The sequence below is a fragment of the Allosediminivita pacifica genome (genome assembly GCF_003054175.1).
Taxonomy (GTDB): Bacteria; Pseudomonadota; Alphaproteobacteria; order Rhodobacterales; family Rhodobacteraceae; genus Allosediminivita; species Allosediminivita pacifica.
Window position 1 is genome coordinate 57,672 of sequence record NZ_QBKN01000016.1, and the last position, 56,482, is coordinate 114,153.

The 56,482-nt window shown below is 66.1% G+C and carries 51 protein-coding genes (2 of these 51 only partly in view); 15 read left to right on the top strand and 36 right to left on the bottom strand.

Annotation, left to right across the window (positions count from 1 at the left end; translation table 11 throughout):
- The 4 genes from tgt to C8N44_RS13365 all read right to left on the bottom strand — a co-directional run.
- Positions 1–457, bottom strand: partial view of a tRNA guanosine(34) transglycosylase Tgt gene (gene tgt / locus C8N44_RS13350; protein ID WP_107977282.1) — the 5' portion only. Its footprint begins 671 nt before the window's first position; 457 of the gene's 1,128 nt are visible here — the first part of the coding sequence; its start codon is at positions 455–457; the stop codon falls past the left edge of the window.
- A gap of 120 nt (positions 458–577) precedes the next feature.
- On the bottom strand, positions 578–1,975 hold the full coding sequence (gene murC / locus C8N44_RS13355; protein ID WP_107977314.1) for a UDP-N-acetylmuramate--L-alanine ligase: 1,398 nt from the start codon (positions 1,973–1,975) through the stop codon (positions 578–580).
- Positions 1,976–1,988: 13 nt separating this feature from the next.
- Positions 1,989–3,125, bottom strand: coding sequence for a UDP-N-acetylglucosamine--N-acetylmuramyl-(pentapeptide) pyrophosphoryl-undecaprenol N-acetylglucosamine transferase (locus C8N44_RS13360; protein ID WP_107977283.1), 1,137 nt, complete (start codon positions 3,123–3,125; stop codon positions 1,989–1,991).
- Positions 3,126–3,262: 137 nt separating this feature from the next.
- On the bottom strand, positions 3,263–4,429 hold the full coding sequence (locus C8N44_RS13365; RefSeq protein WP_107977284.1) for a peptidoglycan glycosyltransferase FtsW: 1,167 nt from the start codon (positions 4,427–4,429) through the stop codon (positions 3,263–3,265).
- A 202-nt stretch (positions 4,430–4,631) separates the two neighbouring features.
- Here C8N44_RS13365 and C8N44_RS13370 point away from each other — a divergent pair, with 202 nt between their 5' ends.
- Positions 4,632–5,819, top strand: a complete 1,188-nt coding sequence (locus tag C8N44_RS13370; RefSeq protein WP_245412993.1) for a BaiN/RdsA family NAD(P)/FAD-dependent oxidoreductase — start codon at positions 4,632–4,634, stop codon at positions 5,817–5,819.
- Here the strand turns inward: C8N44_RS13370 and murD are convergent.
- The 5 genes from murD to C8N44_RS13395 form a co-directional block, all read right to left on the bottom strand.
- Positions 5,816–7,219 carry a UDP-N-acetylmuramoyl-L-alanine--D-glutamate ligase gene (gene murD, locus C8N44_RS13375; RefSeq protein ID WP_107977285.1) on the bottom strand — a complete coding sequence of 468 codons (1,404 nt, stop codon included), beginning with the start codon at positions 7,217–7,219 and terminating at the stop codon, positions 5,816–5,818. The genes C8N44_RS13370 and murD overlap by 4 nt on opposite strands.
- Before the next feature lie 124 nt (positions 7,220–7,343).
- The gene (locus C8N44_RS13380) at positions 7,344–7,943 is read right to left on the bottom strand and encodes a biotin transporter BioY (protein WP_107977286.1); all 600 of its coding nucleotides are present in this window, start codon (positions 7,941–7,943) and stop codon (positions 7,344–7,346) included.
- A 380-nt stretch (positions 7,944–8,323) separates the two neighbouring features.
- On the bottom strand, positions 8,324–9,757 hold the full coding sequence (locus tag C8N44_RS13385; protein ID WP_107977287.1) for an NAD(P)(+) transhydrogenase (Re/Si-specific) subunit beta: 1,434 nt from the start codon (positions 9,755–9,757) through the stop codon (positions 8,324–8,326).
- Between the two features lie 15 nt (positions 9,758–9,772).
- Positions 9,773–11,347, bottom strand: a complete 1,575-nt coding sequence (locus tag C8N44_RS13390; protein WP_107977288.1) for a Re/Si-specific NAD(P)(+) transhydrogenase subunit alpha — start codon at positions 11,345–11,347, stop codon at positions 9,773–9,775.
- A 117-nt stretch (positions 11,348–11,464) separates the two neighbouring features.
- The gene (locus C8N44_RS13395) at positions 11,465–11,917 is read right to left on the bottom strand and encodes a methyltransferase family protein (protein ID WP_107977289.1); all 453 of its coding nucleotides are present in this window, start codon (positions 11,915–11,917) and stop codon (positions 11,465–11,467) included.
- A 136-nt stretch (positions 11,918–12,053) separates the two neighbouring features.
- On the opposite strand from C8N44_RS13395, the gene kynU reads away from it, so the two are divergent.
- From kynU to C8N44_RS13410, 3 genes are all read left to right on the top strand, one after another.
- Positions 12,054–13,244, top strand: coding sequence for a kynureninase (gene kynU / locus C8N44_RS13400; RefSeq protein ID WP_107977290.1), 1,191 nt, complete (start codon positions 12,054–12,056; stop codon positions 13,242–13,244).
- Between the two features lie 100 nt (positions 13,245–13,344).
- Positions 13,345–13,806 (top strand): (2Fe-2S)-binding protein, encoded by a 462-nt coding sequence (locus C8N44_RS13405; protein ID WP_107977291.1) that lies wholly within the window; start codon positions 13,345–13,347, stop codon positions 13,804–13,806.
- A gap of 3 nt (positions 13,807–13,809) precedes the next feature.
- A complete protein-coding gene (locus C8N44_RS13410) occupies positions 13,810–16,047 on the top strand; it encodes a xanthine dehydrogenase family protein molybdopterin-binding subunit (RefSeq protein WP_107977292.1) in 2,238 nt (745 codons plus the stop codon).
- Between the two features lie 3 nt (positions 16,048–16,050).
- Here the strand turns inward: C8N44_RS13410 and C8N44_RS13415 are convergent, their stop codons facing one another.
- From C8N44_RS13415 to C8N44_RS13440, 6 genes are all read right to left on the bottom strand, one after another.
- The gene (locus tag C8N44_RS13415; protein ID WP_107977293.1) at positions 16,051–16,827 is read right to left on the bottom strand and encodes a gamma-glutamyl-gamma-aminobutyrate hydrolase family protein; all 777 of its coding nucleotides are present in this window, start codon (positions 16,825–16,827) and stop codon (positions 16,051–16,053) included.
- A gap of 116 nt (positions 16,828–16,943) precedes the next feature.
- Entirely contained in the window at positions 16,944–17,369 is a 426-nt protein-coding gene (locus C8N44_RS13420) for a GlcG/HbpS family heme-binding protein (RefSeq protein WP_107977294.1), read from the bottom strand.
- A 337-nt stretch (positions 17,370–17,706) separates the two neighbouring features.
- The gene (locus C8N44_RS13425) at positions 17,707–19,854 is read right to left on the bottom strand and encodes a malate synthase G (protein WP_107977295.1); all 2,148 of its coding nucleotides are present in this window, start codon (positions 19,852–19,854) and stop codon (positions 17,707–17,709) included.
- Between the two features lie 117 nt (positions 19,855–19,971).
- The gene (locus C8N44_RS13430; protein WP_107977296.1) at positions 19,972–21,780 is read right to left on the bottom strand and encodes an ABCB family ABC transporter ATP-binding protein/permease; all 1,809 of its coding nucleotides are present in this window, start codon (positions 21,778–21,780) and stop codon (positions 19,972–19,974) included.
- Positions 21,781–21,914: 134 nt separating this feature from the next.
- Positions 21,915–23,180 carry an MFS transporter gene (locus C8N44_RS13435; RefSeq protein WP_244641084.1) on the bottom strand — a complete coding sequence of 422 codons (1,266 nt, stop codon included), beginning with the start codon at positions 23,178–23,180 and terminating at the stop codon, positions 21,915–21,917.
- A gap of 216 nt (positions 23,181–23,396) precedes the next feature.
- A complete protein-coding gene (locus tag C8N44_RS13440; protein WP_107977298.1) occupies positions 23,397–24,974 on the bottom strand; it encodes a LysM peptidoglycan-binding domain-containing protein in 1,578 nt (525 codons plus the stop codon).
- A 140-nt stretch (positions 24,975–25,114) separates the two neighbouring features.
- On the opposite strand from C8N44_RS13440, the gene C8N44_RS13445 reads away from it, so the two are divergent.
- Positions 25,115–25,663 carry an LOG family protein gene (locus C8N44_RS13445; RefSeq protein WP_107977299.1) on the top strand — a complete coding sequence of 183 codons (549 nt, stop codon included), beginning with the start codon at positions 25,115–25,117 and terminating at the stop codon, positions 25,661–25,663.
- Here the strand turns inward: C8N44_RS13445 and rarD are convergent.
- The 3 genes from rarD to C8N44_RS13460 form a co-directional block, all read right to left on the bottom strand.
- Positions 25,606–26,526 carry an EamA family transporter RarD gene (rarD, locus tag C8N44_RS13450; protein WP_170121087.1) on the bottom strand — a complete coding sequence of 307 codons (921 nt, stop codon included), beginning with the start codon at positions 26,524–26,526 and terminating at the stop codon, positions 25,606–25,608. The two genes, C8N44_RS13445 and rarD, sit on opposite strands and share 58 nt — an antisense overlap.
- 87 nt (positions 26,527–26,613) lie before the next feature.
- Positions 26,614–27,069, bottom strand: coding sequence for a host attachment family protein (locus tag C8N44_RS13455; protein ID WP_107977300.1), 456 nt, complete (start codon positions 27,067–27,069; stop codon positions 26,614–26,616).
- Entirely contained in the window at positions 27,069–27,299 is a 231-nt protein-coding gene (locus C8N44_RS13460; protein ID WP_107977317.1) for a hypothetical protein, read from the bottom strand. Before C8N44_RS13460 ends, C8N44_RS13455 begins: the two co-directional genes overlap by 1 nt.
- Before the next feature lie 204 nt (positions 27,300–27,503).
- On the opposite strand from C8N44_RS13460, the gene C8N44_RS13465 reads away from it, so the two are divergent.
- Complete coding sequence (locus C8N44_RS13465) at positions 27,504–29,285, top strand: SLC13 family permease (RefSeq protein ID WP_107977301.1); 1,782 nt, start codon at positions 27,504–27,506, stop codon at positions 29,283–29,285.
- 182 nt (positions 29,286–29,467) lie between these two features.
- Entirely contained in the window at positions 29,468–29,896 is a 429-nt protein-coding gene (locus C8N44_RS13470) for a universal stress protein (protein ID WP_244641083.1), read from the top strand.
- Between the two features lie 111 nt (positions 29,897–30,007).
- On the opposite strand, the gene C8N44_RS13475 is transcribed toward C8N44_RS13470, so the two are convergent.
- The 6 genes from C8N44_RS13475 to C8N44_RS13500 form a co-directional block, all read right to left on the bottom strand.
- Positions 30,008–30,616, bottom strand: a complete 609-nt coding sequence (locus C8N44_RS13475) for a superoxide dismutase (RefSeq protein WP_107977302.1) — start codon at positions 30,614–30,616, stop codon at positions 30,008–30,010.
- Between the two features lie 107 nt (positions 30,617–30,723).
- A complete protein-coding gene (locus C8N44_RS13480) occupies positions 30,724–31,296 on the bottom strand; it encodes a sarcosine oxidase subunit gamma (protein WP_107977303.1) in 573 nt (190 codons plus the stop codon).
- Positions 31,289–34,309, bottom strand: a complete 3,021-nt coding sequence (locus tag C8N44_RS13485; RefSeq protein ID WP_107977304.1) for a sarcosine oxidase subunit alpha family protein — start codon at positions 34,307–34,309, stop codon at positions 31,289–31,291. The genes C8N44_RS13480 and C8N44_RS13485 overlap by 8 nt, the downstream gene beginning before the upstream one ends.
- A gap of 115 nt (positions 34,310–34,424) precedes the next feature.
- Positions 34,425–34,754 (bottom strand): sarcosine oxidase subunit delta, encoded by a 330-nt coding sequence (locus C8N44_RS13490; RefSeq protein ID WP_107977305.1) that lies wholly within the window; start codon positions 34,752–34,754, stop codon positions 34,425–34,427.
- 69 nt (positions 34,755–34,823) lie between these two features.
- Positions 34,824–35,144 carry a hypothetical protein gene (locus tag C8N44_RS13495; RefSeq protein ID WP_107977306.1) on the bottom strand — a complete coding sequence of 107 codons (321 nt, stop codon included), beginning with the start codon at positions 35,142–35,144 and terminating at the stop codon, positions 34,824–34,826.
- 94 nt (positions 35,145–35,238) lie between these two features.
- Positions 35,239–36,483: a sarcosine oxidase subunit beta family protein gene (locus C8N44_RS13500; RefSeq protein WP_107977319.1), complete on the bottom strand. Its 1,245-nt coding sequence runs from the start codon at positions 36,481–36,483 to the stop codon at positions 35,239–35,241.
- Between the two features lie 176 nt (positions 36,484–36,659).
- Between C8N44_RS13500 and ccmI the strand changes: the two genes are divergently transcribed.
- The 3 genes from ccmI to C8N44_RS13515 are packed head-to-tail and all read left to right on the top strand — an operon-like array spanning position 36,660 to position 38,676.
- Positions 36,660–37,907: a c-type cytochrome biogenesis protein CcmI gene (gene ccmI, locus C8N44_RS13505; RefSeq protein ID WP_107977307.1), complete on the top strand. Its 1,248-nt coding sequence runs from the start codon at positions 36,660–36,662 to the stop codon at positions 37,905–37,907.
- Complete coding sequence (gene ruvX / locus C8N44_RS13510; RefSeq protein ID WP_373282714.1) at positions 37,904–38,383, top strand: Holliday junction resolvase RuvX; 480 nt, start codon at positions 37,904–37,906, stop codon at positions 38,381–38,383. Before ccmI ends, ruvX begins: the two co-directional genes overlap by 4 nt.
- A gap of 50 nt (positions 38,384–38,433) precedes the next feature.
- Positions 38,434–38,676, top strand: coding sequence for a DUF1289 domain-containing protein (locus C8N44_RS13515; RefSeq protein WP_188758740.1), 243 nt, complete (start codon positions 38,434–38,436; stop codon positions 38,674–38,676).
- Positions 38,677–38,697: 21 nt separating this feature from the next.
- Here C8N44_RS13515 and C8N44_RS13520 read toward each other — a convergent pair whose 3' ends face one another.
- The gene (locus tag C8N44_RS13520) at positions 38,698–39,468 is read right to left on the bottom strand and encodes a hypothetical protein (protein ID WP_107977321.1); all 771 of its coding nucleotides are present in this window, start codon (positions 39,466–39,468) and stop codon (positions 38,698–38,700) included.
- Between the two features lie 11 nt (positions 39,469–39,479).
- Positions 39,480–40,487 (bottom strand): tRNA dihydrouridine(20/20a) synthase DusA, encoded by a 1,008-nt coding sequence (gene dusA / locus C8N44_RS13525; RefSeq protein WP_107977309.1) that lies wholly within the window; start codon positions 40,485–40,487, stop codon positions 39,480–39,482.
- A 119-nt stretch (positions 40,488–40,606) separates the two neighbouring features.
- Between dusA and C8N44_RS13530 the strand changes: the two genes are divergently transcribed.
- Positions 40,607–41,677, top strand: coding sequence for a site-specific integrase (locus C8N44_RS13530; RefSeq protein WP_043869992.1), 1,071 nt, complete (start codon positions 40,607–40,609; stop codon positions 41,675–41,677).
- Between the two features lie 438 nt (positions 41,678–42,115).
- Here the strand turns inward: C8N44_RS13530 and C8N44_RS13535 are convergent, their stop codons facing one another.
- The 4 genes from C8N44_RS13535 to C8N44_RS13550 form a co-directional block, all read right to left on the bottom strand.
- A complete protein-coding gene (locus C8N44_RS13535; RefSeq protein ID WP_052453269.1) occupies positions 42,116–42,478 on the bottom strand; it encodes an SPW repeat domain-containing protein in 363 nt (120 codons plus the stop codon).
- 30 nt (positions 42,479–42,508) lie between these two features.
- Positions 42,509–42,748, bottom strand: coding sequence for a DNA-directed RNA polymerase subunit omega (gene rpoZ / locus C8N44_RS13540; RefSeq protein WP_052453270.1), 240 nt, complete (start codon positions 42,746–42,748; stop codon positions 42,509–42,511).
- A complete protein-coding gene (locus C8N44_RS13545; protein ID WP_082033237.1) occupies positions 42,745–43,476 on the bottom strand; it encodes an NADH dehydrogenase ubiquinone Fe-S protein 4 in 732 nt (243 codons plus the stop codon). The genes rpoZ and C8N44_RS13545 overlap by 4 nt, the downstream gene beginning before the upstream one ends.
- A gap of 80 nt (positions 43,477–43,556) precedes the next feature.
- Positions 43,557–44,054, bottom strand: coding sequence for an Hsp20 family protein (locus C8N44_RS13550; protein ID WP_043869993.1), 498 nt, complete (start codon positions 44,052–44,054; stop codon positions 43,557–43,559).
- Between the two features lie 212 nt (positions 44,055–44,266).
- Between C8N44_RS13550 and C8N44_RS13555 the strand changes: the two genes are divergently transcribed.
- Positions 44,267–44,491, top strand: coding sequence for a hypothetical protein (locus tag C8N44_RS13555; protein WP_043869994.1), 225 nt, complete (start codon positions 44,267–44,269; stop codon positions 44,489–44,491).
- A 42-nt stretch (positions 44,492–44,533) separates the two neighbouring features.
- Here the strand turns inward: C8N44_RS13555 and C8N44_RS13560 are convergent, their stop codons facing one another.
- From C8N44_RS13560 to ftsH, 6 genes are all read right to left on the bottom strand, one after another.
- A complete protein-coding gene (locus C8N44_RS13560; RefSeq protein WP_043869995.1) occupies positions 44,534–46,738 on the bottom strand; it encodes an amylo-alpha-1,6-glucosidase in 2,205 nt (734 codons plus the stop codon).
- Between the two features lie 17 nt (positions 46,739–46,755).
- Entirely contained in the window at positions 46,756–47,856 is a 1,101-nt protein-coding gene (locus C8N44_RS13565; protein WP_043869996.1) for a glycosyltransferase family 4 protein, read from the bottom strand.
- A gap of 324 nt (positions 47,857–48,180) precedes the next feature.
- Positions 48,181–49,326, bottom strand: coding sequence for a cation:proton antiporter (locus C8N44_RS13570; RefSeq protein ID WP_043869997.1), 1,146 nt, complete (start codon positions 49,324–49,326; stop codon positions 48,181–48,183).
- The gene (locus tag C8N44_RS13575; RefSeq protein WP_074743001.1) at positions 49,326–49,910 is read right to left on the bottom strand and encodes an NADH dehydrogenase ubiquinone Fe-S protein 4; all 585 of its coding nucleotides are present in this window, start codon (positions 49,908–49,910) and stop codon (positions 49,326–49,328) included. Before C8N44_RS13575 ends, C8N44_RS13570 begins: the two co-directional genes overlap by 1 nt.
- A gap of 56 nt (positions 49,911–49,966) precedes the next feature.
- Positions 49,967–52,747, bottom strand: coding sequence for an ATP-dependent Clp protease ATP-binding subunit (locus C8N44_RS13580; protein WP_052453271.1), 2,781 nt, complete (start codon positions 52,745–52,747; stop codon positions 49,967–49,969).
- Positions 52,748–52,799: 52 nt separating this feature from the next.
- Complete coding sequence (ftsH, locus tag C8N44_RS13585; RefSeq protein ID WP_043869998.1) at positions 52,800–54,632, bottom strand: ATP-dependent zinc metalloprotease FtsH; 1,833 nt, start codon at positions 54,630–54,632, stop codon at positions 52,800–52,802.
- A 187-nt stretch (positions 54,633–54,819) separates the two neighbouring features.
- On the opposite strand from ftsH, the gene C8N44_RS13590 reads away from it, so the two are divergent.
- The 3 genes from C8N44_RS13590 to C8N44_RS13600 form a co-directional block, all read left to right on the top strand.
- Positions 54,820–55,755 (top strand): zinc metalloprotease HtpX, encoded by a 936-nt coding sequence (locus tag C8N44_RS13590; protein ID WP_043869999.1) that lies wholly within the window; start codon positions 54,820–54,822, stop codon positions 55,753–55,755.
- A gap of 266 nt (positions 55,756–56,021) precedes the next feature.
- Positions 56,022–56,450 carry an Hsp20/alpha crystallin family protein gene (locus C8N44_RS13595; protein WP_043870000.1) on the top strand — a complete coding sequence of 143 codons (429 nt, stop codon included), beginning with the start codon at positions 56,022–56,024 and terminating at the stop codon, positions 56,448–56,450.
- A gap of 15 nt (positions 56,451–56,465) precedes the next feature.
- A protein-coding gene (locus C8N44_RS13600; protein ID WP_043870001.1) for an Hsp20/alpha crystallin family protein crosses the window boundary here: on the top strand, positions 56,466–56,482 show its 5' end (the start). Its footprint extends 382 nt past the window's final position; 17 of the gene's 399 nt are visible here — the first part of the coding sequence; it begins with the start codon at positions 56,466–56,468; its stop codon lies beyond the right edge, outside the window.

Below are 56,482 nucleotides of genomic sequence, written 5' to 3' on the forward strand. Positions count from 1 at the left end.
CTGGCAAGGCGGGGCATTCGTCGAAGGCCATCACGATGTCCGACCCCAGAAGCCGCTGGATCTCCATCGAGTGCTCCGGGGTCAGATGGTGCTTCGACCCGTCGACATGCGAGCGGAAAGTCACGCCCTCCTCAGTCAGCTTCCTGAGGTCAGCAAGGCTCATCACCTGAAAGCCACCGGAGTCGGTCAGGATCGGCCTTTGCCAGTTCATGAACTGATGAAGACCGCCAAGGCGGGCGATGCGTTCGGCGCCGGGGCGCAGCATCAGATGGTAGGTGTTGCCCAGCAGGATATCGGCGCCGGTCTCGCGCACGCTCTCAGGTAGCATGCCCTTCACAGTGGCCGCCGTCCCCACAGGCATGAAAGCGGGCGTGCGAATATCCCCGCGCGGCGTACGCAAGAGACCAGTCCGCGCCTTGCCGTCCTGCGCCTTAAGCTCGAACCCGGTTTCCGTCATCTTACGCTCCAGCAGCTTCAGCCCTCCTCGACAGACGAGGCGGGACCGGCGCTATCTGCCGCATGCCGGGCGCACTGAAAAGCCCGCGCGCCCGGATATCTCATGCAAAATCGCGTGCGATCACTCGGCAAGCCGCGCGGGCAGGTTGTTGGCCCAGGCGCTGATGGTCCCCGCACCGAGGCAGACAACCATGTCGCCGGGCTGTGCCTGTTCCCGCACCAGCCGTTCGAGATCATCTTCGTCGCGGATCGCGCGCGCGTGGCGATGCCCGTGCCGCACCAGGCCCGCGACAAGGTCGTCGCGCGTGGCGCCGGGGATCGGGTCTTCGCCTGCGCCAAAGACATCGGCAATCGCGACGACATCGGCCTCGTTGAAGCAGGTGCAGAAATCCTCGAAAAGCCCCGAGAGGCGCGAATAGCGGTGCGGTTGGTGCACGGCGATCACCCGGCCTTCCGTCGCCTGCCGCGCCGCCTTGAGCACCGCCGCGATCTCGACCGGGTGGTGCCCGTAGTCGTCGATGATGGTCACGCCGTTCACCTCACCCACGCGGGTGAAACGGCGATTGACGCCGCCAAAGCTCGCCAGCGCAGCGCGGATCTCCTCACCGGCCATGCCCAGATGCCGGGCCACGGCAACGGCGGAAAGCGCGTTGCTGACGTTGTGGTCCCCGGGCATCGGCAGGGTCACGCCCTCGATCACCTCGTCGTCCCCCTGGAAGACCACGTCGAAATGCGCCACGCCGCCCTTGTAGGTCAGGTTCACGGCCCGCACGTCGGCCTGTGCGTTGAACCCGTAGGTCACGACACGGCGGTCGGTGACGCGCCCGACAAGCGACTGCACCTCGGTGTGATCGGTGCAGCAGACCGCAAGCCCGTAAAAGGGGATGTTCGAGACGAAATCGTAGAAGCCCTTGCGCAGGTTCTCGATGCTGCCCCAGTGCTCCATGTGCTCGGGGTCGATGTTGGTGACGATGGCAATGGTGGCCGGCAGGCGGTTGAAGGTCCCGTCGCTCTCGTCGGCCTCCACCACCATCCATTCGCCCTGCCCCATACGCGCGTTGGAGCCATAGGCGTGGATGATCCCGCCGTTCACCACAGTGGGGTCGAAGTGACCCGCATCCAGAAGCGTGGCGACCATGGTGGTGGTCGTCGTCTTGCCATGAGTGCCGGCGACAGCAACATTGGACTTGAGCCGCATGAGCTCGGCCAGCATCTCGGCCCGGCGCACCACGGGAAGGCCGCGGCGCCGCGCCTCGTCAAGCTCGGCATTGCCAGGCTTGATGGCGGAGGAAATAACCACGACCTCGGCCTTCTCGAGGTTCTCGGCGCTCTGGCCGATGAAGATCTCGGCGCCAAGCGCCTTGAGGCGCCCTGTGATCTTCGACTCCTTCAGGTCCGATCCCTGGACCCTGTAGCCATGGTTCAGCAAAACCTCGGCAATGCCGGACATGCCGATACCGCCGATGCCGACGAAGTGGATGGGCCCGACGTCGCCGGGCAGCTTGGTCGCCCCGGTCATGACCGCGCTCCGTTCAAGTTCCAGATCCTTCATAACCTGCCCCTTCTTTTCTTGTCGTTCCTGACAGTTGCTCGATTTCATCGGCAAGCGCGTTGGCCGCCTCGGGTTTGCCGACGCTCAGCGCCGCCCGCGCCATCTGCGTGGCGCCTTCGGGGTTCTCCAGGACGGCCCGGATCGACTCGGTCAGGCTTTCGACCGAAAGCTGACTTTCCGGCATCCGGATCGCGGCACCCGCCTCGACCAACGGCCGGGCGTTGGCGCTCTGCTCATCCCGGATCGCCGCCGCGTAGGGAATGAGGATCGAGGGCCTGCCGATCACGCTCAGGTCCGCAACACTGGACGCCCCCGAGCGCGAGATCACCAGTTGCGCCTCGCTCATCCGGCTCGGGACGTCATGGAAGAACGGCTGAACATCGGCGTCGATCCCGACCTCGGCATAAAAGGCCGAGACGCGGTCGATATCCTCTGGCCGGGCCTGCTGATTGACGCGAACCAGTTGGCGCATATGGTCCGGCAGCGCAGCGAAGGCGGGCGGGACAATATCGCTGAGGATGCGGGCCCCCTGGCTGCCGCCGATGACGAGCACAGACATGGGATAATCGCCCGGCGGGATGTAGCCTGCGCCGGCGCGTTCAAAGACCGCCTGGCGCACAGGGTTTCCGGTGTGAACAGCGTCAACTCCGTCCGGGAGCTCTGTGGGCCAGGTGCCGCAGGCGATACGGGTCACCCTCGTGGCGAACAGCTTGTTGACCTTGCCAAGAACCCCGTTCTGTTCATGGATCATGCGCGGCAAGCCCAGCAGGATCGCGGCGCTGAGCGCAGGGATCGAGGGATAGCCGCCGAAGCCGATCACCGCGGCGGGTTTGTCGCGTCGCATCCGAAGGGCCATGTCGCCGACGCCACCGGCGATGCGAAAGGGAACCAGCGCACGTGCCGCCACGCCCCCTCGCGCAAAGGTCGCGCTAGAGACTTCCTCGATCTCGACCTCGTCCGGAAAGCCCCCGACGTAGCGTGCCCCGCGCGCATCGGTCGAGAGCTTCACGCGCCAGCCGCGGGCCAGAAGCGTTTCCGCCAGAGCTTGCGCCGGGAACATGTGCCCACCCGTGCCACCTGCTGCCATCAACAACAGGGGCCTGCGATCAGCAGCCATCAGGAAACCTCCGTGCCTTGGATTGGCGCCGCATATACGAGCGGAATTGGCACCGCAACGCCACCGGCGGAAGGACGCCGACGAGGCCACTCGGCGACCCGCTCATGACTTCGGAAGCGGCCTGCCCGGACACGCGCTCAGCGGCGCCGGCTGCGCAAGAGATCACCGATCTCGCCCTGCGGCCGCGTTCTCGTGAAGGCCAAGAGCATCCCGACGCCAATACCGGCCGCGATGACCGAAGAACCACCATAGCTGACGAAGGGAAGCGTCATGCCCTTGGCCGGCAACAGCCGCACAGCGACACCCATGTTGATCATGGCCTGCACGCCGAAGATGGCTGCAAGCCCGGTGCCCGCAAGCCGGATGAAGGGATCACGTTCGCGCATCAGGCGGATCATCGAGCGGACGACAACAACCATGTAAAGCGTGATGATCGCACCCACCAGGATCAGGCCGTATTCCTCGGCCGCGACGGCGATGATGAAGTCCGTATGGGCGTCAGGAAGCGACCATTTCACTTGGCCTTCGCCAACGCCCACACCGAAGAAGCCACCTTCGCGGATGGCGTTCGTGGCGTAGCCGAGCTGCGTGTTCGGGTCGACCTCGGGGCTGAGGAAGCCGTCGATACGCCGGGCGAAGTGCTCGGATGCGTTGTAGGCGACCGTTCCGAAGAAGACGACCACGCCCGCGAGCGCCATCAGAAGGAACATCGGCGCGCCGCCGACGAACCACATCACGCCCCAGCCGAAGAGGACGAGGCACGCCTGCCCGAAGTCCGGCTGCAGGGCGAGCATCGCCACGATGGCGACCATGAGCGCGAAGGAATAGACACGGCCCGGAGGTCCGCCAAGCTCCTGCCCCGCCGCCATGAGCCATGCGCAGGCAATGACGAAGAGCGGCTTCAGAAACTCGGACGGCTGCAGCGAAGCAAAGCCCATCGAATACCAGCGCACGGCCCCCTTGCCGAAATCCGTTCCGAAAAAGGGAAGCATCGCCAGGGCAACGAAGGCTACAATGAAGCCCAGCACCGACAAGCGACGCACCAGCACGGGCCCCATCATGGATGCCAGAACCAGCGCAATCAGCCCGAGTAGACCGAAAAAGGCCTGACGCTGGACATAGTAGAAAGGCTCGAGTCCGTTCCGCTCGGCCAGAGGCGGCGACGCGGCGAGGCCGAGAAGCAGCCCCACCCCAAAGAGCATAAGGACACAAGATAGCGACCACTTGTCGACCGTGCGCCACCAACGCGAAAGGATGGGCTCGGCTGTGCGCAGGGGTGCTGCGCCATAGACCATTTCTGTCATGGGAATACCGCTCGTCTGCCTCTGAACGCCCGTTTTCCGGGTCTGAATAATACTCTAGCCGAATTCTACCAACCAAGCCAGCTTTAAGACGCGCGCGTGGCGTAGGATCTCGGCCAATAGCAGAACGGACCGAGCGGCTTGAAGAGGCCCTCTCTTCCCGGCATCACCTTGCCTCGACGCCGACCACCGAGGAGCCACGACCATGGAGAAGCAAATGCACTGCCGGACGCTGATCCTCGGCGCCGGGGCAGCGGGCATGATGGCTGCGGCGCATGCCGGGCCCGATGTCATTGTCATCGACCACGCAAAGCGTCCCGGCGAGAAGATCCGTATCTCGGGCGGGGGGCGCTGCAACTTTACCAACTACCGCGTTGAACCGGAACGGTTTCTCGGTTCAAACCCGCATTTTCACAAGTCAGCTCTGGCCCGGTACACGCAGTGGGATTTCCTCGATCTGGTGCAGCGCCATGGGATTGCCTGGCATGAAAAGACGCTCGGCCAGCTTTTCTGCGACGGCAAGGCCACGCAGATCATCGAGATGCTTCAGACAGAGATGAACACGGCCGGTGCCAAACTCTGGCTCGAAACCGGCCTGACCGGCGTAAGACACGTGGACGGGTGCTTCGTGTTGAACCTCACGTTCAACGGGGAAAACATTGAATTGACGTCGGAAAACCTGATCCTTGCGACCGGCGGAAAGTCCGTTCCCAAGATGGGTGCGACGGGTCTGGCCTACGACATCGCGCGACAGTTTGGGCACGCCGTGACCGAGATCCGGCCGGGATTGGTCCCCTTCACCTTCGAGAAGCGCTTTGCCGATATCTCGGGGATCTCCACGAACGTGCTGGCGCGGAACGCGCGCGCTTCGTTCGAAGAGGCGCTGCTTTTCACCCACCGGGGTCTTTCGGGGCCCGCAGCGTTGCAGCTTTCGAGCTACTGGCGCGAGGGGGAGGAGATTTCGGTAAATCTTTTCCCCGGCATGGACTTCGCAGGCATTCTGCGCGCAGCGCGGCAGGATCGCGGCAGGCGCTCACTCAAGACCGAACTTGGCGCGCATCTCCCGGGTCGGCTTGTGGACTTCCTGTCTCGAGCCATGGATCTCGGCGGCAACCTCGCCGACCTTTCGGACGCGCGGATCGCGTCGTTGGCCGACGCGCTGCAACGCTGGCAGCTGAAACCGGGGGGCACCGAGGGCTACCGCACCGCCGAAGTGACCCTCGGCGGCGTCGACACCGACGGGCTCGACTCGCGCACGATGATGTCGAAGAACCTTCCCGGCCTCTACGTAATCGGCGAAGCGGTCGATGTGACCGGGTGGCTGGGCGGCTACAACTTTCAGTGGGCGTGGTCGTCGGGTGTGGCCGCGGGCCGGGCGATCGCGGGTAGCTAGCGCCCGAGCGCCGCCTGGACCCGCGCGACAAAATCCTCTCCCCGTTTCTCGAAGCTGTCGTACTGGTCGAAACTTGCAGCCGCGGGGGCGAGCAGCACAACTTCGCCCGGCTCGGCCTCCGATGCGGCGCGGGCGACGGCCTGTTCCATCGTGGTGCAAGCCTCCGCCTCGATCCCCTTGAGCTGCAGCGCGAAACCTTCGGCCTCGCGCCCGATGACATAGGCCTTGGAGACGTGATCGAGCCCCTCGGCGAGACCCTCGAGGCCGCCCTCCTTCTGCAGTCCCCCGCAGATCCAGCGGATCTTCGGGAAGGCCATCAGCGCCTTCAGCGCCGCATCGACGTTGGTGGCCTTGCTGTCGTTCACGAAGGTCACGCCGCCCTTCTCACCCACGATCTGGCTGCGATGAGGCAGCCCTTCGAAGGTATGCAGGGCGCGCTCGATCTCGCGCGGACCAATGCCGAGGGTGCGGGCAACCGCGTAAGCGGCGCAGGCATTCTGATGGTTGTGGGCGCCTGGCAAGCCGCGCACTTCTCGCAGGTCGATGGCCGACATCTGGCGACCCTTGCGCCACTCGGCGAGAAATCCCTTGCGGGCGAAGACGTACCAGCCGGGCCCGGAGAGCTTGCGGCCAACCGCGATACGGATCACGCGGTCATCCGCCCTGCCCTCGGCCAGCTGACCGGCCAGCGACATGCCCTCGTATTCGTCGACGCCGATAATGGCGCGGTCCGGTCCGCCCTCGGCGAAGAGCCGGCGCTTGGCGGCGTAGTAGCCCCCCAGGCCCCCATGGCGGCCGAGGTGGTCGGGCGAGAGATTGGTGAAGACGGCGATGTCGGGTGTCAGGGCCCGGGCCAGATCGGTCTGGTAGGAGCTGAGCTCCAGCACCACTGCGCCGCCATCGCCCGGCGGGTCTATGTCGAGCACGCCGCGGCCGATGTTGCCGGCAAGCTGGCTGTCTCGGCCGGCCTCGGTCAGGATGTGGTGGATCAGCGCCGAGGTGGTCGATTTGCCGTTGGACCCTGTGACGGCGATGACCTTGGGCGGGCTGTCGAGGTCGTCCCAGCCCTCGCCCCCGAGCGAGCGGAAGAAGAGGCCGATGTCGTTGTCGACGGGCACGCCCGCTTCCAGCGCGGCGGCCACGGCGGGGTTGGGTTTTGGATAGAGGTGCGGGATGCCCGGGCTGACGATGAGGCTGGCGACGTCCTCGAAGGCCTCGGGACGCGTGAGCTGGCGGGCGGTGAAGCCCTCGTCCTCGGCGCGCTCGCGGGCGGTGGGGTTGTCATCCCAGACCAGCACCTCGGCGCCGCCTTCGCGCAAGGCGCGCGCCGCCGAGAGGCCCGAGCGCCCCAGACCCAGAACGGCGACCGTCGCGCCTTCGAAACCCTTGACCGGAATCATGCCTGCTTCCCCTTGCTGCCTCGCGCGGGATCATGGCGGCTGGTGATCCGCCTGCAAGCCCCGCGCAATGAAAAGGGCGCGGCCCCCACAGGCCGCGCCCCCGGATTGTCTGCCTGCCTGCAGTTCAGCCGCGGGCGCGCTCCACCAAGCGCCATGCGGCGGGCAGAAGCATGGCGGCCAGCGCCAGCTTCAGCGCGTCGCCGAGCAGGAAGTTCACCATGCCCCACTGCATGACCCAGGCCGCGCCCTTGTCGGCGAGGAAGAGCCAGGCCATCCAGGGAAGGCCGAAAGCGTAGATGACGGCGTTGGCCATCAGTAGGGCGGCGACCATGCGGGTCACGCTGCGGTCCCAGCCGCGGCGGGCGAGGAAGCCCATGAGGGCGGCGGCGGCGGCGAAGCCCACGAGGTAGCCGCCGGTGGGGCCGGCCATGTAGGCGAGGCCCGCGCTGTCGCCGGTGAAGACCTGCACGCCGGCGGCGCCGAGGGCGAGGTAGCCCAGCAGGGTCACGAGGCCGAGACGGGCGCCGTAGGCGGCGCCGAGGGCCAGCACGGCGAAGGTCTGCATGGTGACCGGCACCGGCCACATGGGCACGCGGACCTGCGCGGCGGCAGCCATGAAGCCGATACCGAGCACGACCAGAAGGGCCTGCTTGGCGCGCAGGCCGGCGCCTTCGGTTGCGCCGAAGCTGTCGGCGAGCACGTTTCTTTGGATCGCGAGGCTCATGGGCCGTCCCCTCCTGTCAAATCTCTGTTGCCTCGGTTGTGCCGCATGGCGGCGAAACGCGCAAGAGAGAGCGGACGGAACGGGGTGGTGCGGCGCGGGACATTCGGGGTGTCCCGTGCCGGGACATCTTTGCGCCCATGGAATTTCAATGGGTTAGTTAGACGAATTAACCATTCGTCAGGAATGTCCCGGGCCGGGACAAGATCGGGGGCGCTGCCCCCGCCGCGGCAGAGCCGCGTCTCCCCCGGGAAATTTGGACCAAGAAGAAGCGGCGGAGGGGTGCGTTCGGCTGTGGGCAGCGATGCGACCCGGGGGCGGCAAGCAAAAAGGCCGGCCCCACGAAGGGCCGGCCCGGTGTTTCGATCCGTGCTTTGGCGCGATCAGTCGATGCGCGTCAGCAGGTCGCCGATGCTCTGCTTGGCATCGCCGTAGTACATCCGCGTGTTGTCCTTGAAGAACAGCGGGTTCTCGATGCCCGAGTAGCCGGTGCCCGCGCCGCGTTTGCAGACGAAGACGGTCTTGGCCTTCCAGACCTCGAGCACCGGCATGCCGGCGATGGGGCTGTTGGGATCGTCCTGGGCGGCGGGGTTCACGATGTCGTTCGAGCCGATCACGATGACCACGTCGGTGTCGGGGAAGTCGTCGTTGATCTCTTCCATCTCGAGCACGATGTCGTAGGGCACCTTGGCCTCGGCCAGCAGCACGTTCATGTGCCCGGGCAGACGGCCCGCCACGGGGTGGATGGCGAAGCGCACCTCCTTGCCCTTGGCGCGCAGCTTGCGCGTGAGCTCGGCCACGTTGGTCTGCGCCTGCGCCACGGCCATGCCGTAGCCCGGGACGATGACCACGCTGTCGGCCTCGTCCAGTGCGCCGGCGACGGAGTCGGCGTCGGTCGAGACCATCTCGCCTTCGACCTCCTGCGCCGGGCCCGCCGAGCCACCGAAGCCGCCGAGGATCACCGAGATGAACGAGCGGTTCATGGCCTTGCACATGATGTAGGACAGGATGGCGCCCGAGGAGCCCACCAGTGCGCCCACCACGATGAGCAGGTCATTGGAGAGCGAGAAGCCGATGGCCGCCGCCGCCCAGCCCGAGTAGCTGTTCAGCATGGAGACCACGACCGGCATGTCGGCGCCGCCGATGCCCATGATGAGGTGGTAGCCGATGAAGAGCGCGCAGAGCGTCATCAGGAAGAGCGGGAAGAAGCCGCCCGAGCCGAAGTACCAGAACAGGCACAGCACCGAGATCACCGCCGCGGCGATGTTGAGCATGTGCCCGCCCGGCAGCTTCGTGGCGGCCGAGGAGACCTTGCCGGCGAGCTTGCCGTAGGCCACGACCGAGCCGGTGAAGGTGACGGCCCCGATGAAGATGCCGAGGAAGAGCTCGACCTTCAGGATGTTGAGCTCGACCTGCGACTTGTGCGCGACGAGTTCGGCGAAGGTGCCGACCACGTCCGCACCCGCGGCCTGCGCCTCGGCCACGGCGCCCATGGTGAAGTGGGCGTTGTAGCCGACGAAGACCGCCGCGAGGCCGACCAGCGAGTGCATGGCCGCCACGAGCTGCGGCATCTCGGTCATCTCGACCTTCTTGGCGACGTAGACGCCGATGCCGCCGCCCGCCGCGATCAGCACGACCGAGAGCAGCCAGAGGCCCGAGCCCGGCCCGATGAGCGTGGCGAGGACCGCGAGGCCCATGCCGACAATGCCGTACCAGACGGCACGTTTGGCGCTTTCCTGTCCCGAAAGCCCGCCGAGCGACAGGATGAAGAGGACAGCCGCGACCACATAGGCCGCCGTGGTGAATCCGAATTCCATGGTTTCTGTCCCCCCTTACGACTTCTGGAACATGGCGAGCATGCGCCGCGTGACGAGGAAGCCGCCGAAGATGTTGATCCCGGTCATGAAGACCGAGAGCGCCGCCAGCAGCACCACGAGGAAGCTGCCCGAGCCGATCTGCATGAGCGCGCCGAGGATGATGATCGACGAGATCGCGTTCGTGACGGCCATGAGCGGCGTGTGCAGCGAGTGGCTGACGTTCCAGATGACCTGGAAGCCGACGAAGACCGAGAGCACGAAGACGATGAAGTGCTGCATGAAGGAGGCCGGTGCCACGAGGCCCACGGCCAGCAGGAGAACGGCGCCCACGGCGAGAAGCGTGACCTGCTGCTTGGTCTGCTGCTTGAAGGCGGCCACTTCCTGCGCGCGCTTCTCTTCCGGCGTCAGCTCCTTTTCCTTGGGCTTGGGCTTTTGCGCCGCGATGGCCTTGGTCTTGGGCGGCGGCGGCGGGAAGGTCACTTCCTTCTCGTGCGCGATGGTGGCGCCGCGAATGACGTCGTCTTCCATGTTGTGGTCGACCTTGCCGTCCTTCTCGGGCGTCAGGTCGGTCATCAGGTGACGGATGTTGGTGGCGTAGAGGCTCGAGGCCTGGGTGGCCATGCGCGAGGGGAAGTCGGTGTAGCCGATGATGGTCACGCCGTTATCGGTGACGATCTTGTCGTCCTTCACCGTCATCTTGCAGTTGCCGCCGCGTTCGGCCGCGAGGTCGACGATGACGCTGCCGCGCTTCATCGCCTTGACCATGTCCTCGGTCCAGAGCTCGGGCGCCTCGCGGTTGGGGATCAGCGCCGTGGTGATGACGATGTCCATTTCCGGCGCGAGTTCGCGGAACTTGGCGAGCTGGGCTTCGCGGAATTCCGGGGAGGAGGGCTTGGCGTAGCCGCCCGATTCAGAGCCGTCGGTCTGCTCTTCCTCGAAGTCGAGGTAGACGAACTCGGCGCCCATGCTTTCGACCTGTTCGGCCACTTCGGGGCGCACGTCGAAGGCATAGGTGATGGCGCCGAGACTGGTGGAGGTGCCGATGGCGGCGAGGCCCGCGACACCGGCGCCGACGACGAGCACCTTGGCCGGGGGCACCTTGCCCGCGGCGGTCACCTGGCCGGTGAAGAAGCGGCCGAAGTTGTTGCCCGCCTCGATCACCGCGCGGTAGCCGGCGATGTTGGCCATCGAGCTGAGCGCGTCCATCTTCTGGGCGCGGCTGATCCGCGGGATCATGTCCATGGCTATGACGCTGGCGCCCTTGGAGGCGGCGAGCTTCATCAACTCTTCATTGGAGCCGGGATAGAAGTGCGAGATCAGCGTCTTGGTCTCGTCAAGATAGCCGAGCTCGTCCTCCGTGGGCGGCCGGACCTTGGCGATGATGTCGGACCCGGCCCAGAGCGCGTCTGCGCTCTCGACGATCTCGACCCCGGCTTCCTCGTAGGCGCTGTCGGCGAAGCCCGCGGCCTTGCCGGCGTTGGTCTCGATTGCGCAGTCGTAGCCCAGCTTTTGAAGCTGCCGCGCGGAGTCCGGGGTCATGGCGACCCGCGCCTCCCCGGGCAGGATCTCTTTCGGCGTGCCTATCTTCACGTGCGTCCCCCCTTTCACAAGGATGCCCCCAAGGCGCGGGGGCTTCTGGAAATGTCTAGAAGTCTGACCTGTTCCTCACAAGTCCGGCCCGGAGACACAACCTCAGATTGGCGTATCTCAAAGCCACCTTCGCGTTTGTTGCGCATATCGCGCGAAATCTGCCCGGAACTTGCGTCGCATGACGTTCTCTTCCGGGACGATGAAACGTCGTTCTAGCACCCATACGAATAGAGGCACCAGCGGAAGGGCAAGCACGGCATCCCAGTAGAGGATGAGACCGGCCAGAATCATGGCGTCTCCGAGGTAGATGGGGTTGCGCGTGCGTGTGAAGATGCCGGTGGTGACCATGCGCTCGGGCGCCTCGTGCGGAATGACCGTGGTGCGGTGGCGGCGCATTTCGGTGATGGCCAGCGCCGCCAGGACAATGCCCCCGCCGACGAGCAGGCCGCCCAGAAGATCCGCCCAGACCGGGCCGAAGCTCAGGCCTGCGGGAAGGAAGCGCACCTGCAGGCGCGCGAGCGCGAGCGCCCCCAGCAGCCAGACCGGCGGCATGTCGACCCATTTGATCATCTTGTTCCCCTTTGCTTTCGCGCCGACCTTCGGGCGCGGCAGGGCGGATGCCAAGGGGGCCGGCGGTCGCAGCGCTTGACCGGGCGCGCACGAGGGGGTTTGACCTTTTCTGCAGCATTGACGCCGGAGGACCGCCTTGACCGATTTCACCTGGACCCGCAGCCAGTTCGACCTGCCCGAGGGGGTGGTCTATCTCGATGGCAATTCGCTGGGCCCGCTGCCCAGGGCGGTGCCGGGCCGGATGGAGGCCGCGCAGCGAGAGTGGGCCACGCAGCTTATCGGCGGCTGGAACGAAGCCGGCTGGATGGAGATGCCGCGGCGGCTGGGGGATCGCGTCGGACGGCTGATCGGGGCCGAGCCCGGCCATACGGTGATCGGCGATACGCTCTCTATCAAGGTCTTTCAGGCGCTGGCGGCGGCGCTGCGGCTGCGGCCGGACAGACGGATTATCCTGAGCGATTCCGGTAACTTCCCCAGCGATCTTTACATGGCCGAGGGACTGGTGAAGCTGCTGGGGTGCGACTACGAGCTGCGGCTGGTGGCGCCGGAGGCGGTCGAGGGGGCGATCACCGAGGAGGTTGCCGTGACCCTGATCACCGAGGTGGACTATCGCACCGGACGGCGGCACGACATGGCGCGGCTGACCGCGAAAGCACATGAAGTTGGCGCGCTAAGTATTTGGGATCTTGCGCATTCCGCTGGAGCCTTCCCGATCGGCGTAACCAAGGGCGGCGCGGATTTCGCCGTCGGCTGCACCTACAAGTACCTCAACGCCGGTCCCGGCGGGCCGGCCTTCATCTACGTGGCGCCCGAACATGCGCAGGTGGCCGAACCGGCGCTGGCGGGCTGGCTGGGTCACGACGCGCCTTTTGCCTTCGAACAGGGCTACCGGCCCGGCAAGGGCATCGAGCGGATGCGGGTCGGCACGCCCCCTGTCCTGCAGATGGCCGCGCTCGACGCCGCGCTGGACGTCTGGGACGGTGTCGATCTCGACGATTTGCGCGCCCGCTCACTGGAGCTGGAGGACCGCTTCATCGCGAAGGTCGAGGCAAGCTGCCCCGGTCTCGACCTCGCCACCCCGCGTGATCACGCCGAGCGGGGCAGCCAGGTCTCGTTCCGGCACCCGGAGGGCTATGCCATCATGCAGGCGCTGATTGCCGAGGGTGTCGTGGGCGATTTTCGCGCGCCGGACATCCTGCGTTTCGGGATCACGCCGCTTTACCTTGGCGAGGCCGAGATTGATGCCGCGGTCGAGGTGCTGGCCCGGATCCTGCGCGACGCCCTTTGGGACAGGGAGCCGTACCGCACCCGAAAGGCCGTCACCTGACCTGCGCGCGGCGGAAATCCCGCCGCCGCCAAGGCCACGCTTGACCTGCCTCCGCGCCACGGCATCATTCGCCTGAGCTGGCGCGCGAAGGGAGACCCGCATGGCCCACACTCTGACCGTCAACGGCACCTCTCATCAGGTCGATCTTCCGGCGGAGGTGCCGCTTCTGTGGGTGCTGCGCGACGCGCTGAACCTGACCGGCACGAAGTACGGCTGCGGCGTGGCCGCCTGCGGGGCCTGCACCGTGCAGATCGGCGGCGAAGCGGTGCGGTCCTGCCAGGTGGCGCTTGCCGATGTCTGGGACGAGGTCACCACCATCGAAGGCCTCGGGACGCCCGAGGCGCTGCACCGGCTGCAGCAGGCCTGGATCGACCACCAGGTGGCGCAATGCGGCTACTGCCAGTCCGGACAGATCATGCAGGCTGCGGCGCTGCTGGCGCAGGTGCCGTCCCCCACCGATGCGGAAATCGACGATGCCATGGCGGGCAATCTCTGCCGCTGCGGCACCTACCCGCGCATCCGGGCCGCGATCCGCGCCGCGGCGCAGACGCAGGAGGGCTGAGCAATGGCCAGCATCGGCAAGATCGCCCGCCGCACCTTTCTGTTCGGGGCCGTCGCGGTGGCGGGCGGGGCCGCCTTCGGCGCCTGGTATGTCTCGCGCCCGCTGGCCAACCCGTTGCGGCCCGGCGCGGGCGAGACGGCGATGAATGCCTTCGTGGTCATCGGCGAAGACGGCGTGACGCTGGTCGCGCCCCGGGCCGAGATGGGACAGGGCGTGCAGACGACCTGGGCCGCGCTTCTGGCCGAGGAGCTGGATGTTGCCTGGGAGGACGTGAGGGTGATCCACGGACCGCCCGCCACCGCCTATTACAACACGGTGCTCGGCAAGGAGGCCGTGGCGGGCAGCGGCTACGACACATCGGCGCTGGCGCATAATTTCGGCGAGCTTGTCGGCAAGGCGGGGCGCTTCTTCGATCTGCAGGTCACCGGCGGCTCGACCTCGATGAAGGACGGCTACGAGCGTCTGCGGATCACGGGGGCGGCCACGCGCGAGGCGCTGAAGCAGGTCGCCGCGAGGCGGCTGGGGATCGCGGTGCCACAGCTGACCACCGAAAACGGCCAGGTCATCGCTGCGGACGGGCGCGCCCTGCCCTATGCGGCGCTGGCGGCGGCGGCTGGCGGTATCGAGACGCCCGAGATCGTCCTGCGGCCCCGGTCGGAGTGGAAATATCTCGGCACCAGCCTGCCGCGCATCGACATGGTCGCCAAGTGCACCGGGACGGCGGAGTTCGCCATCGACGTGCGGCTGGAGGGCATGCGCTTCGCCGCCGTGCGCCGGGCGCCGCACCGGGGTGGCATGCACGATTTCGACAGCCGCGCCGCCGAGCGCATGCCGGGGGTCGAGAAGATCGTCGACCTCGGCGACGGGATTGCCGTGATCGCCACGAACACCTGGCTGGCGCAGCGGGCGGCCGACGCGGTCGAGATCCGCTGGCAGGGCGCCTCGGGGTATCCCTCGACCACGGAGGCGATGTTCGAGGCCATGGCCGAGGCCTTTGACGGCGAAGTGGATTCGACCCTGCGCGACGACGGGCAGACCGACACGGTGAACGGCTATCTCGAGGTCAGTGCCGAGTACCGCGTGCCCTTCGTCGCCCATGCGCCGATGGAGCCGATGACGGCAGCCGCCCTGATCGACGCGGAGGGTCTGAAGATCTGGGCCGGGTCGCAGGCACCGTTGTTCGCCGCGCGCGCCTGCGCCGAGGCAGCGGGCGTGTCCGACGACCGGGTGCAGTTCACGACCACCTACATGGGCGGCGCGTTCGGACGACGCGGAGAGCTGGACTTTGCCGTGATCGCGACGCGCATCGCGCGCGCGGTGCCGGGCACGCCAGTGCAGGTGACCTGGTCGCGCGAGGAGGACATGACGCATGACTTCTACCGACCCGGGGCCATCGCGCGGCTCCGCGGCGGGATCGCCGGGGGAAAGGCCGTGATGTTCGACGCGCAGGTGAGCGCGCCTTCGGTCACGCGGCAGGTCATGCGGCGCTGGATGGGCACGGCGCCCTCGAGGCCCGACGGCATCATCGTCGAGGGGCTCGCCGATCAGCCCTACCGCATCCCGAACTACCGGGTGCGCGGCTACGCCGCCGATATCCAGCCGCCGCTCGGCTACTGGCGCTCGGTCGGGCACAGTCACAACGGCTTCTTCCACGAGAGCTTCATCGACGAGATGGCGAATGCCGCGGGGGCCGATCCGCTGGACTTCCGCATGAGGCTCACGCGCGAGGAATGGGAGCCGGCATACGGCGTGCTGGAGGCGGTGCGCGAGATGTCGGACTGGGACGGCGCGCGGCCCGAGGGCACCGGGCGCGGCGTGGCTCTCTGCTATTCCTACGGCACACCGGTGGCGGTGGTGCTCGAGGTGGCCGACCGCGAGGGCCGCGTGGCGCTGACCCGGGCCTGGGTGGCGGCGGATCCTGGCGTGGCGCTCGATCCGCGCAACATCGAGGCGCAGCTGACCGGGGGTCTGGCTTTCGGCCTGTCGGCGGCCATCGGCGAGGAGATCACCTTTGCCCGCGGGATCGTGCAGCAAAGGAATTTTCCCGATTACGAACCGCTGCGGATCACCGCGATGCCGGAGGTCTCGGTGCGCCTACTGGAACGGCAGGCTCGGATCGGCGGGATCGGCGAGGTCGCTGTGCCGCCTGCGGCACCGGCGCTGGCCAACGCGCTCTTCGACCTCACGGGCGAGCGGCTGCGCACCCTGCCGCTGCGCCACAGGGTCGATTTCGTGACCTGAGGCTCAGGCGCTCTGTCGAACGGGCGCTGCCTTGTCGCGGGCCCAGGTGCGGCAGGCGGCACCGAAGGCCTCGAACAGCGGGCGCGAGACCGGGTCGCTCGCCGCGTCCCATTCCGGGTGCCACTGCACCGAAAGCGTGAAGCCAGGCGCACCTTCGACGTAGATCGCCTCGGGCGTGCCGTCGGGGGCGCGGCCGTCGATGACGATGCGCTTGCCTGCGTCCTTGATGCCCTGTCCGTGCAGCGTGTTGGTCATGACTTCGGGCGCCCCGAAGAGGCGGTGGAAGACCCCGCCCTCGGTGAGGGACACCTTGTGGCGCAGGGCGAACTTCTCTTCCAGCGTTCCGTCCGGGGGCATGCGGTGGTTCATGCTGCCCGGCAGGTCGCGGATTTCCGGGTAGAGCGTGCCGCCCATGGCGACGTTGACCTCCTGGAAGCCGCGGCAGATGCCGAAGACCGGCTGGCCGCGTTCGACGCAGGCGCGCACCAGCGGCAGGGCGATGGCGTCGCGGGCGCGGTCGTGGGCGCCGTGCGCCTCGGTCCAGGTCTCGCCGTATTCCTCGGGGTGCACGTTGGGCCGGCCGCCGGTCAGCAGGAAGCCGTCGCAGGATTCGAGCAGTTCATCCACCGAGACCAGCCGCGGATCGGCGGGCACCAGCAGCGGCAGGCAATCGGAGACCTGCGACACCGCCTCAGAGTTCATCGCGCCGCCCGCGTGGGCGGAATACTCCTCGTTGATGAGGTGATGGTTGCCGATGATACCGACGACGGGGCGGGTCATGGGGTCTGCTCCTGTTCTTCGAGACCCAATCTAGGACAGAACGCTGCGCGGAAAAAGGTGGACGGGCGCGCAGTGTACCTGCGCGGGGCCACAGGCGCCCGATTCGAGGGCAGAAATCAGGCCAGAGCGGTCAAGCCGGCCGCCGCGATGCCGGCCTCGGCAGCCGCCGCGTCGTGGTCGGAGGTGTCACCGGTCACGCCGACGGCGCCGATCGTGACCCCCTGCCCGTCCTGCACCAGCACGCCACCGGGGACCGGGATCAGCTGGCCGCCGAAGGCGCCGTTGGCCGCGCCCATGAAATAGGCCTGCGACTCGGCCCGGGCCATCTGGGCGGAGCCGGGCATGCCGAGCATGACCGCGCCGTAGGCCTTGCCGTGGGCGATCTGGAAGCGGCCGGGGCTCGCGCCATCCTCGCGCTCGAAGGCGAGGATGTTGCCGCCGGCGTCCAGGACGACCACCGAGAGGGGCTTCAGCTCGAGCGAGCGGCCCTTGGCGCGGGTCTCGGCGATGATGGTGCGGGCGGTTTCGAGGGTCAGGGTCATGGGGCTGTCAGCTCCTTGTTTGGTGTGGCGATCAATCGGGCGTTCGGGGTGTCCCGGGCCGGGACGCTTTCCGGGGTCTTTCGGATCAATGGCTTAGCCGGTTGCGTTAACCAAAATTTCAGGATGTCCCGCGTCGGGCGGCAGGGTCCGCGGCGCCGCACCACGCTCAAACCCGGGTGCCAGCGCGCGCCATGCGCCAGGAGGTCAGCGCGGACCCTGCGTTTCTTCTCGCCCCAAATACCTTGGGGGGCGGCCCGCAGGGCCGCGGGGCAAAGCCCCAGAGGCGCGCGCGCAGCGCGCGCCCCCAGGCGCCCCGCCAAAGGCGGGGCGCAAGACCTCAACCCTGCGCCTTGAGTTCCAGGCGACGGGCGTGAAGCACCGGCTCGGTGTAGCCGGCGGGTTGTTCGCGGCCCTTGAAGACAAGGTCGCAGGCCCCCTTGAAGGCCACCGTGTCGAAGCCCGGCGCCATGGGACGGTAGGAGGGATCGCCTTCGTTCTGGCGGTCCACCACCTCGGCCATGCGCTTCATCGTGGCCATGACCTCGTCCTCCGAGACCACGCCGTGGTGCAGCCAGTTGGCGAGATGCTGCGAGGAAATGCGGCAGGTGGCGCGGTCTTCCATGAGGCCCACGTCGTGGATGTCGGGCACCTTGGAGCAGCCCACGCCCTGGTCGACCCAGCGCACCACGTAGCCGAGGATGCCTTGCGCGTTGTTCTCGATCTCCTCGCGGATCTCGTCCTCGGGCCAGTTGGTGCCCTCGGCCACCGGCACGGTCAGAAGGTCCTCGAGTGAGGCGCGCGGACCGCCCGCGGCGATCTCGGCCTGGCGTTCGAGCACGTCGACCTCGTGGTAGTGCAGCGCGTGCAGGGTGGCGGCGGTGGGCGACGGAACCCAGGCGCAGTTGGCGCCCGCCTTGGGGTGGCCAATCTTGGCCTTGAGCATGTCGGCCATGAGATCGGGCATGGCCCACATGCCCTTGCCGATCTGGGCCTTGCCGCGCAGCCCGCAGGCGAGGCCGATGTCGACGTTGCGATCCTCGTAGGCGGAAATCCAGGCGGTGCCCTTCATGGTGCCCTTGCGGACCATGGGACCGGCTTCCATGGCAGTGTGCATCTCGTCGCCGGTGCGGTCGAGGAAGCCGGTGTTGATGAAGGCCACGCGGTGCTTCGCGGCGCGGATGCACTCCTTGAGGTTGGCCGAGGTGCGGCGTTCCTCGTCCATGATGCCGAGCTTCACGGTGTACTTCGGCAGGCCGAGTGCCTCTTCCACGAAGGAGAAGATCTCGTCCGCGAAGGCCACTTCGGCGGGGCCGTGCATCTTGGGCTTCACCACATAGACCGAGCCCTCGGTCGAGTTGCGCGGGCCTTGGGTCTTCTTCAGGTCGTGGATGGCGCAGAGGGTCGTGACCATCGCGTCCATGAGGCCCTCGTAGATCTCGGAGCCGTCCTTGAGCAGGATCGCCGGGTTGGTCATCAGGTGGCCGACGTTGCGCACCAGCATGAGCGAGCGGCCCTTGAGCGTGACCTCGCCCCCATCCGGCGCGGTGCAGACCCGGTCGGGGTTGAGCGCGCGGGTGACGGTCTTGCCGCCCTTCTCGAAGCGCTCCTGCAGGTCGCCCTTCATGAGGCCGAGCCAGTTGGTGTAGGCGAGCGTCTTGTCCTCGCCATCGACGCAGGCGACGGAGTCCTCGCAGTCCATGATGGCTGAGACGGCCGCTTCCATCAGCACGTCGGCGAGACCCGCCGGGTCGTCCTTGCCGATGAAGTGTTCGCGGTCGATGACCAGCTCGACGTGCAGGCCGTTGTTGGTCAGCACCACGGCCTCGGGGTCGGTGCGGTCGCCGCGATAGCCGACGAACTGCTCGGGCTTTTCAAGCGGATGGCCGTCGACCTTGAGGGTATCGCCATCGACGACGAAGCGCGTGGCCTGTCCGAAGCTGCCGCCCGAGACCGGGAAGGTGGCGTCGAGGAAGGCCTTGGCGGCCTTGACCACCTCCTGCCCGCGCGCGGTGTCGAAACCGCCCGAGGGCGCCGGCGCACCGAGCGCATCGGTCCCGTAGAAGGCGTCGTAAAGGCTGCCCCAGCGGGCATTGGCGGCGTTGAGCGCGTAGCGCGCGTTGGTGATCGGCACCACGAGCTGCGGCCCCGGGGTGGTGGCGAACTCGGGGTCGGTGTTCATCGTCTCGATCTGGAAATCCTCGCCCTCGGGGACGAGGTAGCCCAGTTCGGAGAGGAAGCCCTTGTAGGCCTCCATGTCGGTGATCTTGCCGGGGTGCGCCTTGTGCCAGGCGTCGAGTTCGGACTGCATGCGGTCGCGCGTCGCCAGCAGTTCGGCATTGCGGGGGCCGAAGTCGTGGGCGAGCGTGGAGAGCGCCTGCCAGAAGGTCTCGGCACTGATGTTCGTGCCCGGAAGGGCCTTGTCCTCGATGAAGTCGGCCAGGATCGGGTCGACGGAAAGGTCGCTTCGGGTAACGCGGGTGCTCATATGGACGACTCCGGACAAGTTTATCGGTTGGGCACAGGTCTAGGCAAGTTTCCGATCGGAAACAAGTGTGGTCATATTACTTTACCAATTCAGGCCAAGCCCGTCACCCTGCCCGCCTCAGGCGGCCACGGCCTCGGCCTGCTGGCGGGTCCATAGCGCGGCGTAGCGGCCGCCGCGGCCGAGCAACCCGTCGTGGGTGCCTTCCTCGACCACCTCGCCGTCCTGCAGGACGACGATGCGGTCGGCGTCGGCGATGGTCGAGAGCCGGTGCGCGATGGTGATGACCGTGCGCCCCTGCCCTGCGCGGCGGAGGGCTTCCTGGATCTCGGCCTCGGTTTCGCTGTCGAGCGCGCTGGTGGCCTCGTCGAGCAGCAGAATCGGCGGGTCCTTGAGCAGCGTGCGGGCGATGCCGACGCGCTGCTTTTCCCCGCCCGAGAGCTTGAGGCCCCGCTCGCCCACCTGCGTGTCGTAGCCTTGTGGCAGCCCCGCGATGAAATCGTGGATCTGCGCGGCGCGGGCGGCTTCTTCGATGTCGTGCTGGGTGGCGCCCTCGCGACCGTAGGCGATGTTGTAGCGGATGGTGTCGTTGAAGAGCACCGTGTCCTGCGGGACGACGCCGATGGCGGCGTGCAGGCTGTCCTGGGTCACGTCGCGGATGTCCTGTCCGTCGATGCGGATCGCGCCGCCGGAGACGTCGTAGAAGCGAAAGAGCAGCCGGCCGATGGTGCTTTTGCCCGAGCCGGTGGGACCGACGAGGGCCAGCGTCTCGCCCGCGCCGACAGCAAGCGAGACGCCCTTGAGGATCTGGCGGTCGGGGTCGTAGCCGAAGCGTATTTCGTCGAGGGAGACTTCGCCGCGGGTGACCCGAAGGGCGGTGGCGCCGGGCTTGTCGGAGACGTCGAGCGGCTGTTCGAGCAGGTCGAACATCTCGCCCATGTCGACGAGCGCCTGCCGGATCTCGCGGTAGACGGTGCCGAGGAAGTTCAGCGGCATGGTGATCTGGATCATGTAGGCGTTGACCATGACGAAATCGCCGACGGTCATGGCACCCGACTGCACGCCCATGGCGGCCATGGTCATGACGATCACCAACCCGGTGGTGATGATGAGCTGCTGGCCGAAGTTCAGCAGCGCGAGCGAGGTGGCGGTGCGTACCGCGGCGGCCTCGTAGCCCTTCATGGCGCCATCGTAGCGGAGGGCCTCGCGCCGTTCGGCGCCGAAATACTTGACCGTCTCGAAGTTGAGGAGGCTGTCGATGGCCTTCTGGTTGGCGTCGGTGTCCTGGCGGTTCATCTCGCGCCGCAGCTTCACCCGCCATTCCGTGACCTTGAAGGTATAGGCGACGTAGATGCCGACGGTGCCCGCGACGACGACGAGGTACCAGATGTCGAAGGCTAGCGCGAGGATCACGCCGATGATCGTCAGTTCGAGGATCAGCGGGCCGATGGAAAAGAGCAGGAAGCGCAGGAGGAATTCGACCCCCTTCACGCCGCGCTCGATGATGCGGCTGAGCCCGCCGGTCTTGCGGGTCAGGTGGTAGCGCAGCGAGAGGCGGTGGATGTGGGTGAAGGTTTCGAGCGCGATGGTGCGCAACGCCCGCTGGCCGACGCGGGCGAAGACGGCGTCGCGCAGCTGCTGAAAGCCCCCCGACATGAGCCGCGACAGGCCATAGGCCACGGTGAGGCCCACGGCCCCTAGCAGGAGGTCCGATGCCTCCCCCGAGAGGGTGTCGACGGCGTACTTGTAGAGCAGAGGCGTCAGCGCGGCGATGAGCTTGGCAAGGCCGAGGAACGCAAGCGCGATCACCACGCGACGCTTTACCCAGGTCTGGCCTTCGGGCCAGAGATAGGGGCCGACCTTTCGGATCGTCCGGAGGCCCGAGCGGCGTTCCTGCTCGGCGGAGGGATCAGCGAAGTCGGGCGGCATGGGCACAGGTCATCAAATGCATCCCCGCCAGATAGGCGCAGACGCGGCCCTTGGCCAGTACCGGACTGCACGGAGGTCGGCGGCGTGTCTCGCGAGACCGCTCCGAAGGGTGGTCTTCGGCACCCTTTTCCGGGTCAGGCCTTCGCCTCTTCCTCGCGTTCGGCCTCGGCATTATCGGCGGCCCAGGCCCCCGCCGCCTCGACCGCGACGGCGGAACTCGAGGGCAGGACGTTGAGGTAGCTTTCGGTCTCGTCGACCGGGGGTGCGGCCCGCTGCGTCATCCGGTAGAGGGCATAGAGCGCGATTGCCGCGAACGTGCCCCCGAGGAAGACCCAGAAGCCGTAGGGCCCGAGCCCCTCCATCGCCCAGCCGGTGGCGAGCGGTCCCGCGATCGCGCCCAGCCCGAAGGTGAAGACGAGCCCGCCGGAGGCCGCGGGCATGTCCTCGGCCGAGAGCGCGTCGTTGGTGAAGGCCAGCAGCAGCGCGTAGAGCGGCGTCGTGACGCCGCCCGCGACAAAGGCCGCGGCCATGAGGGCCCAGAGGCTGCCCCCTGTCATCCATCCCACGACGCAGGCCCCTGCCCCGAGCGCCGCCGATCCGAAGATCAGCCGGCGACGGTCCATCTGGTCCGAAAGCCAGCCGATCGGGTATTGCAGCACCAGCGCACCGGCGAAGAGCATGGCGACGAAAAGCGCGATCTGGCTGGCGGTGAGGCCGATCTGCGTTCCGAAGACCGCCCCCATGCCCGATTGCGTGGCGTAGACGCTGCCGAGCAGGAAGATCCCCACGGTGCCGAGCGGCGAGCCGCGGAAGAGCGCGGCAAGCGCCATGGGCCGGGCGACCTCGACCGTGGGCACGGGCGTGATCGACAGAAGGATCGGCGCGAAGGACACCGAGACGAGGATCGAGGCACCGATGAAGAGTACCGAGGTCGCCGCGTCGCCCAGCGTGAGCAGGCCCTGCGCGCCGATGATCCCCAGCGTCTGCGCGATCATGTAGGCCGAGAGGATCTTACCGCGGGTCTCGTTCGTGGCGGAGTGATTCAGCCAGCTTTCGGCGGTGACGTAGACGCCCGACATGCAAAAACCCACGAGCACGCGCAGCAGTGTCCAGGCCCAGGGTTCGGCCACCAGCGGGAAGGCGATGAGCCCCGCCGACATGAAGCTGCCGAGGGCGGCGAAGACACGGACGTGCCCGACGCGCCGGATCAGCAGCGGCGAGACGCGGGCGCCCGAGAGGAAGCCGATGAAGTAGCCCGAGGTGACCACGGCGAGCTCGGCCGAGGAGAAGCCCTCGATCCCGCCGCGCAGGCCGATCAGGGTGAAATGCATGCCGTTGCCCAGCATGATGAGAACGATGCCGAGCAGCAGCGCCCAGACGCCGGTCAGAACATGGATCATGATGCGCGCTTTCACCGGATGGGGTCCCGGGCCAGCCTTTGCGCATGCGCGTCGGATTTGCGCGCGCGCCTGCGGCATTTGCCCCCGGCTTTGCGACGCGCGGCCGAGGTATCTGGCCGTTGGGTCTTTGGCGAATGTCGCTGCCCCCTCACCCTGCCCCTCTCGCCGAGCGGAGAGGGGAAGCGTTGCGCGGGCGGCGAGGTGGGGTCCTGCGACCTATTCGCCCTCGGGGAGGGAGAAGACCTGGCCGGGGTAGATGAGGTCGGGGTCGCGGATCTGGTCGGTGTTGGCCTGGTAGACGCGGACGTATTCGATGCCCTCGCCGTAGCGGTCGCGGGAGATCGCCCAGAGCGTGTCGCCCGGCTGCACGGTGACGGCGGTGACCGGCCCCTGCCGGCCCTGCGTGGCCGTGGCGAGGATCTCGCGCGCCTCGCGCTGGAAGGGGCTTTCGACGCGGGCGGTGACCGCGCCGCTTTCGTCCAGCTGGTCCACGCGGAGCGTGTAGGTGCCGGCGCCGACCTGCGGCAGTTCGACCCGCCAGCCGCCGTCCTCGCGGATGCGGGAGGTCGTGACGGGCGTGTTGTCGAGATAGATGCGCAGGAAGGCCGACCGCAGGCCACGTCCGGTGAGGAACACCTCGCCCTCGGCGTCGTAGCCCACCGCGTCGAGCGCGATCTCGGAAGGGCCCAAGGGTGAGGATGGCAGCACCTCGACCCCGGCGGGGCCGGACACGAGAACCGTGGGCTCTCCAGTCCGGTCGGGCGCGGTGGTGCCCTGCGGCGGTTGCGCACCTGGCTGGGCATCGCTGGCCAGCGCGATCTCGGCCGGAGTCCCTGCCCCGGGGGCGCTGCCTTCGCGTGGGGTGGCGCTGGTGTCGGGCGTGGGAGGCAGCCCCTCTGCCGGAGTGGGCGCGGTGCCGGCGGCCTGCGGACCGGCGGGCGCGGCGGCCGTTGCGGGGCCGGGCGCCCCGTCACGCTGTGGGGCGCCAGCGAGGGCCAGTTGCTCGCCCTCCGCGGCTGCGGGGCGGTCGCCCGGCTGCGAGACGCGCGGCGCCGGGGTGGCCCCTTCGGCCAGGGTCGGGTCGGAGGGCGCCGCGGCGGGATCTGCAAGGCCCGAGGCCGCGCCTGTCAGGGTGGCGCTGCCGGTGGTGCCCGGCGCCTGCGGCGCGCTGCCGGCCTGGGGGGCCGAGGCCACCCGGGGCGCGGCGGGGGCGATGATGATCTCGTCCCGCGACGTGCTGCGGTCCGCGCCCTCGCCGGTGGCGAGGGTGAGCACGCGGGCAAGCCCCTCGGGCGTCAGGTCCGTGAAGAGGACGAAGGTGCCGTCGCTGCCGGCTGTCGCGGTTTCCGTCTCGGTCCCGTCGACGAGCAGCGTGACCTCGCTGCCCGGCACGGCGGAGCCGGCGACGACCGTGGTGCCGTCGGGATCGGCGCGGACGAGATCGAAGCGCGGCAGGAAATTATCCTGGGCGGTTTCAGCTGGGGACCGGCTGGTTTCCGAGACGCTGGCCCCGGTGCCCGGCTGGAGGGGGGCAAGGGCGCGGCTGTCGGGATCGGGGCGCGCGGGGCCGCGGTCGGTGGTGCCGGAGACGACGGCGGCGGCGCTCTCGACGGGTTGCGCCTCGGACGCGGTGTCTGGCTGCGGCGCAGCCGCCGTGGCGCTGGCCTGCTGTTCCCCGGCCTCCTGCGGTGTGCTGCCCGGAGAGAGGTCGATCCAGCCGGAATTCACGGCCAGCACGGTCGCGCTGGCGAGGACCGCCGCTCCGAAACCTGCCTGGACCGCAGCCTTGCCCATGATGTCTACCTGTTCCCCCTCGCGATGCCCGGCTTTCCGCCGACGCGGAGAAAGCCCTTGACACCTGATCATGCCCCTATAGCAACCGCGCTATCACCGGTCAAAATCAGTTTTACAAGTCTTCAGGAGGCGTATCCCGTATGCAGCGTTCCATTTGTGTCTATTGCGGATCGCGCGACGGGGCAGACCCCGTCTTTGTCGAGCAGGCCGAGAGCCTTGGCGCGATGATCGCCGAGGAGGGCTGGCGGCTGGTCTACGGTGCGGGCGACGTGGGGCTGATGGGCCGGATCGCGCGGGCAGCGCAGGCGGCGGGTGCCGATACCTTCGGCGTGATACCGCAGCACCTGCTCGACCGCGAGGTGGGCAAGCGCGACCTGACCCGGTTCGTGGTCACCGAGACCATGCACGAGCGCAAGAAGGTCATGGTGATGAATGCCGACGCCATCGTGGTGATGCCCGGCGGGCCCGGATCGCTGGACGAGTTCTTCGAGGTGCTCACCTGGCGCCAGCTCGGTCTGCACGACAAGCCCATCGTCCTGCTGGACGCGGGTGGCTACTGGGCGCCGCTGCGGGCGCTGCTGATGCATGTCGTGGAACAGGGCTTTGCCGAGCAGTCGCTGCTCGACATGGTTCAGACCGGCGGTTCGGCGGCCGAGGTCACCGACATCCTGCGACGCGCCCTTTCCTGAGAGAAGGACTGCGCCGAGTAGAGCGCGAGGCCGATCCAGATCAGCCCGAAGGCGATGACGTGCCACTGGGTCAGCGGTTCGCCGAAAATGACCACCGCGCAGAAGAACTGCAGCGTCGGGTTGAGATACTGGAGCAGGCCGACGGTGGCGAGGTTCACGCGTTGGGCCGCGGCCGAGAAGAGGATCAGCGGCAGCGCCGTGATCGGCCCCGAGAAGACCAGAAGCGCCGAGGTGGCGAAATCGTCGCCAAAGATGCCACGCCCTGGCGCGACGAGGTGCAGGTAGGCCAGCCAGCCGATGGCAATCGGCGACAGCAGGATGACCTCGGCGGTGACCGAGATCTTGGCGCCGACCTTCAGGCCCTTTTTCACGTAGCCATAGAGCCCGAAGGTCGTGGCGATCATGAGAGAGACCCAGGGGGCGGTACCGAGACCCCAGGTCAGCACGATCACGGCCAGCGTGGCGAGGGCCACCGCCGCCCACTGCAGCGCCCCCAGCCTTTCGCCGTAGGCCACCACACCGATCAGCACGGCAACGAGCGGAAAGATGTAGTATCCGAGCGACGTTTCCCGCACGAGGCCGATTTGCACCGAAAAGATGAACAGGAACCAGTTTGCCGAGATCGCCAGCGCGGCACAGCCGAGAATGGCCGCCGAGCGCGGCGTTCCCAGTGCCGCACGGACTTCGGGAAGGCGGCCCTGCAGCGCCATCAGGCCGGTGTAGAAGACCATCGACCACACCATCCGGTGGGAGAGGAGTTCGAAGGGTGGAACGTGGGTCAGCAGCTTGTAGTAGAGCGGTGAGAGTCCCCAGATCATGCAGGCCGCCACCATAAGAAGTACGCCGCTTCTGCCCTGATCCATATCACACTCCCTACCGAAAAACCCCGCCTCCTTATCGGGGCGGGGTCGGAGCGGCAAGCCGGCCGCTGTTGCGCACGGGCCTGACGATCACGCGGAGGCGATGTCTTCCTTGATGCGCTGCTCGATCTTGTCGATCGGGTGGTTGGTCAGATCCTTGTCGATCTCGGCCAGTACTCGCGAGGACACTTCCTTGTGCATCTTGTCGCGTAGCTCGCCGAGGATCTTCGGCGGCGCCGCGATCACGATCTTCTCGAACTTGTTCTTGTGCGCCTGCTTGTAGAGGATGTCTGCCAGTTCATCGGCAAAGCGTTCCTTGGCAAGCTGGTGCCAGTCGGTGTCCTCCATGGCGGAGACCTGGCCGATACCGGTGTCCTGCTTGCGGCCCGGCTTGTTGGCGGACTGGTCGAAGTCGGAGGGGTTCTCCTGCTCCTCGATGCGCACCACGTTCAGGTCCGGGTTTTCGCCATCCACGTCATTGCGCAGGAACAGGGCCTTTTCGCCGTCGGCAATCAGGACCCACGCGCCATTCACCAGTTCTGCCATCACACCTTCTCCTTGTCGCCGGAATCGTCGGTATCGCCCGCGAGCGGACGGGTGCGCCCCGCATCGGTTTCGTCGTAGCGCTTCTCCTCGTCGCGGGTGCCGACCTTGCGCGGCAACTCGCCGCCGGCGCGGCCGGCCTCGTCGGGCTTAGGCTCGAGGTTTTCGGGCTTGGTTCCGAGGATGTCCTCGGTTTCGCGGTGGCCGTCTTTCGACTTCTGACGCTCGGCCATGGGGGCCTCCTTCGTGTTCGTGTTGATCTTCTTGTTGATCTGCACAAAGAACGCGCAGGGAAGGCCACTGTTCCCTGCCGGGCCCGACGTAAAGACGCGGCCCGGCGGTCCCTTGCACGCCAGGGCCTTCGGGCTGCGACCCCCCTTGCCTTTTGCCGCGAATGATCCCCTAGGTTTCACGTCTAATTCCGGGATCACTCCATCATGCTTTCGCTTTTGGGACTCGATGCGCCGGTCGTGGCGCTGGTTCTGCTTGTCGTTCTCTTCGCTGCCTTCATGGTCGAGAAATTCCCGCCGGACGTCACGGCGGCTGGCGGCGCTGCCCTTTTCATCGTGCTGGGGCTGGTGCCCACGGACGAGGTCATGGGGGTCTTTTCCAGTTCGGCCCCGATCACCATCGCCGCGATGTTCGTGGTCTCGGGGGCGCTGGTGCGGACCGGCGTGCTGGACACTCTGGCCGAGATCGTGATCGGCCGGGCCCGCACGCGGCCTGTGTTGGCCGTTGTGGTCTTCGTCTTTGCCACGATCGCGGCCTCGGCCTTCATGAACAACACGCCGGTGGTGCTGGTGCTGATCCCGGTGGTGATCCGGCTGGCCGGCAGCCTGAACCTTGCGCCGACGCGGCTGCTGATCCCGCTGTCCTATGCGGCGATCCTGGGCGGGACCTGCACGCTGATCGGCACCTCGACCAACATCCTTGTTGACGGCGTGGCGCGGGACAGCGGGCTGGAGCCTTTCTCGATCTTCGAGATCGCGCCGGTGGGCATCGCAGTTGCGCTGGTGGGCGGCGTGTCGATGACTGTGATGGCGCGCTTTCTGCTGCCCGACCGGTCGTCGGCGGGGATGAGCGATGATCGGGAGACGGATTACCTGACCGAGATCACGGTGCTTCAGGGCTATCCGCAGATCGGGCAGAGGCTGTCGCAGATCGCGGATTTCCAGCGGTCGGGTGTACGGGTGACGGGCCTGCGGCGCGGCAGCAAGATCACGCGCAAGGGGCTGGACGAGGAGGTGATCCAGCGGGGCGACACGCTGATCGTGGTGGCGCCGACGTCGGAGTTGCTGACTTTCGCCGAGCAGGAGGGCGTGCGGGTCGGCCTGCGTCGGGCGATCGATATCGACCAGAGCGCGCAGGTGCGCGTGGCCGAGGCCATCATCACCCCGTCGCGGCGCAGCTCGGGCATCCGGATCGCCGACCTTGCGCTTGGCCGGCGTGCGGGAATGCGCGTGCTGGGCGCCCACAGGCCGCAGCACATCGCCGGCGCGGACCTGTCGAGCGTGCGCCTGCGTCCCGCCGACAAGCTTCTGCTGGAAGGCACCGCCGAGGGCTTCGAGGAGCTGCGGCGCTCGGGCGACGTGGTGTCGGTCACGGAACCCGGCGGGCGGGCCTTCCGGCGCAGGCAGGCGCCTGTGGCGGTGCTGACGCTGGTGGGGATCGTGGTGCTGGCCGCGCTGGAGGTGATGCCCATCGGCATCCTCGCGCTGCTGGGCGTGGCGCTGATCCTGGTGCTGCGCTGCATCGACAACGACGAGGCCTGGGAGAGCATCGACGCCTCGATCCTGGTGCTGATCTTCTCGATGCTGATCATCGGCGCGGGCCTTGAGCATACCGGCGCGGTGGAGCTGATCGCCGAGGTGCTTCTGCCCTGGCTTGAAATGCTCTCGCCCTTCCTGTGCCTGGTCGCGGTCTACTTTGTGGGATCGCTGCTGACCGAGACCGTGACCAACAACGCGGTGGCGGTGATCTTCACGCCCATCGTGATCCAGCTTGCCACGCAGCTCGAAGTGGATCCGCGGCCCTTCGTGGTGGCGGTGATGTTCTCGGCCAGCGCGAGCTTTGCGACGCCCATCGGCTACCAGACCAACACGCTGGTCTACGGGGCGGGCAACTATCGCTTTGCCGATTTCCTGCGCATGGGCATCCCCATGAACATCATCGTCGGGGTGACGGCGGTTCTGGCGATCAGCTTCTTTTTTCCCCTCTAGAACGGGCCCTTGGCGGAACCCGACGGTTTCTCCTCGGGGTTGATCCGGATCATTTACTCGGCCGGGCCACCTGTGGTGGAGTGGCGCTGCCCGGCGGTGGGGTGACCCGCCGCACGGCGCCGCCCCGCCAGGGGCACCGCCCGGAAGGGTGGGAGTTTCACTGACGCAAAGGGGGAGAAGTCATGTCTCAGGAAACACTGTTCAAGCGCATCATGGTGCCGGTGGATCTCACGCACCGCGACAACCTCGGCAAAACCTTCAAGGTCGCGGGCGACCTTGCCAAGACCCATGGCGCCTCGATCACCTATGTCGGCGTGACCTCGACCGTGCCCTCTTCGGTGGCAAACTCGGTCGAGCAGTACACCTCGAAGCTCGAAGCGCTGGCCGCGGAGGAAGGCAAGGCGCATGGGGTCGAAACCTCGGCCCATGCGATCCCGACCACCGACCCGACTGCGAACGTCAACCGGCTGCTGCTGAAGGCCGTGGATGACACCGGTGCTGACCTGGTCGTCATGCAGAGCCACATACCCAACGTGGTCGACTACATCTGGGCCTCGCACGGTGGCCACATCGCAGAACACGCCAATACCTCGGTGCTGATCGTCCGCTAGAGATACGGTCACGGCAGGGCGACGCCATCGCCCTGCCCCGCCAAAAGAAACGGCGCGCCCCGCAAGGGACGCGCCGCTTTTTCGTGCCGGGGTCCGCCGAAGCGGGAGGCCTTACGCCTTGGACAGGCGCTCGGCGACGTTTTCCCAGTTCACCAGGTTGTCCAGGAAGTTCTGGAGGTAGGCCGGGCGCTTGTTGCGGAAGTCGATGTAGTAGGAGTGTTCCCACACGTCGCAGCCCAGAAGCGCGGTCTGGTTGAAGCAGACAGGGTTCACGCCGTTCTCGGTCTTGGTAACCTTGAGCGTGCCGTCGGTGTCGACGACGAGCCAAGCCCAGCCGGAGCCGAACTGACCGCCACCGGCTGCGGCGAAATCTTCCTTGAACTTGTCGACGGAGCCGAAGGCGTCGGTCAGACGGCTCTCAAGCTCGGAGGGCATGTCGTTGGTGCCGGGGCCCATCATTTCCCAGAACTGGGTGTGGTTCCAGTGCTGCGAGGCGTTGTTAAAGATGCCGGACTGGGCAATCGCCTTGGGGTCGTAAGTGCCCTTGATGATGTCCTCGACCGACTTGCCTTCCCACTCGGTGCCCGAGATGGCCTTGTTGCCGTTGTCGACATAGGCCTTGTGGTGGATGTCGTGGTGATATTCCAGCGTCTCCTGGCTCATGCCCTTGGAGGCCAGCGCGTCGTGTGCGTAGGGAAGATCGGGAAGTTCGAAAGCCATTGTTACACCCCTCGTTGGTCGCGGCGTTAAAGATATGACATACCTGTAGGCAGGTCCGGGGAAGGTCAAGGCCGCCCCCGTTGTCTATTTCTTAAACGCCGCGCCGGTCAGAAATGTTTCACCGCGCTTCCGTTTACCGCAGCGGTACAGAGGAGGTCGTAGACGTACCGCGCCACCGAGCGGAAACAGATCAGGTCCGCTGTTCCCTCCTGCTCGAGCCAGAAGGCGGCGGCGACCTGTGCCAGCCGCGTGCGGCGCACCTCGCCCACCTCGAAATGATCGGGGCGCATGTCCACGGGCGCGAGCTTGGCCAGCACCTCGCGCACCATGAGCGGATCGCCTTCGAGGCGGAAGATGGCGCGGGCGTCCGAGACGTCGGCGACAAGCGCGTGCTGCCCGGCAAGCTTGGCCTGCATCTCGGCCACGGTGCTGGCCGATTTCGCGCGGGGCACGAGAATCAACCGTTCATCCGGCGACATCCAGAGGATGCCGGTGCCGTTCGAGACGGCGGCCCGGCGCAGGGCCGGGTCCTTGGTGCCGGTGACCGCCGTGGCGGCTTCGCGCGCATCGGTTGCATCCTCGGGGCAGCGCAGGACGATCATGCCCTGCGGGCCGGTCTCGGTCACGCGCACCAGCCCGTCGAAGCTGGCGCCTGCAAGGGGGGTGACGGGCTCAGACATTCTGTTTCTTCCCTTCCGGATCAAAGAAGACGGCGTTGACGATGCGGGCCTCGGTCATGGTGGTCCCATCGGCGGCGGCAAAGGAGATCACCTCGCCCATGCGGTCGGGCCCGTTGTGCACGAGGCCCATGGCGATGCCCTTGCCCAGCGTGGGCGAGAAGTAGCTCGAGGTCACGCGCCCTTGGGTGTTGCGCTGGCCGTTGCGGGTCTTGCCATCGGTTGGCGCATAGGCGCCGTCGGGCAGGACCGAGCCATCGAGGGTTTCGAGGCCCACGAGCTTCCAGCGGTCGGCGTTGTCCATGAAGCTGCGCTCTTGCGCGCGCTTGCCGATGTAGTCGTCCTTCTTCTTGGAGATCGCCCAGTCGAGCCCGAGATCCTGCGGGATCACGGTACCGTCGGTTTCGTCCCCGATCATGATGAAGCCCTTCTCGGCGCGCATGACGTGCAGCGCCTCGGTGCCGTAGGGCGTGGCGTTGAATTCGGCGCCCGCCTCCATCAGCGTATCCCAGAGCGCACGGCCCTGCCCCGCCGGCACGGCCACCTCGAAGCTGAGTTCGCCCGAGAAGGAGATGCGGAAGACGCGGGCCTGGAGGCCGCCGAGCGTGCCGTCGGCCCAGGTCATGAAGGGCATCGCCTCGGCCGAGAGGTCCATGCCGCCGAGCTTTTCCAGCACCTTGCGGGCGTTGGGGCCGACCACGCCGACCTGGGCATATTGCTCGGTCACGTTGGCGGTGTAGACCTGCCAGTCCCACCACTCGGTCTGGAGCCATTCCTCCATGTGGGCATGGATGCGGTCGGCGCCGCCGGTGGTGGTGTGCACGAGGAAGGTGTCCTCGTCGAGGCGCGCAACGACGCCGTCATCGCTGAGGAAGCCGTTTTCCGAGCACATGAGCCCGTAGCGGCAGCGACCCACGGCCAGCTTGCTCATGAGGTTGGTGTAGAGCATGTCCATGAAGCGGCCCGCGTCGGGGCCCTTCACGAGGATCTTGCCCAGCGTCGAGGCGTCGAGCAGCCCGAGGCTGTCGCGCGTCGCGGTGATCTCGCGATGGACGGCCTGCTCGGAGGACTCGCCCGCCTTCGGGAAGCAGTAGGGACGGCGCCAGTGGCCGACGGGTTCCCACTGGACGCCATGCGCCTCGTGCCAGTCGTGCATCGGCGTGCGGCGCAGCGGCTGGAAGACGCTGCCGCGCGCCTCGCCCGCGATGGAGCCCATGGAGATAGGCGTGTAGGGCGGGCGGAAGGTGGTGGTGCCGACTTGGGGGATCTCCTCGCCCAGGGCATTCGCAAGAGTCGCGAGGCCGTTGAGGTTGCTGAGCTTTCCCTGATCCGTCGCCATGCCGAGCGTGGTGTAGCGCTTGGTATGTTCGACGCTTTCGAAGCCTTCGCGCGCGGCAAGCTGCACGTCGGTCACCTTGACGTCGTTCTGGTAGTCGAGCCAGGCCTTGGCGCGGTACTCGTAGGGCGCGCCTTCGGGCATCATCCAGACGGGACGCGGGGCGGCTTCGACCGGGGCGCTGGTTTCCGGCACGGCGGCATCGCCCGCGGCGTGGCCCGTGGCGGTGGCCGCGGTACGGCCGCCGACCGCCCCGTCCGAGAGCGTCTCGGACAGGTAGAGATAGCCGTTGGCGGCGCCTGCCGGGGTGACGAAGGGCTTGCCGTCGGCGCCGGTGGGCGCGCGGTCCGTGTCGGGGCGGAAACAGGCCTGCGCCTCGTCCCAGAAGAGCTTGCCGCCACAGTGGGACCAGAGGTTCACTACCGGGGACCAGCCGCCGGACATGGCGACGCAGTCGCAGGCGATTTCGTCGATCAATGCGCCCGAGCCCGCGATGCCGCAGGTGGCGACGCCGGTGACGCGCTTGCCGCCCTTGACCTTGCTGATGCCGCGGCCGGTCTCGACCCGGATGCCCATCTCCTTGGCCTGATCCATAAGCGCGCCGCCGCCGTATTCGCGGGCGTCGAGCACCGCGGGCACGTCGAGGCCCGCGCGCTTGAGCGCGATGGCGGTGCGGTAGCCGTCGTCGTTGGTGGTCACGACCACGGTGCGGTCGCCCACGGCGACGCCGTAGTTGACGAGGTAGTCGCGCACGGCGCTGGCGAGCATGACGCCGGGAATGTCATTTCCGGCGAAGGCAAGCGGGCGCTCGATTGCACCGGTGGCGGTGACGACCTGCTTTGCGCGGATCCGCCACAGACGGTGGCGCGGACCGGGTTGCCCGGGCGCGTGGTCGGTCAGGCGCTCGTAGCCCAGCACGTAGCCGTGGTCGTAGATGCCCGCGCCCATGGTGCGGGTGCGGATGCGGACGTTTGGCATCGCTTCGAGCTCACCCACGGCCTTTTCGATCCAAGCGTCGGGGTCGAGACCGTCGATCTCGCCGCCGTCGACGGGGGTGCGGCCGCCCCAGTGAGCGGTCTGTTCGAGCAGGAGCACTTCGGCGCCGGCGCGCCCGGCCTCGAGCGCGGCCTGGAGACCGGCGACACCGCCGCCCACCACGAGAACATCGGTGTAGGCGTAGAAGTGTTCATACGTGTCGGGGTCGCGCGCCTCGGGGTGCGGCGCCTTGCCGAGACCCGCGGACTGGCGGATGAAGGGCTCGTAGACGTGTTTCCAGAGCGGACGCGGATGGATGAACATCTTGTAGTAGAAGCCCGCGGGCAGGAAGCGCGACAGATGCGCGTTCACCGCGCCCACGTCGTATTCGAGGCTCGGCCAGTGGTTCTGGCTGGAGGCCTTGAGACCCTGGAAGATCTCGGTCGTGGTGGCGCGGGCGTTGGGTTCGTGGGTGTCGCCCTGCCCGAGGTTGACCAGCGCGTTGGGTTCCTCGGCGCCCGAGGAGACCACGCCGCGGGGGCGGTGGTACTTGAAGCTGCGCCCCATCATCATCTGGTCGCCCGCGAGCAGCGCCGAGGCGAGCGTGTCGCCGGCATAGCCCGAGAAGCTGCGGCCGTTGAAGGTGAACTGGACGGGCGTGCTGCGGTCGGTCAGGCGGCCGCCGTGGGAAAGACGGGTGCTCATCGGTCGTGGCTTTCGAGTGGTGTGGCGGACCCCTGCCCGGTCGTCGGGCGCGTGTGGTTGCGGGCGGACCGGGGCTCTGCCCCGGACCCCGGAATATTTGTGCCAAGAAGAAGCATCAGGCGATGTCCCGCCATGTCCAGCCGGGACGCTTTTCGCTGATCTTGTCGCGCAGCGCCTTCGGCGGCTCGGTGGTCTGGGCGGAATAGGTGCCGAAGACCTCCATGGTCACGGTGCAGCGGGCCGCGTGGAACCACTTGCCGCAGCCATGCACGTGGCGCCAGCGTTCAAAGTGCACGCCCTTGGGGTTTTCGCGGAAGAAGAGGTAGGCCTCGAAATCCTGATCCTCGCTGCCGGGGCCGAAGCGCGACAGATGCGCCTCGCCGCCGGGGGAGAGTTCGGTTTCCTCGGCCTGAACGCCGCAGTGGGGGCATTGAATGGTCAGCATGGGGCACCTCTTGTGGCCCCATGGGGGGCCGGTCGGGTCATGCGCCCGACCGGCGAATGGGCCGGGCGATCAGTCCGTCGATGCGGAGCCTTCGGAACCGCCGGACGTGTCGGCATCTGCCGCGGCATCGCCGCCGCCTTCACCTGCGCCATCGGACGCGGCGCCCGACGAGGCACTGGCCTCGGGCGCTTCGACGGTGACGTTGGTATCGCCGCCCGCTTCGCCGCCCGTGCCTGCGCCCATGTCACCGGCGCCGCCGGCAAAGAGGAAATAGGCGATGACGAGCACGGCCACGACAAGGCCGCCGACGATGAATGCCATCCCCGAGCCGCGCGATTTTTCGACGTGGGTCTCACGGGTGACGTGGGTGTCTCTGTTGTTTTCGGCCATGGTATGTCCCTTTTGGAATATTGGCCGAAGAACAACGGGCGCGCGGGTTCGTTCCCGGGACGCACAGTGGATGGGCGGAAAGGCGCGCAATTCATCAGTGGGCCACCCCGGCGGCAACGCTTTCGTCGATGAAGCGGCCTTCGCGGAAGCGGCCGAGCGAGAACTCGTCGCAGAGCGGCGAGGTGCCCCTGGCCATGAGTTCGGCAAAGCCCCAGCCGGAGCCGGGGATGGCCTTGAAGCCGCCGGTGCCCCAGCCGCAGTTGATGAAGACGCCCTCGACCGGGGTCTTGGACAGGATGGGCGAGCGGTCGCCGGTCATGTCGACGATGCCGCCCCACTGGCGCAGCATCTTGAGGCGCGAGACCATGGGGAAGGTTTCGACCAGCGCGCGGACGGTTTCCTCGATGTGGTGGAAGGAGCCGCGCTGGGTGTAGTTGTTGTAGCCGTCGGCGCCGCCGCCGATGACCATCTCGCCCTTGTCGGACTGGCTCATGTAGCCGTGCACGGTGTTGGCCATGACAACGCAATCCATGATCGGCTTGATGGGCTCGGAGACCAGCGCCTGGAGCGCGACGGATTCGATCGGCAGGCGGAAGCCCGCCATGCCCGCGAGGTGGCCCGAGTGGCCGGCGACCAAGATGCCGAGCTTGTCGCAGTCGATCTGGCCCTTGGTGGTGTCGACGCCGGTGACGCGGTCGCCGTCGCGGCGCACGCCGGTGACCTCGCACTTCTGGATGATGTCGATGCCCATGTCGGAGCAGGCGCGGGCGTAGCCCCAGGCCACGGCGTCGTGGCGCGCGGTTCCGGCGCGGGCCTGCCAGAGACCGCCGAGCACCGGGTAGCGCGGACCGTCAAGGTTGATGATGGGCACGATTTCCTTGACCCGCTTGGGGCTCACGAATTCCGTGTCCACGCCCTGCAGCGCATTGGCGTTGGCGGTGCGGCGGTAGCCGCGGACCTCGTGCTCGGTCTGGGCGAGCATGAGCACGCCGCGGGGCGAGTACATGACGTTGTAGTTCAGGTCCTGGCTCATGGTCTCATAGAGACTGCGCGATTTCTCGTAGATCGCGGCGGAGGGGTCCTGCAGGTAGTTCGAGCGGATGATGGTGGTGTTGCGGCCGGTGTTGCCACCGCCGAGCCAGCCTTTTTCGATCACCGCCACATTGGTGATGCCGAAGTTCTTGCCAAGGTAGTAGGCCGTGGCGAGCCCGTGGCCGCCGGCACCGACTATGACCACGTCGTAGCGCTTTTTCGGCGTCGCATTGCGCCAGGCCCTCTCCCAGCCCTGGTGGTTGGAGAGAGCCTGCCGGGCGACGGCAAAGACGGAGTAGCGTTTCATGGGCATCGAATCCGCGTCAGGAGTGCTTTGGACGTAATGGACCTCAGCACGTCGCCGCCGCCGATCACAACCGTCACAATTCGACGCGGTTGCGACATGGCGGCCTGATGCGGCCATTTGGCCTTTTTTCCCGTGCCTTGCGCCTTTAGATGCAAGGCGATGTATCGGGGGAAGCCATGACGCTGTTCTGGGTATTGACGGGTGTGCTGTCGCTTGCGGTGACCGCGCTTCTGGCGATGGCACTGCTGCGCGGACGCAGGCAGACGGGGCCGGCTGCGGCCTACGACCTGCAGGTCTACCGCGACCAGCTCAAGGAGATCGACCGGGATGCCACGCGCGGCGTGATCCCGGCGGAGGAGGCCGAGCGCCTGCGCACGGAGGTATCGCGGCGGATCCTGGCCGCCGACGCCAAGGCCGGCGAGGCCCGGCCTGCGGGCGGTCAGTCGGGTGCCGTTTCCACGGTCGCGAGCGCGGTCATGGTGCTGGTGGTGCTGGGCGGGTCCTTCGCGCTTTACACGTGGCTCGGGGCGCCGGGCTACGGCGACCTGCCTCGCGCCGAGCGGCTGGCCGCGGCGGAGCGTGCGCGCACCGACAGGCCCTCGCAGGCGGATGCTGAGGCCGGTGTGCCCGCGCAGCCCACCCCGAACGTGTCGGGGGATTACATGGAGCTCGTGGAGCGTCTGCGGCAGGCGGTCGATGACCGGCCCGAGGACATCCGCGGGCTGCGGCTTCTGGCGCGCTCGGAGGCGGCGCTCGGTAACTACCGCGCCGCTTACAAGGCGCAGGAGCGGATTCTGAGCCTGCGCGGCGATGATGCCACCGCCCAGGACTACGCCGATCTTGCCGACATGATGGTGCTGGCCGCTGGCGGCTACGTCTCGCCCGAGGCTCAGAGCGCGCTCGAGGGGGCGCTGGCCCGTGATCCTGGCAACGGCGTGGCGCAGTATTACGGCGGGCTGATGATGGCGCAGATCGGCCGGCCCGACATCGCCTTCCGCATGTGGGACCGGCTGCTCCGCAGCAGTGGGCCGGACGCGCCTTGGGTGCCGCCGATCGAGGCGCAGATCCGTGACGTCGCCTGGCGCGCGGGCGAGCGGGACTACCAGTTGCCCGAGCGCGCCGCCCCTGCCCCGGTCGAAGGCCTGCCCGGCCCCAGCCGCGAGGACATGGAGGCCGCTGGCGATCTCAGCGAGGAGGATCGCGCGCAGATGGTCGAGGGCATGGTCGACCGGCTTTCCACCCGCCTTGCCGAAGAGGGCGGCACCGCCGAGGAATGGGCCCGGCTGATCGGGGCACTCGGCGTGCTGGGACGCTCCGAACAGGCGCAGGCGATCTACGCCGAGGCGCAGGGCGTCTTCGGAGATACGCCGGAGGCCATGCAGATGATCGATGAGGCCGCGGCGCGCGCGGGGCTGTCGCAATGACGCTGCTGCACGAGGATATTGCCGGGTTCGCAGGCGCCCTGCCCCGCGGCTCGGCGCTTGCCGGGCTCGATCTTGGCGACCGGACCATCGGCATCGCGGTCTCGGACCGGATGCGTAGCGTGGCAACGCCCTTGCAGACGCTGCGGCGCAAGAAGTTTCGCGCCGATGCCGAGGCGCTGATCGCGGCGCTGGAAAGCCGCGAGATCGGTGGCATCATCCTGGGCCTGCCGGTAAACATGGATGGCAGCGAGGGGCCGCGCTGTCAGTCGACGCGGGCCTTTGCGCGCAACCTCGCGCCGATGTGGAAGCGCCCGATCACATTCTGGGATGAGCGGCTGTCCACGGTGGCGGCGGAGCGGGCGCTGCTCGAGGCGGATACCTCGCGGCGCAGGCGTGCGGAGCTGATCGACCATGTCGCTGCGTCCTACATCCTGCAGGGTGCGCTCGACCGGCTGCGCAACATGGGCGAATCGTGATAGGGACCGCCGGTCCCGCGGGATCGCGGACGATCTGAGAGGTGAGCAATATGGGCAAGCGCGACGGAATCGAGAGCCCCTGCGTGAAGATCTGCGTGGTCGAGCCGGAAAGCCGGCTTTGCACCGGGTGCCTGCGCAGCACGCGGGAGATCGCCATGTGGTCGCGGATGAGCCCCGAGGAGCGTCGCGATATCATGTCCGAGCTGCCGGACCGTGCCTCAAAGCTGACGCGCCGCCGCGGCGGACGCCGGGGCCGCATGGAGCGCAGTGGCCTGGGGCGCGGCTCCGAGTAACGGCCGGGCGACGCGCGCCGGTCAGTTTTCCGATGACAGCCAGTCACTGATGCCGCCGGGCAACTGCGGGCGGAAGTAGGCGATCATGCGCCCCTCGGGCGGTGCCTTGGCCCCGTCGCGCCATGGCGCCACGCCGTGCAGCAACAGCCGATGCAGCAGAATGGCCTCTCCCGGCCGGGCGGTGATCTCGACCCGGCGGCAGGTCTCGAAACAATGGCGGCGTGCGGCCTGGTAGACCTCGGTGACATCCACATCGGGCCGTTCGGTTTCCGGCACACCTGCGAAACGGGCGGCAAGGGCTTTGCGCATGATCTCGTGACTGCCCTCCCAGACGACCAGCGGGCTTGCACCGGGATCGCAGAGGGTCAGCGGCAGGCCGAGGATGAAGGCATGGGGCTCGGTCGCGCAGCGGCGGCGGTCGGGGCCGTGGCGGGTGACGCCATCCACATGGGCGGCGTCGCGGCGCAGCCGGTAGCGGAAGGCGGCCTCCCCCTCGCCGCGGCGGGGCCGCGGGTAGCCGGGATAGGTCACCGAAAGCTGGGCGGGATGCAGGGGCGGCAGCGGGCACAGGTGATCGATGACCGTTCCGGCAAGCGATGTGCCGGCGATGGACCCGTCCGGCGCGTTGGGCAGCGCATCGACACCGACGAACCACGTGCCGTCGCAATCGAGCCAGCGGGCCCGCAGCTCGGGGTCGGCAGTTGCCGCGCAGGCCGGTTCCAGCGCTGCGGCAGCCCAGGTCGCGGTGGAGGGGTCGTGGTCGAAGAGCTGCCAGCCCGGCCCTTGCCGCACCCCCTTCTCCGTCATGCGGCGCGGGGGAGCGCGTCCAGCGCCTGTTCGACAAGCTCCGGCCCGGCCCCCGGCAGGTGGGCGCCTTCGGAGAGCACCCGCCGCCAGTGGCGCGCGCCCGGGCGCCCGGCAAAGAGCCCCAGCATATGACGGCTGACCTGCGCGAGCTTGCCGCCCGCGGCGAGGTGGGTGTCGATGTAGGGCAGCATGGCGCGGGCCACGTCCTCGGGCGCGCGCGGCAGGGGTGTGTCGCCCCAGAGCTTGGCGTCGGCATGGCCGAGGATGTCCCAGGGCCGATGGTAGGCCGCCCGGCCGACCATGACCCCGTCGAGCCCCTGCGCCAGGAAATCCTGCACCTCGTCGAGGCTTTCCACCCCGCCGTTGGTGGAGATGTGCAGGTCCGGGAAGTCGCGCTTCATCCGCAGGACCAGAGCGGGATCGAGCGGCGGGATATCGCGGTTTTCCTTGGGGCTGAGCCCCTGCAGCCAGGCCTTGCGGGCGTGGATGATGACACGGCGGCAGCCAGCGGCGCGGATCTTCTCGAGGAAGTCGGGCAGGATCACTTCGGGGTCCTGCTCGTCCACGCCGATGCGGCACTTGACCGTGACCTCGACCGAGACGGCATCGCGCATGGCCGCGACGCAATCGGCCACGAGCGGCGCCTGCGTCATGAGGACGGCGCCGAAGGTGCCCGACTGCACCCGGTCGGAGGGACAACCGCAGTTGAGGTTGATCTCGTCATAGCCGGCCCGCTCGCCCATGCGCGCGGCCTGCGCAAGCTCGGCCGGGTCCGACCCGCCCAGTTGCAGCGCGAGCGGATGTTCGGCGGCGTCGTGATCAAGCAGGTGTGTCGCCCCGCCGCGTACCAAGGCCGGGGCCGTGACCATCTCGGTATAAAGCAACGCGCGCCCGCTGAGAAGCCGGTGAAAATATCGGCAATGGCGGTCGGTCCAGTCCATCATGGGCGCGACGGACAGACGGGAAGCCGTTGATATCTCCTTTTTTCTTTTTTTCTCAGCCACTTCGGCGCACCTTCAGCTCGTCTCGTTTCCGCTCATTATGGACCAAATCAGTCGATTTTGACACTGGATTTGGTCCTGTGGACCAAATACAGTTCCATGGACCAAATGGGGAGACCATCATGGGCTCGATCACCACGCGCAAACGCAAGGATGGACATAACAGCTACAGGGCACGTGTACGAGTGATGCGCGAGGGCACCGTCTATCATGAGACGAAGACTTTTGACAGACGTCCAGCTGCGACCGCCTGGATAAAGAAACGCGAGAAAGAGCTAGCAAGACCTGGTGCGCTGGAAGAGTTGAACGCATCCGATCCCCCGCTGTCCAAAGCGATCGAGCGCTATACCGAGGAAGCCGTGAAGGACATCGGCCGCACGAAAGCGCAGGTCCTCAGGACCATCACCACCTACCCGATCGCCGATCTGCCCTGCTCCACCATCAAGGCGAAGGATATCATCGAGTTCCTTCAGTCACTGCCTGGACAACCGCAAACCGTCGGGAACTACGCGAGCCATCTCGCCTCCATTTTCGCCATAGCCCGACCGATGTGGGACTTTCGACTGGATGACCGGGAGATGAGAGACGCGATCACCGTCGCGCGCCGCATGGGGATCATCTCCCGTTCTGCGCAGCGGAACCGCAGGCCCACCCTTGATGAACTCGACCGGCTGCTGGCCCACTTCATTGATCGGCGCCAGAGAACGCCTCAAGCCATGCCCATGCACAAGGTGATCGTTTTCGCTCTCTTCTCGACGCGCCGACAGGCAGAGATCACCCGGCTCACCTGGGATGACTTTCAGAAGGAGCACAAGCGCATCCTGGTCCGCGACATGAAGCATCCCGGCGAAAAACTCGGAAACGATACCTGGGTCGATCTGCCTGAGGAGGCCATTCGGGTCATCGACAGTATGCGCAAGAGCAAGGCTGAGATCTTCCCCTACTCCCCGGACGCGATCACGACCAACTTCACACGCGCTTGCAAGCTACTCGGGATCGAGGATCTGCACTTCCACGATCTGCGCCACGAAGGCATTTCCCGGTTGTTCGAGATGGGTTGGAACATCCCCCATGTCGCGGCGGTCAGCGGACACAGGTCTTGGGTTAGCCTGAAACGCTATACGCACATCCGAGAAACAGGCGACAAATATGCAAACTGGCCGGGAATGCAGGTCGCAATCGACAGAGCCTGAGCTCAGCCCGCCTTGCCGAAGGTTCCCCAGCCTGAAACTTTGAAGGAAGCTCAAATAGGCCACACTCCAAGCGATCTGCCTTCAAATTATCGAAGTATCGTTGGTTGCGGGGGCAGGATCTGATCACAACTTGCGCCCCGAGCAAGTAAAGATGGTTGCGGGAGGGCGCACCCATCATAACTTGCCACTGGACGGTCGGCCCATGGGGCCAGATGATGTTAGAGATGTATCTAAGAAAATTGCGATGGTTGTGGGGATTTCCCGCGGTCTGGAATTGCTATTTCGAGCGGTAGCTTAGCCTTGGCGGAAACGCGACAGCACTCTTGAGCGCTGCCCTCCGAAGGTGGAGGTTTAAATCCCGATAACGCGTCACTACTTCGTTGGTCTTTCAAACAACGTAAGAAACTACCGGCCCCGTTCGCGGGGCCGGTAGCCAAATTAGGCTGTCAGAGCAGAATTCCCACCGTCGTTCTTCCAGCGCCGCCAGGCGGGAAAGGCCAGCGCGAGCACGCCGAGGGCCACATGGGCAAGCGCGATACTGAGCGTGAAGCCGGCTACGAGAGCCCATGGGCTGATCGCAGCCCAGACACCCGCAACCATACGCGCCCAGTCAAGCCCTTCATGCGGTCGCCAAAGCGCAATTGCGGCAAGCACTGCGATCAGTCCTCCTGTCAGTAGGGCGCTCCAGAAGGCAATATCGGTCATCGTGACGACGAAGGGCAACCCAGCGAGGGCTAGGCCCGCGAGAAGGCTGATGCCGTCGCCAAGCTTGTCATAGTTCGTGGTCCAGGTCTTGCTCATGGTGTTACCTCCTTTCTCTTCACCAGGGATTCAATGCGGCCGAGCCAGCCGCTTGGGCGCCGGCGCAGGCAGGAAGGGCAACAGCTCCTCCTGCGAAATCGCACCGGTCGCGATCTCTTCCAAGGCAAGCTCTTCGGTTGCTTGCCGTTTAGGTTCGACCCGCGGTTCTGCCCCGGCCCTCAGCGCCCGGCTGCGGGCGCTCGCGGCGAGGACCAGTGCGAAACGATCGGGCACCGCCTGCTGGGCATCAATTGCAACGAAGGGATTCATGCCGCCCTCCCTTCCTCAACGGATGGATACAATCCGTCGGCGGCCACCGCCGCTTCAAGCGCCAACAGCGCTCGTTCAACCTCGGCAAACTGCGATGCACGCTGGTTTTCCGGCATGCCTTCGGTGCTGGCGACATCCTGAAGATACTCCGTGTAGGCCCAGTTCATCAGGATAGAACGGCGAGCCTCCAACGACAGGCTGGCGTCCGAAGCAACTTCAATGGGAGAACGCCCATCATCGCCGCCTTTCGGATCGCCCCGCCGTTTTGCGCCGGCCATCGCGTCACGATAGGTTTGCCGCATCTCGGACAGTCCGAGCCGAGAGAGCGTGGCATCGGACCACAGCCCGGCCTGCCTGTCCCGTGCCCGGGCGGCACGGCGCGCGGCTTCGCCTGCCGGCAGATGCACCTCGTAAGCCACCCCCAGACGCTTTGCATGGCGAATAGCGGCTTCCAGCGTCGGAAAGCTAAGGTCTATCTGCTGGATCGTGTCGTCGCCACCCGTCCAGCCCATCAAAGGCTCGAGCCAAGGACCGGTCCGGCGTGGAAAGCTCATCTTCCAGCCCTTCGTACGCGTGCGCCCCGAGGTCATCGCCGATTTCGACGGTTTCCATATCCGGGCGACCGCATCGTCCGGCAGAGAAGAGTCCCAGTCTGGTCGCGAACCGGCCTGACTCAGAATGGGTGATACATGTGATTGTCCTGTGAAATCTCCGCTGATCACGTTCATCTCTTAGCCTCCAGATTGCAGGAAGGGCGTCCGGCCGCCACCCGAGCGGCCGGAACGTCCCGTTCTGGGTCCAAGCTGGTTCAGGCCGCGACCGGTTCCGGCTCTGGAGCTGTCTCGAGCTGCCTGGTCTCGAGACCCTCGGTCGCCTCAGCCGACGCGATCTCGATCCGACGCGGTTTGAGTTCCTCGGGGATCTCGCGCTTGAGCTCGACGGTCAGCAAGCCGTTCGACAGCGTGGCCGCTTCGACCCGGACGTGATCGGCCAGTTCGAACCGACGTTCAAACGACCGGCCGGCGATGCCACGATAGAGATAGCTGACACCGCCGTCACCTTCGGGCGTCTCCTTGCGGCCCGACACGATCAGCATGTTCTTGTCTTGGGTCAGGGTCAGATCGTCTTCGGCAAAGCCCGCCACCGCCATGTCGATGCGATAGTCGTCCTCGCCGGTCTTGACGATGTCATAAGGCGGCCAGTTGTCGAGCGTCTCCACTCGACGGGCTGTCTCGAGCGCGTCGAGCATACGGTCGAAGCCAACGCTCGAACGGAACAGAGGTGCAAAATCAAGTGTCGTTGCCATAGCCATATCCTCCTTTGAGCAACATGGGTACAGACATCGGGAGCACCGCAGGAGCGATGTCCCGCTTTATGGCCGATCCCCATCTGGGCGATCTGCATAAAGTGATTTGGAACAGCACCTTACGGTTTCAAGAGGATGCTCGGAAACTTTTTTCTACGAACAGCTCTCCTATATTTCTCTTGCTTCCTTGTAGCATTCGAAAGGAGGAGATCATGACCGAAAACGACGTGAAAAGCATCCTGGGTCCCGGCACGGACCCCACGCTTCTGTCTGATATTCTGCGCACCGGCGCCGACGCCTCCGAACTTGCCTGTGCCAAGGCCTGGGTCGAGGCGGACGAGGCGCAGGTCGATGCCCATAGCCCCTTCCCATCGGGCCGGGTCGCCCGGCTGGTCGAATTGCTCGAAGCCGATCAGGAAGAAGATGATCTGCAGTAGCAGAAATCGGGCTGGCGCAGACGATGGCGCCAGCCCGTCCCTTCAGGTGGTCACAATAACCCGAACCGGTCCGTCGCGACGCAGAACATCGGCAACCACGTGGGTGCCAGACCGGCGCAGAGCCACATCGACGGATCCACCATCAAGGCGGAGATTGCGCAGCACGACCTCTCCCAGAAACTCCGGAAGGATCGGTTGCTCGAAGATCACCTGCCGCGCCTCGGCGTCGAAGCGCAGCCCGAGACAGGCCTGAAGCAGCAAAAGCGGCGCTCCCGCCGCCCAGGCCTGCGGCGTACAGGCCACCGGATAGAAGGTGGGGCCTTGCGTCTCGCGGCGCGGGAAGCCGCAGAACAACTCCGGCAACCGTCGCAGGTCGATATAGGTGGCCGCAGAGAAGATGCCCTCGAAAATCCGTGCGGCCTCTTCACGGAACCCGTAGCGCGCCAACCCCGCCCCGATCAGCGCATTGTCATGGGGCCAGACCGACCCGTTGTGATAGCTCATCGGATTGTACCGTGCCTGACCCGCGGCAATGGTCCGCACTCCCCATCCGCAGAAAGACGACGGCCCCATCAGGGCTCGAACGACCGTTTCGGCGCGCTCCTCCGGGACGATTCCCGTCCAGAGCAGATGGCCCGCGTTCGAACTGCGTACTCGGCAGGGCCGTTTGTCACCATCGAGGGCGAGCACATAGGTTCCAAGCTCATCGTCCCAGAACGCCGCGTCAAAACGGGACTTCAATTCCGAGGCCTTTTGCGCCTGTTCCTCCGCGATCCCGTCATGACCGAGTTCCCGTGCGATCTCGGACGCAGCCAGCCGGGCAGCATAGACGTAGCCCTGTACCTCGCATAGCGCGATCGGCCCCTTGGCCAGCGTCCCATCGGCGTGAAACACCGCATCATGACTGTCCTTCCACCCCTGGTTGGCGAGCCCCTTGTCGCTGCGCCTCCCGTATTCCACGAAACCGTCGCCGTCCCGATCGCCATAGGTCTCGATCCAGTCGAGCGCCGCACAGACATGCGGCCAGAGTGTTTCCAGCACCACCCGATTGCCGGTGCGTTCGAAATACGCCCCGGCGAGCATCACGAACAGCGGTGTCGAATCCACGCTGCCGTAATAGCGCCGGAACGGAACTTCGCCGGTTTCCGCCATTTCGCCATAACGCACTTCATGAAGGATCTTGCCTGGCTCGGCATCGGTATCCGGATCGAATTCCGTCGCCTGGTTGGCCGCAAGATGCAGTAAAACGCCCCGCGCGACCGCCGGGTCGAGCCAGAGCATTTCCCAGGCGGTGATCAGAGCATCGCGCCCGAACACGGTGCTGAACCAGGGCACGCCCGCATAGGGATAGGGCCCCTCCTCCGTATCGGTCATGAGCATGTAGAGGTCCGAGACCGAACGGCGCATGGTCTCGTTGAATATCTCGTTGGAGCTTTGCACCGTGGCTGCGCGGGAAGAAGAACGTCTGAGTGCGCGGCGCGCGTCCCGCAACGAGCGGAAAAACAGGCGCGACGGAGGATCCTCAGCCCCATTCACGTCGCAGCCGATCTCGATAAAGAGCGAACGCGTTTCGCCGGGGGCGAGGCTCAGACGATAGACGGCTTTCCCCGGCTCAAGCTGCGCAGGCGCAGGATCAAAACGCAGAGCGGTGCTACGTGGATTGTGGTCGAGCCCCCGGTACGACAAGAGCACGTGCGAGCCATCCACCTCCGGCAAGAGCGACGTTCCCCGGCGGGCCCGCACCCGGCCACGGACCTCAAAAATATCCGCAAAATCGGCCTCAAAGGCGATTTCCAAGGTAATCTCATGTGGGGCCTCGTCGAAATTGCGTACCGCCAGCCGCTCATAACACGTGCCCTGCCAGAGAAACCGCGTCCGGCGCATGTGGATGCGATCATGCGCAATCAGACAGCGACCGGTTTCGTCATAAAGATCGGGATTCGTCAGATCGCAGGTCAGCGTGGCGTTATCGTCGCGCAATGTGGACGAGAGCAGCATGGGCCGCTCTCCCCCGATGGTCAGATAGTAATGCGAGAGATACCTGGTGTCGCGATGGAACAGGCCCTCGGGGCTGCCTGGCCCCGAGAGCACATCGCCATTGTGATCGAACACGGCGAAGGTATCGCCGTGCTTCAGGGTTCGTGGCCGCCGCTCCTGCAAGGAGGCTGCCGCCGGGATGAAGAATTGCGCCGGCGGCGCGACCAGTTGCGACGCACGCAAGGCCGTCTGTTGCAGCGCCTCGGTCATCTTACTCTCCTTCGCACTCATTCCGCTGCATGCAGGACATGGGCCCCATGGCCGCCGAGCATATGCGGGAGCGGCATCGTAACAGCCTCGACGCCCGGCAGCCCGCGATAGATTTCGACATAGTCGCGCGCCATGCGATCTGCGGTGAAGCGTTCTTCGAACGTCTCGCGCACGATTCCTCTGCTGATACGGTCCAGCTTGCTGACGGCCGCGACAGCGTCCTCCAGCGAGTGCACGACATAGCCGGTCAGCCCTGGCTCCACGATCTCGGGCACTGAGCCATTCGCCCATGCGATTACAGGCGTGCCGCAGGCCATGGCCTCGATCATCACCAAGCCGAAAGGTTCGGGCCAGTCGACCGGGAAGAGCAGCGCCCGCGCGTTCCCGAGAAATTCGGCCTTTTGCTTCTCGTTGATCTCTCCGATGAACTCGACATTGTCGTGGGCGTCGACCATAGGCGCGATGATCTCTTCCCAATACTTGCGATCCGCATCGCCTATCTTGGCGGCGATTTTCAGTGGCATCCCCGCCCGCGCCGCAATTTCGATGGCGCGGTCCGGGCGTTTCTCCGGCGAAATCCGTCCGAGGAAAGCAAGATAGTCGCCGTTCGGGCGTTCGGTGAAGGGCAGCAGAGTCTTGGGAAGACCGTGATAAACTGTTCCTGCCCAGTTCACGAAGGGCAGCGGACGGCGCTGGTCGTCCGAGATCGAAACGAGCGGATAGTTCGGGAAGGTCGCATAGAAGGGACGAAGATCAGGCCCGTCGAGCCGGCCGTGCATGGTCGTCACCATGCGATCGGCGAATGCGCGCGCCATGGGATAGTGCAGGAAGTCGATGTGAAAATGCAGCACGTCGAATTCATCGGCCCGCAAGCGGACTTCCTCCAGCATGGCGACATGCCAAGGCAGCGAGTTCTTCACGTTCGGATCGAGCCGGAGCGCTTCCTTGCTGCACGGAACCAGGTGGGCCTTGGTCCGGCTGTCGCCGCTGGCGAACAGCGTGACTTCATGGCCCTGCCTGACCAGTTCTTCGGTGAGATAGGAGACGATCCTTTCTGTTCCCCCATAGAGACGCGGCGGGCAACTTTCTTCCAGCGGTGCGATCTGTGCGATCTTCATCGGCAAAACCTCCTCTTCTGAGCGAAGCCTCAACAATGGATGCGAGAAGGTCGTCTACGATCACCCCGCCTGGGCATGACCGCCGGATGTGGCATCTCGAATTCGGACAGTCGTGATACAAGATCACTGCCATCCGCCGGACCATGGTTCCGGAACGCGAGATGGCCTTGCCCGGCAAAACCTCCTGCGCAAAACAGCGATGTCAGATAGCAGGGAACCCCTGCGAAAAGTTCAGTTAGAAATCGACTTTGGAGTTTCAACCCCCTCCCGCGCGCAAAAAATATGGCGCGAAGCAGGCAGGTGCTGAGTGTGCGTTGGCCGCATTCACGCTGCGCGACGAACCACAACCGCTCCAATCAGCATGCTCAGCCCCAACGCAAGGAACAGAGGGTCGGCGATCTTGGCTTGCAACAGGCCGGAGGCAGTCGTGACAGAGATGAGCATCAAGCTGAATTCGCCGCCATGGGCCAGGATGGCGCCCGCGCGAAGCGCAGTCTCGAGCTGTTCTCCGAACATGCGGGTCAGGGCAACAACAAGCGCGAGTTTCACCACCATGAGCACAAAAAGCCATGCCAACACCATTGGCCATGTCGACCAAAGCGCACCTATATGGAGTTGAGCTCCGATACCGATGAAGAACACCCCGACGAACAGATCCCGGAACGGCCTGATTTCCCGTTCAACGAATTGGCGGGCGTCGCCCTCAGCGATCATCATGCCGGCAGCGAAGGCACCGAGCGCCGGCGAAAGACCCGCAACCTGCGCAATAATGGCCGCGAGCAAGGCAACGGTCAGGGCCAGAAGCTGTGCGAGTTCAGCCTCGCCCTGGGTTGCGACCCATCCGGCAAGCCGCTGAAGCATTGACCGGGCGATGAAGAGCGCCCCGACGAGCACGCCCATGCCCTCGACCATCTTCAGGACGTCGTGCCCGCTTTCCACGACTCCTGCCGCGGCGATGACATCGTGAAAGGCCAGAAAGCCGACGGCCGCCAGATCCTGAAACAGCAGAACAGCGATCGCGACCCGTCCCTGGGGCGTCCCGAGCGCATCGCCGCCCGCCAGGACCTTAAGGCAAAGCGCGGTCGACGACATCGCGACCGCGCCAGCGATCAGAACCGCCGCCGCCGGCGCGATCTCGGTAAAGACGAGCAGCCCTGCGGTGACCGACCCTCCGGTTACGAGCACCTGTGTCAGACCGAGTCCGAAGATCAGCCGCCGGAGCGACACGAGCTTGTCGAGGGAGAATTCCAGACCAAGCGCAAAGAGAAGCAGGATCACCCCGACCTCACCTATAAGCGTCAGTGTGGCACCCTCGGCGATGAGCCCCAGACCGGACGGCCCGATCACAATGCCGGACAGCAGGAAACCGACCAGTGCGGGGATGCCAAGCCATGCGCAGATCGCGACATGGCAAAAAGCCATCATGGCGAGCAACGCGGCGGCCTCCAACAGCCCCTGGTCGGCGTGCATCAACGTCGCCCGCTTCCATAGACAGTTGCCCCGATCCACGCCGGTGGGTCGGACGCGGGGAAGGATTCAGCACTCGCTTCACAGACCGGGTCTGCAGCCGTCGCGAGTTCCGCTGATAGATCACGAACGCTGGCCGCGTCGATGCCTCGGTGAAGCCGGTGCCGGGAACTCGGTCGGTGGCCGGTCTCGATGCGGTGGGCGCCAGGAGCATCGGCTCCCTTGCTGGTTGGCGCTGTCTCCCACCAGAAGCGGCGCGGTGGCACGGATCGACGTTTGTCCGGCTCGTGGCGCACGATATACTGCCAGTCGTTTCGTTCCGCGAAGGCGATGGCGCTGTCGAGATCAGGGAATGTCAGGCGGATCGGACGATAGGGATCTTTGGTTGCGGTCCAGCCCATAAGAGGCTCGATGACCGGCGCCCGGGCCGTCTCAAACTCGAGTATCCAATGCTGCCGCCTGATTGGAGCGGAGGTGTGAGACGAGCGAGCTGGCCTGTAGATCAACGCTGTCGGCACGTCTGGAGATGTCAGGTCAGTTCCGGGGATCTTCGGTCGAAACGGTGGGCGGTTGTGTCCTTTCAGCATGATTTACCTCTCTTCGGATTGCGGCACCGGCGGCGTCACCGCCGGTGCGCGGGCCATCATTCAGAGGCGGGCTCAGCCTCTTCGCTATCGGCTTTGCCCGGCACTTCGGGGGTCTCGGTTTCTCCTGCGCTCTCCAGCTTTTGGAACGTGATCTTCTGATCATCCGCGGTCCAGGCGACGCGCACCTTGTCGCCGTCCTCGATCCGACCGGAAAGCATCTCGCGGGCGAGCTCAGTCTCCAGTTCCGAACGGATTAGCCGTCGCAACTCGCGGGCGCCGAACTCTGGCCGGAAACCCACTGCTCCGAAATGCTCCGCAACGCTTCCGTCATAGTCGAGCTCGACCCCCTGGGTCAGCGCCGTGCGGGCGACACGGGCCAGCTGCAGCTCGACGATCTGCCGGATTTCCGACTGGTTCAGAGAATGGAAGACGATGATTTCGTCGATCCGGTTGATGAACTCGGGCCGGAAATGGGCACGCAACACGTCCATCAGTTCGGCCTTCTGCCCTGCCTCGTCGAACTCCTTGGTTCCGCGCTTGCGAAGGTTGCGCTGGATGATATCGGAGCCGAGGTTCGACGTGGCGATAATGATGGTGTTGGTGAAATCCACCACGCGGCCCTTGCCGTCGGTCAGGCGGCCATCGTCGAAGACCTGCAGCAGGATGTTATAGACATCTGCATGCGCCTTCTCGATCTCGTCGAGCAGCACGACAGAATAGGGCCGGCGCCGGACCCGTTCCGTCAGCTGGCCGCCTTCGTCGTAACCGACATAGCCCGGCGGGGCGCCAACCAGCCGCGCGACCGCGTGACGTTCGCCATATTCGGACATGTCGATGCGGATCATCGCATCCTGATCACCGAAGATCGTCTCCGCCAGAGTCTTGGCCAGCTCGGTCTTGCCGACGCCGGTCGGGCCGAGGAACAGGAAGGTCGCGGTCGGGCCGGAGCCCTCGCGCAGCCCGGCGCGCGCCAGTCGCACGGCATCGGCAACGGCATGGATGGCCTCTTCCTGGCCGATTACCCGCTCATGCAACTTGTCCTCGAGTTTCAGCAGCTTTTCGCGCTCTTCTGTCGTCAGTTCGCTCACCGGCACGCCGGTCAGTTTCGAGACGATCTGCGCCACGTGGTCGGCGCGCACTTCAGCCGTCGCAGAGGCCCGGTCGCGCTTCCAGGTTTCCATCAACTCGTCAAGCTCGACCTGTTTGGCTTCAAGCTCTTTCTTGAGTTCAGCAGCACGGTCGAACTGCTTCCTCCCCGCAGCGTAGTCCTGCTCGCGCCGGATCTGGGCGACCTCAGCCTCGAGCTCCTGGACATCGACGGGACGCGCGGTAGCGCTGATCTTCACGCGCGCGGCAGCCTGGTCGATCAGGTCGATGGCCTTATCGGGCATGAAGCGGCCGGTGACGTAGCGGTCGGAAAGCTCGGCCGCCGCGACGATGGCCTCGTCGGTGATCGTCACCTTGTGGTGGCTTTCCAGCGTGTCGCGCAGTCCGCGCAGGATCATGATCGTCTGCGCCACCGTCGGCTCATCGACATAGACCGGCTGGAAGCGGCGCTCCAGCGCGGCGTCCTTCTCGATGTATTTCTGGTACTCGTTCAGGGTGGTCGCGCCGATCAGGTTCAGCTCGCCGCGGGCCAGCGCCGGCTTGAACGTATTGGCGATGTCGAGCCCGCCTTCGCCGCCGCCCTGTCCGGCTCCGACGATGGTGTGGATCTCGTCGATGAACAGGATCATGTCGGCCTTGTTGGCCTCGATCTCCTTGAGGATCTTCTGGACCCGCTCCTCGAACTCACCGCGATATTTCGATCCGGCCACCATCGAATTGATGTTGAGTTCGACCAGCCGTTTGTCGCGCAGCGCCTCGGGCACCTCGCCCGCGACGATGCGCTGCGCCAGCCCCTCGATGATCGCGGTCTTGCCGACACCCGGTTCGCCGATCAGCACCGGGTTGTTCTTCTTGCGCCGCGCCAGAACCTCGATCGTCGTCTCGATTTCACGCGCCCGGCCGATCACCGGGTCGAGCCTGCCCTCGCGCGCCAGCTTGGTCAAATCGCGGCTGTATTCATCCAGATCAGGCGTGCTCGACGGGGTTTCGACGCGGCCTTCCTCGGCCCCCTGACCGACGACCTTTGTCACCTGCTGGCGTAGCGCCTGCGGCGTCAGGCCCAGCCGGTTCAAGATGCTCGACGCCACGCCCTCGCCCTCTTCGGCGAGACCGATCAGAAGGTGTTCGGGGCCGACATAGGAATGGCCCAGCTCGTTCGAGGCGATGAAGGCGCGGTTCAGCGCATCCTTCACCCGCGGGCTGACGCCGATCTCACGGTCCTCCCCCGTTGCGTCGCCCTTCTTCGCTTCGCTCTCGATCTGGCGGCGCAGATCGTCGGCGTCGATCTTGACCTGCCCCAGCACCGTGCGGACAACATCCGAGCCGGTAAGCGCCAGCAGAAGGTGTTCCGTATCAACCTCGGTCCGGCCGAATTCATGCGCCTTCTGGCCCGCCTCCTGCAAAAGCCGGTTGGCCTGTTCGCTCAGGCGGTCAGCGATATTGATGCCGCCGCGCCGCGCGGTGCGCCCCGCCTGTCGGATAGGGACGGGTTGCCCCTGATCTTCGCCAAGCCGATCGAAAAGGCCACCGGCATCGCCAAAGAATTCATCGAAGAGCGAGCGCCCTCCGAAAAGCGATTCCAGTGGCGATGCGCTACGCCCTTGCCGTCGGGCGATCCTGCGGTAGTCCTCGTCGCAAAGCTCCATCACCTTGCGTTCACCGTTGACAGAGACCTGCGCACGAAAGCTGGCAGGTCGGGATTTGCAGATATCACAGATGCCGTTTGCCATTTTTCACCTCCGTCATGCTCCCAGCCGGAACGTCCGGACTGGGTCTCTGTGTTCAGGCCGCCTCGACCTCCTGAGTGCGGACCTTTTCTGCGATGGCCCGAAGGTCGGGCTCGTCCAGCGTCTCGCGGTAGAGCAGATCGCGGGACGTTTCCTCCAGCAGCGCCCGGTTCGCGTCGAGAAGCGCGACCGTACGCGCGAAGATGTCGTCGATGATCGCCTTGACAGCGGTATCCATCCGCTCGGCCGTTGCCTCGCTGTGGCGGCGGTTGAGCCAGGCGGATTGATCCCCCGTGCCAAGGAAGCCGGGCCGCTCGGTGTCATAGCTGACATGGCCCAGATCGGGGTCCATGCCGTAGCGCGCGACCATGGCCCTGGCGATGTCGGTTGCCTTCACCAGGTCGTCGGCGGCACCGGTCGAAAGGTGATCGTATATGAGCTTCTCGGCCGCACGCCCGCCCAGAAGAACGGCGATCTTGTTCTCCAGTTCCTCGCGGGTCATCAGGAAGCGGTCCTCGGTCGGGCGCTGGATCGTATAGCCGAGCGCACCGATCCCGCGCGGGATGATCGAGACTTTGTGCACCGGATCGACCCCCGGCAGCGCCATCGCGACCAGCGCGTGCCCCATTTCGTGATGCGCCACGATTTCCCGCTCGCGCGCGTTCAGAACACGGTTGCGCTTCTCCAGCCCGGCGACGATACGCTCTACTGCGTTGTTGAAGTCTTCCATGGTCACCGCATCGGCCTTTCGGCGGGTTGCCAATAGCGCCGCCTCATTGACCAGATTTGCCAGGTCCGCTCCGGAAAAGCCCGGGGTCAGCCCGGCGACCTTCTCCGCATCCACGTCCGGTGCGAGCGTCACCTTCTTCATGTGTACCCCGAGGATCTGGATGCGGCCCTTCTTGTCGGGCTTGTCCACCAGCACCTGCCGGTCGAAGCGCCCGGCCCTGAGCAGCGCCGGGTCGAGGATTTCCGGCCGGTTGGTGGCCGCCAGCAGCACGATCCCCGACGACGGGTCGAACCCGTCCAGCTCAGTGAGAAGCTGGTTCAGCGTCTGTTCGCGCTCGTCATGCCCGCCGGCCATCTGACCGGAGGCGCGGGCGCGGCCGAGCGCGTCGAGCTCGTCGATGAAGATGATCGCCGGTGCGTTCTTGCGGGCCTGCTCGAACAGGTCGCGCACCCGGGCCGCACCGACGCCCACGAACATCTCGACGAATTCCGAGCCCGAGATCGAGAAGAAGGTCACGCCCGCCTCGCCCGCCACGGCCCGCGCCAGAAGCGTCTTGCCGGTACCCGGCGGGCCGACCAGCAGGATGCCTTTCGGGATCCGGGCGCCGAGCTTGCCGTAATCCTCAGGCGTCTTCAGGAAATCGACCACTTCCTCCAGCTCGGCCTTGGCCTCGTCGACCCCGGCCACATCGGCAAAGCTGACGCCCGTTTCCTTCTCCATGTAGACCTTGGCCTTGCTCTTGCCGACCTGCAGGAAACCGCCAAAACCCTGACGCTCGGCGAACTTGCGAAAGACGAACATCCAGAGACCGAAGAAGACCACTGCAGGCACCACCCAGGAGAGAAGCACCCCGATCCAGGTGTTTTGCGGAACGCCGGTGATCTCGACATCCGCGTCGTCCAGCCGTTCAAGAATTGCGGGATCGACGATCGTGGTGACGAAGCCAGAGCGGCCGTCGATGGGAGTCTCGAAGGTGCCGGTGATCGTATCGGACCCGACCGAAACCGAAGCGATGTCGCCGTCGGCGAGATACTGTTCGAATTGGCTGTAGCTGATCGGCGCGATGCTGCGGTAGCTGGCGATCAGATCCTGAATAAAGATCACCGCAAAAAATGCGACGATCCAGTACCAGATGTTAAATTCGGTTCTCTTTTCCATCCCCTTCTCTCCTCGGCGCCAACCCGTAGAGATGTTGCTGATTTGTCACATCCGGCCAGATTGGTATTGCTTGAGCCGAGTTCAAGAGGGATCCGACATGAAGATCGAAGCTGGCAACGATGCCCAAAATTCTTACATCCCGTGGCGTGCCACTTCCCGTTAGCCGCGAGTGAAATTTATTGCGATCATGACTGCGACGCCGCGCCACCAATTCCTGAACCTGCTCCAATCCATACTGCTTTTGGCGGGTATGGCGGTTATCGCCTGGTTCATCGTTTCGGCGATTGCGGGACAGGGCTTGGCGATTGCGATCGTCATCGGATCCTTGCTGGGATTGCTGCTGTCACCCGGCATCCCGAAACGCCTTTTGCTGAACGCCTACGGCGCACGCAGGCTCAGCGGGCGGGAATTTCCAGAGGGCATGGCGATACTGGCCGAACTCGCACGCCGCGCCGGGCTGCCGCGTGTACCGGAACTCTACTATGTACCGAGCCAGATGCCGAACGCCTTCGCTATGGGCTCTCCGGATGAAAGCGCCGTCTGCGTCAGTGATGGTCTTCTGCGATTGATGAACCAGCGCGAACTGGCCGGGGTCCTGGCGCATGAGGTCGCTCACATCGCCAACCGCGATCTCTGGATCATGGGTCTGGCCGACGCGATGTCGCGCGCAGTGTCGCTCGCGTCCTGGGTTGGGCAACTCATCCTGCTGCTGAACCTGCCGCTCATCCTGGCCGGCGCGGCTTATGTGCCCTGGCAGGTACCGCTTGTCCTGATCTTTTCACCCACGATCATGGCCCTTCTTCAGCTCGCGCTGTCGCGGGCCCGGGAATACGATGCCGACAGGGGTGGCGCCGAGCTGACCGGCGATCCCGATGGCCTCGCTTCGGCCCTCCTCAAGCTGGAACGTCGCGTCGGGCGCGTCTGGGAAGACATGTTCCTGCCCGGACGCCGCATCCCCGAACCCTCGCTCCTGCGCACGCACCCGCCCACCGCCGATCGAGTCCGGCGGCTGCGCGCACTTTCCGGACCCCGCCGACCGGTCCCACCGTCCGTTCCCCTGAACGCACCGCGGGCTGTGCGCGTTTCCACGCCGCGTTACGGGCCTGGGGGCGTCTATCGATGAGAACATTTTTTTGCGTCGAGGTCTTGAAGTTGCAAATAGGCAACACTTTATCCGCAGCGGAACGCCCAGTTGGGGTTTCACGGATACGCGACAGGTTCGGCTGATTCAGCGGACCGCCTGGCGTTCGCCCGAGGGGAGCGCATGGCAGACGCGAATGCTCTAGACCGCCGCCAAAATGGCGAACCTTGAAGCATGTCCGTTCTCCGCGGGCGTTCAGTGGCGTGGTGACAAATCCACGCCGTCAACTGAAACGACGGAGGCGAAACATGCTCTATCCCACCTACACACGTCGCAGCGATCCGTTTGCGCTGATGCGCTCGATGCTGCGCGATTTTGACGGGACCTCTCCTAGCCGCGTAACCCAGCCCGTTTTCCCCGCCGTAAACGTCTGGCAGGGCGACGAGGCGGTCGCGATCACTGCAGAACTCCCTGGCGTGGATCCGGCCGACATCGACATTTCCGTGAAGGAGAATGTCCTGACGCTCTCTGGCGAGCGCAAGGCGCCCGAAATTCCGGAAGGCGCCCGCTGGCACCGCAACGAACGCGGCTTTGGCAAGTTCGCTCGTTCGGTTCGGCTACCCTTCGTGGCCGCGGAGGACAAGGTCGAGGCGCGGATGACCAACGGTGTGCTCCGCATCGTGATCGGCCGCCCCGAAGAGGACAAGCCGCGGAGAATCGAGATCAAGGCTGCGTAAGAGGAGGACCAATATATGACCAACGATGTAAC

Bases quoted from the DNA above. Each gene is read 5' to 3' on its own strand.
- murC (WP_107977314.1), bottom strand. From the start codon at position 1,975: ATGACCGGGGCGACCAAGCTGCCCGGCGACGTCGGGCCCATCCACTTC.
- C8N44_RS13360 (WP_107977283.1), bottom strand. From the start codon at position 3,125: ATGGCTGCTGATCGCAGGCCCCTGTTGTTGATGGCAGCAGGTGGCACG.
- C8N44_RS13365 (WP_107977284.1), bottom strand. From the start codon at position 4,429: ATGACAGAAATGGTCTATGGCGCAGCACCCCTGCGCACAGCCGAGCCC.
- C8N44_RS13370 (WP_245412993.1), top strand. From the start codon at position 4,632: ATGGAGAAGCAAATGCACTGCCGGACGCTGATCCTCGGCGCCGGGGCA.
- murD (WP_107977285.1), bottom strand. From the start codon at position 7,219: ATGATTCCGGTCAAGGGTTTCGAAGGCGCGACGGTCGCCGTTCTGGGT.
- C8N44_RS13380 (WP_107977286.1), bottom strand. From the start codon at position 7,943: ATGAGCCTCGCGATCCAAAGAAACGTGCTCGCCGACAGCTTCGGCGCA.
- C8N44_RS13385 (WP_107977287.1), bottom strand. From the start codon at position 9,757: ATGGAATTCGGATTCACCACGGCGGCCTATGTGGTCGCGGCTGTCCTC.
- C8N44_RS13395 (WP_107977289.1), bottom strand. From the start codon at position 11,917: ATGATCAAATGGGTCGACATGCCGCCGGTCTGGCTGCTGGGGGCGCTC.
- C8N44_RS13405 (WP_107977291.1), top strand. From the start codon at position 13,345: ATGGCCCACACTCTGACCGTCAACGGCACCTCTCATCAGGTCGATCTT.
- C8N44_RS13410 (WP_107977292.1), top strand. From the start codon at position 13,810: ATGGCCAGCATCGGCAAGATCGCCCGCCGCACCTTTCTGTTCGGGGCC.
- C8N44_RS13415 (WP_107977293.1), bottom strand. From the start codon at position 16,827: ATGACCCGCCCCGTCGTCGGTATCATCGGCAACCATCACCTCATCAAC.
- C8N44_RS13420 (WP_107977294.1), bottom strand. From the start codon at position 17,369: ATGACCCTGACCCTCGAAACCGCCCGCACCATCATCGCCGAGACCCGC.
- C8N44_RS13425 (WP_107977295.1), bottom strand. From the start codon at position 19,854: ATGAGCACCCGCGTTACCCGAAGCGACCTTTCCGTCGACCCGATCCTG.
- C8N44_RS13430 (WP_107977296.1), bottom strand. From the start codon at position 21,780: ATGCCGCCCGACTTCGCTGATCCCTCCGCCGAGCAGGAACGCCGCTCG.
- C8N44_RS13435 (WP_244641084.1), bottom strand. From the start codon at position 23,180: ATGATCCATGTTCTGACCGGCGTCTGGGCGCTGCTGCTCGGCATCGTT.
- C8N44_RS13440 (WP_107977298.1), bottom strand. From the start codon at position 24,974: ATGGGCAAGGCTGCGGTCCAGGCAGGTTTCGGAGCGGCGGTCCTCGCC.
- C8N44_RS13445 (WP_107977299.1), top strand. From the start codon at position 25,115: ATGCAGCGTTCCATTTGTGTCTATTGCGGATCGCGCGACGGGGCAGAC.
- rarD (WP_170121087.1), bottom strand. From the start codon at position 26,526: ATGGATCAGGGCAGAAGCGGCGTACTTCTTATGGTGGCGGCCTGCATG.
- C8N44_RS13455 (WP_107977300.1), bottom strand. From the start codon at position 27,069: ATGGCAGAACTGGTGAATGGCGCGTGGGTCCTGATTGCCGACGGCGAA.
- C8N44_RS13460 (WP_107977317.1), bottom strand. From the start codon at position 27,299: ATGGCCGAGCGTCAGAAGTCGAAAGACGGCCACCGCGAAACCGAGGAC.
- C8N44_RS13465 (WP_107977301.1), top strand. From the start codon at position 27,504: ATGCTTTCGCTTTTGGGACTCGATGCGCCGGTCGTGGCGCTGGTTCTG.
- C8N44_RS13470 (WP_244641083.1), top strand. From the start codon at position 29,468: ATGTCTCAGGAAACACTGTTCAAGCGCATCATGGTGCCGGTGGATCTC.
- C8N44_RS13475 (WP_107977302.1), bottom strand. From the start codon at position 30,616: ATGGCTTTCGAACTTCCCGATCTTCCCTACGCACACGACGCGCTGGCC.
- C8N44_RS13480 (WP_107977303.1), bottom strand. From the start codon at position 31,296: ATGTCTGAGCCCGTCACCCCCCTTGCAGGCGCCAGCTTCGACGGGCTG.
- C8N44_RS13485 (WP_107977304.1), bottom strand. From the start codon at position 34,309: ATGAGCACCCGTCTTTCCCACGGCGGCCGCCTGACCGACCGCAGCACG.
- C8N44_RS13490 (WP_107977305.1), bottom strand. From the start codon at position 34,754: ATGCTGACCATTCAATGCCCCCACTGCGGCGTTCAGGCCGAGGAAACC.
- C8N44_RS13495 (WP_107977306.1), bottom strand. From the start codon at position 35,144: ATGGCCGAAAACAACAGAGACACCCACGTCACCCGTGAGACCCACGTC.
- C8N44_RS13500 (WP_107977319.1), bottom strand. From the start codon at position 36,483: ATGAAACGCTACTCCGTCTTTGCCGTCGCCCGGCAGGCTCTCTCCAAC.
- ccmI (WP_107977307.1), top strand. From the start codon at position 36,660: ATGACGCTGTTCTGGGTATTGACGGGTGTGCTGTCGCTTGCGGTGACC.
- ruvX (WP_373282714.1), top strand. From the start codon at position 37,904: ATGACGCTGCTGCACGAGGATATTGCCGGGTTCGCAGGCGCCCTGCCC.
- C8N44_RS13515 (WP_188758740.1), top strand. From the start codon at position 38,434: ATGGGCAAGCGCGACGGAATCGAGAGCCCCTGCGTGAAGATCTGCGTG.
- C8N44_RS13530 (WP_043869992.1), top strand. From the start codon at position 40,607: ATGGGCTCGATCACCACGCGCAAACGCAAGGATGGACATAACAGCTAC.
- C8N44_RS13535 (WP_052453269.1), bottom strand. From the start codon at position 42,478: ATGAGCAAGACCTGGACCACGAACTATGACAAGCTTGGCGACGGCATC.
- rpoZ (WP_052453270.1), bottom strand. From the start codon at position 42,748: ATGAATCCCTTCGTTGCAATTGATGCCCAGCAGGCGGTGCCCGATCGT.
- C8N44_RS13545 (WP_082033237.1), bottom strand. From the start codon at position 43,476: ATGAACGTGATCAGCGGAGATTTCACAGGACAATCACATGTATCACCC.
- C8N44_RS13550 (WP_043869993.1), bottom strand. From the start codon at position 44,054: ATGGCAACGACACTTGATTTTGCACCTCTGTTCCGTTCGAGCGTTGGC.
- C8N44_RS13555 (WP_043869994.1), top strand. From the start codon at position 44,267: ATGACCGAAAACGACGTGAAAAGCATCCTGGGTCCCGGCACGGACCCC.
- C8N44_RS13560 (WP_043869995.1), bottom strand. From the start codon at position 46,738: ATGACCGAGGCGCTGCAACAGACGGCCTTGCGTGCGTCGCAACTGGTC.
- C8N44_RS13565 (WP_043869996.1), bottom strand. From the start codon at position 47,856: ATGAAGATCGCACAGATCGCACCGCTGGAAGAAAGTTGCCCGCCGCGT.
- C8N44_RS13570 (WP_043869997.1), bottom strand. From the start codon at position 49,326: ATGCACGCCGACCAGGGGCTGTTGGAGGCCGCCGCGTTGCTCGCCATG.
- C8N44_RS13575 (WP_074743001.1), bottom strand. From the start codon at position 49,910: ATGCTGAAAGGACACAACCGCCCACCGTTTCGACCGAAGATCCCCGGA.
- C8N44_RS13580 (WP_052453271.1), bottom strand. From the start codon at position 52,747: ATGGCAAACGGCATCTGTGATATCTGCAAATCCCGACCTGCCAGCTTT.
- ftsH (WP_043869998.1), bottom strand. From the start codon at position 54,632: ATGGAAAAGAGAACCGAATTTAACATCTGGTACTGGATCGTCGCATTT.
- C8N44_RS13590 (WP_043869999.1), top strand. From the start codon at position 54,820: ATGACTGCGACGCCGCGCCACCAATTCCTGAACCTGCTCCAATCCATA.
- C8N44_RS13595 (WP_043870000.1), top strand. From the start codon at position 56,022: ATGCTCTATCCCACCTACACACGTCGCAGCGATCCGTTTGCGCTGATG.